The organism is Agrobacterium vitis (assembly GCF_014926405.1).
Lineage (GTDB): Bacteria > Pseudomonadota > Alphaproteobacteria > Rhizobiales > Rhizobiaceae > Allorhizobium > Allorhizobium vitis_H.
Map to the genome: position 1 here is coordinate 2,923,449 of NZ_JACXXJ020000005.1, position 56,053 is coordinate 2,979,501.

Here is a 56,053-nt window from a genome sequence, read left to right on the forward strand (position 1 = left end):
GATCACCAAGCCTCCACATTATTGACCGTGGAAAAGGCCGATGCGAAGCGCACCGGCCTTTTTTCATCAACCCTCGAAGAACTCTTTCATCCGGGCGAAAAATCCAGTCGATTCTGGATTGTTCTCCTTGGACGAGATCTGGTCGAATTCCTGCAGCAACTCGCGTTGGCGCTTGGTGAGCTTCTGCGGCGTCTCGATCTGGATCTGTATGTAGAGATCACCCATCTGCGCCGAGCGCAGCACCGGCATGCCCTTGCCCTTCAAACGGAACTGCTTGCCGGGTTGCGTACCTTCCGGCACGGTGACCCGCGACTTGGTTCCATCCAGCGTGGTCACGTCGAACGTGCCGCCGAGTGCAGCGGTTGTCATCGAGATCGGCACGGAGCAGTAGAGATCGGCACCTTCGCGCTGGAAGAACTGGTGCGGCTTGACCGACAGGAAAATATAGAGATCGCCTGACGGCCCACCTCGCAAGCCCGCTTCGCCCTCGCCCTGAAGACGAATGCGTGTCCCATCCTCGATACCGGACGGAATGGAAACGGACAGCTGACGCTCTTCCGTGACGCGGCCCTGGCCATGGCATTTGCCGCAGGGATCGCTGATCGTCTGGCCCCGGCCCTGACAGGTCGGGCAGGTCCGCTCAATGGAAAAGAAGCCCTGGGCAGCCCGCACCCGTCCAGACCCCTGGCAGGTGGCGCAGGTGGTCGGCTTGGTGCCGGGCTTGGCGCCCGAACCGGAACAGACTTCGCAGGTAATCGAGGTCGGAACCCGGATTTGCGCCGTCTTGCCAGTAAAGGCTTCTTCCAGCGAAATTTCCATATTGTAGCGCAGGTCGGCACCACGTTCACGGCCGCCGGTGGAGCGTCCACGCGCGTTGCCGCCACGACCGCCGCCCATCATCTCGCCAAAGATGTCCTCGAAAATATCCGAGAATCCACCGCCGGCAAAACCACCGCCGCCGCCAGCGCTGCCCATGCCACCCTGCTCAAAGGCAGCGTGGCCGAAACGGTCATAAGCGGCCCGTTTTTGCGGGTCCTTCAGCGTTTCATAGGCCTCGTTAATTTCCTTGAACTTCCGCTCGGATTCGGCATCACCAGGATTTTTGTCCGGGTGAAACTTCATCGCCAGCTTGCGGAAGGCGCTTTTCAGCTCTTTTTCATCTGCGGTTTTGGAGACACCGAGGGTCTCGTAGAAATCTGCTTTTGCCATCGTCCTACAAAGCTCTCAAAGCTTTTTCCACACCCGCGTGGTTGCTTGTCTTCTGTCCCACCTGCGCGTCGCAGGCAGACATGTCCCTGTTAAAATCTGCCGCCGCCTGGCGGGCATCATCCATCAGCATTTTTCGCGCCGCGCCCTTTTGCGTGACCGCCTCCGACAGCGACATGCCGGCAAAGCCCAAGGAGTGGGCCGCCAGATCGCAGGAAGAGACCTGCCCACCGGACTTCTTGCGCTTCAAGGCATCCTCGATCAGCGGACCGAGACCACCAACGGTTCGCCGCAAAAGCGCCGTATCCCGTTTGGCAATCGCCTGGAGGATAGACGCTTCGGCAGCACTGACTTTCTGGTGAACATCGGCGCCCGCTGCCGCATGCGCGGCGAGGCACCCTGCCAAAGCAAACGCGGCTGGCCCGAAGGCCAGCCATCTCACAAAGGTATGACGCCGCGAATTCCGCATCAAGCAGACTTCTTCGTGTTGTCGTCCTTCACTTCTTCATAGTCGGCATCGACGATGCCGTCATCATGGTGACCACTTGGCCCACCCTCGGCACCGCCTTCGGCCTGCTGGGACTCGTAGATCGCCTGACCAAGCTTCATGGACACTTCCATCAAGGTCTGGGTCTTGGTCTGAATGTCCTCGGCATTCGGTTCCGAGGTTTCAATCGAAGACTTCAGGGCAGCAATAGCATCCTCGATCGCCTTCCGGTCGTCTGCGGAGACCTTGTCGCCATAATCCTTCACCGACTTCTCGGTGGAATGGATCAAGCTTTCAGCCTGGTTCTTGGCTTCGACCACAGCGCGACGATTCTTGTCGGCCTCAGCATTGGCTTCGGCGTCCTTGACCATCTTCTCAATATCAGCATCCGACAGACCACCGGAGGCCTGAATGCGGATCTGCTGTTCCTTGCCAGTGCCCTTGTCCTTGGCGGATACCTGCACAATACCGTTGGCGTCGATATCGAAGGTCACTTCGATCTGTGGAACGCCGCGGGGTGATGGTGGCAGACCAACCAGGTCGAACTGGCCGAGCAGCTTGTTGTCCTGCGCCATTTCGCGCTCGCCCTGCGATACGCGGATGGTCACGGCCTGCTGGTTGTCGTCAGCGGTCGAGAACACCTGGCTCTTCTTGGTCGGGATCGTCGTGTTACGGTCGATCAGACGAGTGAAGACACCGCCGAGGGTTTCAATGCCGAGCGACAGCGGGGTCACGTCGAGCAACAACACGTCCTTAACGTCGCCCTGCAGAACGCCAGCCTGAATGGCAGCACCCATGGCAACCACTTCGTCCGGGTTCACACCCTTGTGTGGTTCCTTGCCGAACAGCTGCTTCACAACTTCCTGCACCTTTGGCATACGGCTCATGCCGCCAACCAGAACAACTTCATCAATGTCAGCGGCGGTGACGCCAGCGTCCTTGAGGGCTGCCTTGCACGGTGCAACAGTGCGCTGAACCAGATCGTCCACCAGGTTTTCAAACTTGGCGCGGGTCAGCTTCATGGTCAAATGCTTTGGACCAGAAGCGTCAGCCGTGATGAACGGCAGGTTGATTTCGGTCTGCTGCGACGAGGACAGTTCGATCTTGGCCTTTTCAGCGGCTTCCTTCAGGCGCTGCAGAGCGAGCTTGTCGTTCTTGAGCTCAATGCCCTGTTCCTTCTTGAACTCAGCAGCCAAATATTCAACCAGACGCATGTCAAAGTCTTCACCACCGAGGAAGGTGTCACCGTTGGTGGACTTCACTTCGAACACGCCATCACCGATTTCCAGAACGGAAATATCGAACGTACCACCGCCCAAGTCGTAAACGGCAATGGTCTTGCCTTCGGTCTTGTCGAGGCCATAAGCCAAGGCAGCAGCCGTTGGCTCGTTGATGATGCGCAGAACTTCGAGACCAGCGATGCGGCCTGCATCTTTGGTGGCCTGACGCTGAGCGTCATTGAAGTAAGCGGGAACGGTGATAACGGCCTTTTCGACCTTTTCGCCGAGATAGGCTTCTGCGGTTTCCTTCATCTTCTGCAGGATCATCGCAGAAATCTGGGCAGGCGAATAGCCTTTGCCCTGAGCTTCGACCCAAGCATCACCATTGTCGCCCTTGATGATCGGAAACGGCACGAGGCCCTTGTCCTTTTCAACGGTCGGATCTTCGTAGCGGCGGCCAATCAGGCGCTTGACAGCGAAGAGCGTGTTGGTGGGGTTTGTCACCGCCTGGCGCTTGGCCGGCTGGCCGACAAGGCGCTCACCATCGTCCGAAAAAGCCACCATGGACGGCGTGGTCCGCGCGCCCTCTGAATTTTCAATGACCTTCGCATCCTTGCCGTCCATGACAGAAACGCAGGAATTGGTCGTTCCAAGGTCGATACCGATTACTTTTGCCATTTTATTCTCTCCTTGAAGCAGGCTGTCCGAACCCCGACAGGCATTCCAGTGACAGCCCCTCGACGTGGATTGTGGTCTACGGGATTGCGCAGCGACGCTGCCTTATGCGGGCTATATAAGAACCGAAATTTACGACTGCAAGGCACCAAATTCACACCAACCACCAAGTTTACGCATTTCCCGCAAAACAAGGTATTGCGGATGGTGCCAAGGTGAACAAGCCATACAACCGGGAGCCAAATCCCATCAGATGTGGCAGGCATTGCTTGCCTGGAGCCTACGGCACGATCAAGGCGTCATAGCACATATAAAATCCAGCCGTTACCGTCCCATGATCACATCCAGCAGCGTGGTCTTTCCATCGCCATGGCTCTGCGCGCGGGGCTGTTGTCCTTCACCGACATCGGCCGGAGGCGCATAGCCGCCATCAGCACCATAAGGATTACTGTCCGGATCTTCACCCGGATAGCCATCCTCAGCCATGGGATCGTTGCGACGCAAAGCACCCGGCGGGACCCGACCTTCCAGAACGGCACCATCGCGTGGATTGACCGGCGGACGAGGTTGCACGGGGGCCTGACCCGGGATTTGACCCTGGTTCTGGCTTGGCATCTGGCGCGCCTGGGGCGGATAAGCCGGGCTGACATTATCGGGCGCATTGCCGGACAGCGGACCCGGCGTGTTGGCAGGCGCTGGTGGCGCCGGCGGATAGCTGTTTTCCTGATCAGCAGGGGCAGGCGTGGACGGCGTGCCGGACAGGACCTGCTGGATCATCGTCGTCAGCGACGGACTTTCCTCGGTCTGTGGCGTCGGATCGCCAAACAACGGCACGGGTGTTAGCCCTTTATGGGCAACCGTCATGAAATCCTTCCAGGTCTTGGCAGGAAGACCGCCGCCGGTCACCTTCTTCATCGGCGCCCCGTCGTCATTGCCGAACCACACGCCGGTGGTGAGATTGCTGGTAAAGCCGACAAACAGCGCGTCGCGGAACGACTGTGTCGTTCCGGTCTTGCCAGCCGCTTGCCAGTTCTTGAGCTTGGCGGCCTTGCCGGTGCCCTCGGTCATCACAGATTCCATCATTCGGGTCATCTGCCCAACAACCTGCTGATTGAGCACCCGCGGCGGCTCGCCGTAGTCGGCTGTATAAAGCACCTTGCCATCGGCATCGGCAATCTGGCTGATCACATGCGGGGTTGCCTTGTAGCCGCCATTCATGAAGGGCGCATAGGCTGCCGTCAGCTCCAGCAGCGACACTTCCGAGGTGCCGAGCGCAATCGACGCATTGCTTTGCAGATCCGATTCGACACCGAGCCGGTGGGCAAGCTTGATCACTTGATCCGGGCCAACCTCCATGACCAGCTGGGCGGCAATGGTGTTGAGCGAATGGGCGAGCGCGTAGGAAAGCGTCACCGGTCCATTGTATTTCTGCTCGTAGTTTTCAGGGGTCCAATTGCCAATCTTCACCGGACCGTCATTGCGGACAGTGCTGGGCGTATCGCCGATTTCCATGGCGGCGGCATAAACGAAGGGCTTGAAAGCCGAACCGGGCTGGCGCTTGGCCGTCACGGCCCGATTGAACTGACTGGTCGCATAATCCCGACCACCGACCAAAGCACGCACCGCGCCATTGCCATCGATGGCGACAAGAGCCGCTTGCGAGGCATTGGATTTCTTGCCGTCCTTGTCCAGCGTGGCAGCAATTGCGGCCTGCGCCGCATCCTCCAGCGTCGGATCGATGGTCGTGGTGACGACAATGTCCTGTTTGACCTCGCCGATCAGCCCTTTCAACTGGCCCGCCACCATGTCGGCCACATATTGGCCTGCACCATCGGCCTGCCGCTTGGCGTGGTCCGGGGACTGTTTCATGGCGCGGTCGAAGTCGCTGTCCGTGATGTAGCCCTGTTCGCGCATGGCGCCCAGCACGACCTTGGCCCGATCCTGGGCCGGCTTTGGATCGTTGACCGGCGACAGCCGCGACGGCGCCTGAACCAACCCGGCCAAAAGCGCCGCTTCGCCCAGATTGACGTCACGCGCGGAGGTATTGAAATAGCGCCGCGATGCCGCTTCGACGCCATAGGCATTGTCACCAAAATAGACCCGGTTCAGATACATGGCCAGGATCTGATCCTTGGTATATTTCTGCTCCAGCCACAGCGATAGCAGCACTTCCTGTACTTTGCGCTCAAAGGTCTTCTTGGGCGACAGAAACAGGTTTCGGGCCAATTGCTGGGTGATGGTCGATCCGCCCTGAGCCTTATGGCCCAGCAGAATATTGGTGACGAAGGCGCGGCCAACCCCGATGAAATCGACACCGAAATGGTGGTAAAACCGCTTGTCCTCAATCGCCACGATCGCTTCCGGCAGATAGGGCGACATTTCATCGATGGACAAGGCTTCGCCACCGGTGACACCGCGATTGGCGATCAATGCGCCATCGACAGAGACAATCTTGATATTCGGCGCGCGGGCCGGCACGGTCCAGGAACTGGCGCTTGGCATCTGGGCGGCAAAATAGATGACCAGGCCAACGACGCCGATCGTTCCCCATATACCCAGCACCACGCACCAGTAGAACAGCCTGCGGATACCACCAAAGAGGCCGCCGGACTGAACTTTCTCACGTTTCGGGCGCGGATCGGCAACCTCTCTCGACCGTTTGGAACTGGTGGCTGGCATTTTTTTCCCACCCGAGGCCGTGCGTCCGCCGAGCACGCGATCATTGCTGTCGAGCCTGATCTCGTCACCATCCTCATTCTCAGCGTCGCCAAGCCTGGGCTCAATGCGGTTTCGTGACTTTTTCATGCCTGCCATGGCGCGAGGGCCGTTCTCCAGAAGGGTGCCAGAAAGGTAATCATAGGGGCTGCTTCAATCCCTGCTTATAATGTCTTGGGCATGGATGGAAGACGGATGGGACGAGCAATGCATGTCCGTTGATTCCATCCCATTGCGTTCTTTTCGAGAACCGAATGGAACCAAAGCGGCATGGAACCGTTATTTTCACGAAAACACAACAGGGAGTTACCCATGGCTGATACGACGCGTATGCAAGCTGAAATGCGTGAGCTTCAGGCTCAGATCGCGCAATTGAAGGACAAGTTGGCTGAGCAGGGTCATTCTGTGGCCGATCAGGTTCGCGGAACCACATCTCATGCGCTGAGCAACGCTGCCCGCAGCGCGCAGGACGTGGCACGCTATGCCAAGGATGAGGCAACATCGGTTGCTGGTATCGTGCGCGAGCATCCGACTGCAACATCGACCGCTCTGCTCGGCATTGCTCTGGTGGGTGCGTTCATTGGTTATCTGGTGGCAAGCCAGTCCACGCCAGAACCCCGCCGTCGTTGGTACTAAGGCACTGATCTAAAACTGCCATGCAGTTTCGGAAAATAGGCATTCGTCGTTTTATGGCGAGGAGGAAAGGCGGCGCAGGGTGCGCCGCCTTTTTTGTATTCGATCACTGATATCAATGACCCTTTATCTTATTGGCAGACATCGACCCATTCCGCCCCGGTTAGATCGACTATGCGTTGCGGCGCAATCTTGACGGCGGAATTGGTGGCTCCGGCGGCTGGGACGACGATGTCGAAACGCTGCAACGACATATCGCAAAACACAGGAAGCGGCGTTGCCAGCCCGAAAGGACAAACACCGCCCACTGGATGGCCGGTCAGCGCCACGACCTCTTCCGCTCCCAGCATACGGGGTTTGCCCCCGAACCGCTCCTTGAATTTCTTGTTGTCCAGCCTTCGCTCGCCTGCGGCAACCACCAGCATGGTGATGTCCCCAACCCGCAAACACAGGGTCTTGGCAATTTGGTCCGGCTCAACGCCATGCGCCAAGGCGGCCAAAGGCACGGTGGCCGAGCTTTGCTCGGTTTCAATCACGGTGATATCCGGCGCATGGGCCGAAAAGAAATCTTGAACGGATGTAAGGCTCATAGTCTTTTCATAAAAGGACCAGCGCCGACCTGCAAGAGCTTGCAGACATCGGATGATCTTGCAGACATCGGATGATCTTGCAGACATCGGATGATCTTGCAGACATCGGATGATCTTGCAGACATCGGGATGATCAACAAAATAACTGGCAAGAAAATCAACTGGAGCCCTTGAAAAGCCGCAATGAGATGCCATTTATGATGAAGACGTGAAGGACGGGGCATTGCTGCCGAGGTCGCTTGACGATGCTTAACACAAGTTTAGGCATTTGGCGCGATACTCATGAAAAGGCAGCAAACAGGGTGAGAACCCGGTCCTCCTTCAGGTTGAAGCCTCGCGCTTCGTTGACCACGGATGTACTGGCAACGATAAGAGCGAGTTTTGGAAAGGTCGGGTTTACTCCCCGGCCTTTTTGCTTTTCTGGCCCCTTATCATTTTTCCACGCCACGATACGCGATCCAAATGAAAACGCCCGGAATTCGTCCGGGCGTCGTCGCAATCGCGTGTTTGGTATCAGTGCGCCAGCGCATCCAGAATACGGATCCAGGACCGGATACCCTTGTGGAAAGATTCCAGCTCGTATTTTTCATTGGGCGAATGGATGCGGTCATCCACCAGGCCAAAGCCGACCAGCAGCGAATCCATGCCCAGCATGGTCTGGAAATCCCCGACAATCGGGATAGAGCCGCCCATGCCGATCACTTCAGCGGGCTTTGGCCATTCATCCGACAGAGCGGATTTAGCCTTGGTCAGGAAGGGCGAATCATAGGGAAGCTGGATGGCTGGCGATGCCCCATGCTCGTGGAATTCAACCGAGCAATCGCCGGGAATGCGCGCCTTGACGAAAGCCCGGAAGTTTTCGCGGATTTTCGCCGGGTCCTGCTCACCGACCAGACGGAAAGACACTTTCGCTGACGCCTTGGAGGCGATCACGGTCTTGAAGCCTTCGCCGGTATAGCCACCGGTAATGCCGTTGACTTCGGCGGTCGGACGCGCCCAGGTCAATTCCAGGACGCTGCGGCCTGTTTCGCCTGATGGGATCGACAGGCCGACATCATTGAGAAATTTGTCGGCAGTGCGGCCCAGCTTTTCCCAGGAGGCCTTGATGTTGACTGGTGTCTCCTCGACACCCTCGTAGAAACCATCAATGGTGACCCGGCCCGTCTCGTCATGCAGGTCGGCCAGCACCTTGGCGAGAATGTGGATCGGATTGGCCGCAGCCCCGCCGAACAGGCCGGAATGCAGATCACGATCCGCCGCCGTCACCGTCACTTCCTCGCCGACAAGGCCGCGCAGGGCTGCCGCAATCGCCGGGGTCTCTCGGTCCCACATGCCGGTGTCGCAGACCAGGGCGAAATCGCATTTCAGCTCACCCGCATTGGCCGCAAGAAATGGCTTCAGCGATGGCGAGCCGGATTCCTCTTCGCCCTCGAACAGGATGGTGATCTTGATGGGCAGGCCGCCATGCACGGCCTTATAGGCCCGGCAGGCCTCGACGAAGGTCATCAATTGGCCCTTGTCATCGGAGGTGCCGCGTCCGGTGATCACCTTACGGCCCGGCTCGATTTCCTTGATAGCAGGCTCGAACGGATCGTTTTCCCAAAGATTGAGCGGATCGACCGGCTGCACATCGTAATGGCCGTAAAACAGCACATGCGGCGCATCCGGGCGGTCAGCATCGTGATGACCAACGACCATCGGGTGACCGGGCGTGTCGCGCACGGAGGCATTGAAGCCTAGACCCTTCAGCTCCTGCGCCAGCCATTCCGCTGCCTTACGGCAATCGGCCTTATAGGCCGGATCGGTGGAAATCGAGGGAATGCGGACAAGGTCGAAAAGCCGATCAAGGCTTTGTGGCAGCGCCTTGTCGGCCTCGGCGAGAATGGGAGCTAGATCGGTCATGGGCATGTCCTGGACTGTTCAAATCAGCCGGGACGATAGACCATGAGCCCGACAGTTTCGAGACAAACAGCGTCAAATATTTGAGCTTTTGTCGCTGCTGCGGGCATTTTCCAGGGCCTGACGAATGAATTCCAGCATCAATTCCTTCTCGAAACGCCGAAACCCATGGAAAAGAGCGTCATCCGCCTCGCAGGCGGCAGAAATCGCCTGATCCCGCAGCCCCTCCCCCTTGGCGGTCAGGAAAACCAGTTGCGCACGTCGATCGCTAGGATGGGGCTTTCGCTCGATCAATCCGTCACGCTCCATGCGAGACAGGGTATTGGCCATGGTCGCCTGTTCCACAGCCACCCGCTCCAGCAATTGCTTCTGGGTCAGGCCTTGCTCTTCCCAAAGCTCCAGCAGGATTGGAAACTGACCGGCGGAAAAGCCCAGCCCCTCGGCCCGAACCTGCAAGGCACGGGCAAATTCCTTGGCGAGCTGGCTCACGAGATAGGTTGGCGATTGCCGACGATCAAACAGCATGGTGTCGATGATAGGCCGGTTTCAAAGCCGAGGCAATGTGGCCACCTCTATAGCAGAAATGCCAGGCACAAACAAAAAAGTCGTCACGGCTGGAGGCGGCGCCGTGACGACTTTTCGTAACAGGGGACAAAGGCCCGGAGAGGGGGGATAAGGCCTTTGTCCTGAAGTCTGAAGCGGCGGGGGACGAGCCAACTTTCAGACTGCGGTGCTAATCATGCGCCGCTGACTAGTAAATGCGCGGCCAAATGTGTTTTTTCAAGGGAAGGAATGATTACAAAGCGGTAAGCTTTTCGTGATGACACAGAAAAATCGTCACTTCACTCTGTAAACGGTTTTGGCGTGATGTGGCATGGACCTTTTTGAGCCGCCGCGCTATCCCTTGGCGCATGAAAAAAGGCGATCATCTCTTTCTTGTCGACGGCTCCGGCTTCATCTTCCGGGCCTTCCATGCGCTTCCGGCGCTGACCCGCAAATCGGACGGGCTGCCGGTCGGCGCGGTCTCGGGCTTTTGCAATATGATGTGGAAGCTGCTGACCGAAGCACGCGACACGTCAGTCGGCGTCACACCCACCCACCTTGCTGTGATTTTCGACTATTCGTCAAAAACCTTCCGCAAGGATCTCTATCCCGAATACAAGGCCAATCGCTCCGCCCCGCCGGAAGATCTCGTGCCACAATTCGGACTGATCCGCCAGGCGACGCGGGCTTTCAACCTGCCCTGCATCGAAACCGAAGGCTTCGAGGCCGATGACATTATCGCCACCTATGCGCGGGCCGCCGAAGCCATCGGAGCGGATGTCACCATCGTCTCTTCCGACAAGGACCTGATGCAGTTGGTGACCACCAATGTCCATATGTATGACAGCATGAAGGACAAGCAGATTGGCATTCCCGATGTCATCGAGAAATGGGGCGTGCCGCCGGAAAAGATGATCGACCTGCAATCGCTGACCGGCGACAGCACCGATAATATTCCCGGCATTCCCGGCATCGGCCCGAAGACGGCGGCGCAATTGCTGGAGGAATATGGCGATCTGGACACGCTGATGGCTCGGGCCTCCGAAATCAAGCAGAACAAGCGGCGCGAAAACATTCTGGCAGGCGCCGAACTGGTCAAGCTGTCACGGCAACTGGTGACGCTGCGCACCGACGTGCCGCTGGACATGCCGCTGGATGCGCTGATGCTGGAAAAGCAGGACGGACCAAAGCTGGTCGCCTTCCTGAAGGCCATGGAATTCACCTCGCTGACACGGCGCGTCGCCGACAATTGCGATTGTGATGCCGGCGCCATCGAACCCGCCACGATCTCGGTGGAATGGGGTTCGGCAGCCCGTGGCCCGGACCTCGACGCTGGTGCCACAGCTCAAACGCCCGCCTCCGGCCAAGAAGCCGGACCTTCGGCACAATCCGCCAAGGCCGAGGGCGCGACGCCTGCCGATCTCGCCGCGGCCCGGCAATCGGCTTTTGGCGGTCAGCCCATCGACCGGTCCGCCTATGTGACCATTCGCGATCTTCCCACCCTGGAAGGCTGGATTGCCTCGGCGCGGGAGGCCGGGTTTGTCGCCTTCGATACGGAAACCACCTCGCTTGATCCGATGCAAGCCGATCTGGTCGGTGTTTCGCTGGCCCTTCAGGACAATACGAAATCGCCGGGCGCAGCAACCATTCGCGCCGCCTATGTGCCGCTTGGCCATAAGACCGGGCGAGATGACCTGTTCAGCGACGGCCTGAAACTGGCAGAAAACCAGATCCCAATGGATGCGGCACTCGCCGCCCTGAAGGGCCTGCTGGAAGATGCTTCGGTTCTGAAAGTGGCGCAAAACCTGAAATACGATTACCTTGTCATGAAGCGGCACGGCATTGTGATCAGGGGCTTCGACGATACCATGCTGCTGTCCTATGTGCTGGAAGCTGGCGTCGGCGCGCATGGCATGGACAGCCTGTCGGAGCGGTGGCTCGGACATACGCCCATCCCCTATAAGGAGGTCGCTGGCTCCGGCAAATCGCTTGTCACCTTCGATCTCGTCGATATCGACAAGGCGACCGCCTACGCCGCCGAGGATGCCGACGTCACGCTGCGTCTCTGGCTGGTGCTGAAACCACGGCTTGCCGCCGTCGGCTTGACGCGGGTCTACGAGCGGCTGGAGCGGCCCCTGGTGCCGGTCCTGGCTAACATGGAAGAGCGCGGCATCACCATCGACCGGCAGATCCTCTCGCGGCTATCAGGCGAGTTGGCGCAGAAGGCTGCCGCCTTTGAAGACGAAATTTACGAACTGGCTGGTGAGCGCTTCAATGTCGGCTCGCCCAAACAGCTTGGGGATATCCTGTTTGGCAGAATGAACCTGCCCGGCGGCTCAAAAACCAAGACCGGTCAATGGTCCACATCTGCGCAGGTGCTGGAAGATCTGGCCGCCCAGGGTGAGCCCCTGCCCCGCAAGATCGTTGATTGGCGCCAGCTGACCAAGCTGAAATCCACCTATACCGACGCCCTGCCCGGCTATGTCCACCCGCAGACCAAGCGGGTCCACACATCCTATTCGATGGCGGCCACCACCACCGGTCGCCTGTCGTCATCCGAGCCGAACCTGCAAAACATCCCGGTGCGCACGGCAGAAGGCCGCAAGATCCGCACCGCCTTCATTTCTACCCCAGGCCATAAGCTGCTGTCTGCCGACTATAGCCAGATCGAGCTGCGGGTACTGGCCCATGTGGCGGACATTCCGCAATTGCGTCAGGCCTTTGCCGATGGGGTCGATATTCATGCGATGACGGCCTCTGAAATGTTCGGCGTGCCGGTGGATGGCATGCCGTCTGAAGTGCGCCGCCGCGCCAAGGCGATCAATTTCGGAATCATCTACGGTATTTCCGCCTTCGGTCTTGCCAACCAGCTCAACATTGAGCGGTCGGAGGCGGGCGAGTACATCAAGAAATATTTCGAGCGATTCCCCGGCATCAAGGACTATATGGAAAGCACCAAGGCTTTCGTGCGTGAGCATGGCTATGTCGAAACCATTTTCGGACGGCGCGCCCATTACCCGGAGATCAAATCCTCCAACCCGTCAATGCGGGCCTTCAACGAGCGGGCAGCCATCAACGCGCCAATCCAGGGTTCCGCCGCCGATGTCATCCGCCGCGCCATGGTGCAGGTGGAACCGGCGCTGGCCAAGGCCGGGCTTGGCGAGAAAACCCGGATGTTGCTCCAGGTGCATGACGAACTGATCTTCGAAGTCGAGGATGAGGCCATCGAGGCTGCCTTGCCGGTGATCGTCTCCACCATGGAAAATGCCGCCATGCCCGCCATCGCCATGCGCGTCCCACTCAAAGTCGATGCCCGCGCCGCCAACAATTGGGACGAAGCGCATTGACAGGCTTCTCCTGATTGGATTGGCTAGAGCATTTCCGCGTTTCATAGAAACGCATAAATACTCTAACTCTTTGTTTTAACGCATTTCCGGACGCAAAACCGCTACACACTTTTGCTGGAAATGCTCTAGGCGATCCGTTCCGGGCGGCGATAGCCGGTCGGCTGCTGGTAGAGCCAGCCGATCCGGGCGATGGCGGCGTCCACGTCTTCGCGGGCGACGCTCATTGTGTGGCCATTGGCATGCAGCAGGGTGCGCTCATCTTCCATGATACCGGCATGGCCTTTCCAGAAGATCAGGTCGCCCCGGCGAAGATCACTCCGCTCAATCGGGTTGCCGAGGCCCGCCGCCTGCATGTCGCTGTCGCGCGGAGCGCTCAGCCCGCACATCTGCATGGAGAGCTGGACGAGGCCGGAGCAATCAATGCCAAGCCCGCTGCGTCCGCCCCAGAGATAGGGTGTTTCCAGAAAACGGGCGGCGATGGCTACATAATCCTCGCCCGCTGGCGTACCGAGGGAGCGGCAATGATCGGCAATCACCGCATGACCATCACTCAGCAGAAAGTAGCGGGTGCCACGGGTCTCGGCCTCGCCGGTGACCGTTACCCGGCTCCCCATCGAGATTGCCTGCGCATTGGGATAGCGCAGGTCCGGGCCGGTATAGAGAAAACTGCGTGGCACTGTTACCCAATGCGTGGGCGGCGCCTCGATAGCGGCAATCGCCGTTTCCGGCAGATAACCGACATAACCATCCAGATCGCCCTTCACCCAGGCCCAGCCATCGGTCCGGTCAAACACCGTAACCTCTTCGCCCAGCAGCACCTCCGTATCGATTCCGCAGGCAAAATCCGGGCGCGGACGCAAGGCGATAACCGGCACGGCAATGCGCGCCGGGGTTCCGCTGACATAACGCTCGGCCTCCACCTGGCCACGCAGGGCCGCATCGGCCAGATCAGGTCGATAGGCGTTCAGCCGGCGGTCCAGTTGCATGTTCACGTCCTCATGCCACGCGCCTGCTCAATGATCAGGTCGCCGAATTTTTCCAGATAAAGCGCGCCTGCCACAGTGCGCTTGATGATGACATTGCGCTTGTCCATATCATCGCGCACCCGATCAACAAACCCCATGCCACCCATGGTATCGAGTGCGCGGGTAATGACCGGCTTGGTAACCTTAAGGGTGGCGGCAAGCCCCCGCACGGTATGCGGCGGCGGAACCAGATAGATATGCAGCAGGATGGAGAGCTGGCGAAGCGTCAGGTCGCGGCCATCCTCCTGCACCTGTCGCAAAGTCACGTGATGCCAAAGCCCTAGCGCCGCCGTTGCGGTCAGTTCCAGGCTCATCGTCTGCTCCGCTCTCGTTTCGCACCCGTTATATATCACATGACAAAGCCCGGCACTGCAAGAGGCCGGACCTGTGATGGATGGATACGATCAGGAGCCGGTCTTCGTCGCATTCACCACAATGTTCACATTGATGGATTTCGACACCCATTCCGCCGATGGGTCGGAAAACATCCCAAGATTGAGCGCGGCGCGATCCAGTTCCAATGCGCCTTCCACCTGCGCCTTGTTGCCTTCCATTTTCAAGCTGAAGGGCAGGACAACCGGCAGAGGCTTGTTCTTGATGCTCAGGGTGCCCCGCGCCTCATAGCGATCACCTCCCAAGGCGCGAAATTCCGTGGTTTCGAACCTGGCCTCTGGAAACCGGGTGGAATTGAGCCATTCGCCATTCTTCAACGAACCTTCCTGGGTCGCATCGCCGGTTTTGGCAGAGGCCGTTTTCACCAGAATCATCGCTTTCGAACCAGCAAGATTGGCAGGATCGAAGCGTATGTCGCCACTCCACTCTTCAAACCGGCCATTGAAGGCATTGCCAGCATGGGTGCCACCAAAGCCGATGCTGGACGATGCCATATCGATTGCCCAGGCAGGAGCGGTTGCCGCCTGGACTGGCGCGGCTTGCACCGGTGTAGCTTGAGCATCGGTTTGTGCAGGATTGGCCTGGCTGACATTTGCGGATGACTGAGGCGCCACCGCAGGCGGTTCAGCTTGCGCCTCCACCGCCGATGGCTGCTCGGCAAGCGGCGGCGGCAGATGCATGACCCAACCGATAGCAGCAGCCATAACCACAAGCGCCAAGCCGAAACCATGCGACAGGCCACTGGTCTTCCCTTTGCCAGACGCGCTGTGCGCGACTTTACCGGTCCGCAGGAAAGGCACCATCTGCGCCAAAACACCATCCCGCTCGATAAAGTGATGCTTCAAGGCCGCTGCGACATGCAGAACGATCAGCGCCGCACCGCCGTAAGCCATATAGCTATGGGCACCCATCGCGCCGAAGGCGAGGTTGCGATTTCCCTCAAGACCCGGAAGGTGCGGGATTGGAAACAGGCCAAACCAGGAGGTGGCCACATCCAGCGGGCGATCCGTTGCAATCGCCCAGCCGGAAGACACGTAGATCCAACCAGTCAATGGCAGGATCAACATCATGCCGTAGAAAGCGATATGCGTGGCATTGGCCAGAAACCGTTCCCAGAGCTTCATGCCAGATGGCAAAGCGGGCGGCTTATGGGTTGCCCGCCAGATGATGCGCAGCACGGTCAAAGCCAGAATGGCAAAGCCGATGGATTTGTGGATCTGAAACAGTTGATAGGCCAGTTGCTGGGTCTCAGGCTTTTTCAAGGCCCGCACCATCCACCATCCCATCGGGATCATCGACAGGATCATCAGCGCGATCGCCCAATGCAGCGCGATGGCAACGCCGGTATAGCGTACCGCAGCCCGCGGTACTGTCTGGTGCTGAAACGCCGTGTTCATGGCTCTTAAAACCTATATTTATCAATGATAAAATTTGGAAAATTCTGCGAGCCGAATGCCCGCTGCGGCGCAGGCTCTGGGCCGATTAAGGGTGCAGATATCGCGTCCAAACCCAATCGGCCCAAAGGCATTTTACGCAGAGGCCTGTGCCTCACGCGCTGCTTTCAGCATCACGTCAAATCCACCATCACTTGGATGGAGACGCTGCCGGGTCCTGGATGAACTCACCGTCAAAGCGGATCATCACATCCTTGCCGACGTAACCGACAGGTTGGCCAAACGCCGTTCTGTCAAACGTCCCTTCCGCAGCAAATCCAATGGCCGGAACACCTGCAAATGGATGGCTGTCAATGGACCCGTTCAGCGTTGCATTCAGCGTCACCGGCTTGGTGACACCCAGGAATGTCAAGTTGCCGAGGATTTCGGCCGTCTTGTCACCGGTCTTCTTCACGCTGGTCGATGTGAAGGTGATCTTCGGGAAAGCGTCACTGTTGAGTTTTTTGGGATCCTTGCTGATCTCCTCAGGCCAGGTCGCATAAGGCGATTTGGCGTGGGTGGCCTTATAATCGGCGGGATAGGGCACATCCACCGATGTCGGATCAATCGTCACCTCGATCTTGGAGGCTTCGATTTTCGCTGGGTCGAGAGAAAGCGTGGCTTCCAGCTTGCCAAAGCGAGCCGTGTAATTGGAAATCGTATTGTGCTTGACCGTCCATGTCAGGTTCGCATGGGTCGGATCCAGTTTATAGACCCCGGCGGGTGGGGCCGTCTGGGCATCCTGCGCCGAAGCCGTTGCCACGCCGCCAATGGTCAGGCCGCTAAAGCCCGTTGCCATTCCTATAAATGCTGAATTTATAACGATTTTTCTCACATTAAAATTCATTAAATCAATCTCCTTTTTTCCGTTCCATGCGCCCGAAACGTGTGGAGCGGAGATGCCAATGTAAAATAAAAAAAATTTGAATTTTCTAACTCTTGAAATTTAACACGCAAAAATTGAAATGCCGAATAATTATTTTAATTCATATAAAAATCGCTTCAACCCCTGTCTCGTTTGCGCTTTGGTGCGACATCAGCTGCCTCCAGAAATCCTGCAATTCATTGTAAGTAAATAATTTTTCTATTATTAGACTGCGTTTCCCTGATGACAGCTCGGCGTCAACAGGAAGGAGATCTTACAGCTGGCCTTAAGAAATATCCGGCTCTTGGAGCTCAAAACACGACCATCATAGTCAAAATAAAAAATGAACGATAGCCTCCATGTCGTCAACAAATATTGAACAGTCTGTCAAACGTCACGGTAGTACCAAGGCCTGATAGCCCCAATCGGCATCAGCTCCTGCAAATGAGAAATGATGGGGACAGCGGCTTTAAGGAACGACCATTGAAGAGAGACTGCCGAATTTCAGATCTCGGCACACCTTTATCCTCGAGAGATTTTCAAACCTCTCGAGGATAAAGACAGCATCGTGAACGCCTTCGCTTATTTGAGCGCGGCGATATAGCGGTAGAGGGCGCGAATTGCCTGCGCCTCACCACCAACGGGGCTATGGGGCCGCTCTTGCGACGCCCAGCCGAAAATGTCGAAATGCGCCCAGCTTGTCGTTCGGGTGACAAAGCGCTTCAGGAACAGGGCAGCGGTGATTGCCCCCGCCATGCCGCCCGCAGGTGCATTGGTGAGGTCGGCAATCTGCGAGCGGACCATTTTTTCGTAACCAGGGAAAAGCGGCAGGCGCCAGATAGGGTCGTCAGTTTCAAGGCTTGAATCTGTCAGCTCATAGGCAAGCGCATCGTCATTGGAGAAGAAGGCCGGCACATCCGGACCGAGCGCCACACGGGCAGCCCCCGTCAACGTCGCCATGTCGATCAGCAGGTCGGGTTCCTCTTCGTCGGCATAGGTCAGGGCATCGGCCAGGATCAACCGTCCCTCGGCATCGGTATTGTCGATCTGAACGGTCAGGCCCTGACGGCTTGTATAAATGTCACCGGGCCGGAACGCATTGCCGGCTATGGAATTTTCCACGGCAGGCACGATGACGCGCAGATCCACTTTCAGCTTGGCATCCATGATCATCAGAGCAAGGCCCAGCACATTGGCCGCACCGCCCATGTCCTTTTTCATCAGCAACATGGATGAAGACGGCTTGATATCCAACCCGCCGGTATCAAAACAAACGCCCTTACCGACCAGGGTGATCTTCTTGTGACCCTTCTTGCCCCAACGCATTTCCAGAAGCCTCGGCGCCTGGGCGCTGGCCCGGCCCACGGTGTGAACCAGCGGGAAATTCCGGTGCAGCAGTTCATCGCCGATCACCACGCTGACCTCTGCCTTATAATGGTCAGCCAGTGCCCGGAAGGTTTTTTCCAGATCTGCCGGTCCCATGTCGTTGGTGGGCGTGTTGATCAGGTCGCGAGCCAGGAAAACGCCGGCCAACTGACGGGCAATGTCGCTGGCATCCGCATCCTGAGGCATCAGCAGTTTGGGATGATCCGAACGGTCGGCCTTATAGCGCTCGAAACGATAGCTGCCCAGACCATAGCCCAGAACCAACCGGTTGGCCGTCAATGGCGCGGTCTCGATATGCCAGTCGCCAGCCGGCAATGCCCGCGCCAGCTTGCCCGCCAGAAACGGATTTTCTCCTGGCGCGCTGCCCAGACCAAACAGCGCTCCGCCCAATTGTCCATCGCTGGTGGGGATCAGCAGCAGCGAACCCACATCCGCCTTGTAGCCTGCCTTCTTCGCCCAATCGAGCGCAAGAGGATCAATCGCACCGGTTTCGATATGGGCGGGCGTCACCGCGAAAATCGGCAGGGACTTTCCGCCCTTGGTCAGAAACGGGGTGGGTCTTTCAATATATTGATAGGGTGCCATGATTGCCCTTTTGCTGCTCCATCACTTCGCGGTCAGCTTTACCGCAAAATTCCTTAGAATCGGTTCCTTCGTGGACGTTTTATCTTTCAAGAGGACCGGGCTCGAATTTTCTCGAAAATATATGGCTGACGAAAATGTCAAACGCCGGGCGTTCTCGCAGACCAAAGGCATTTTAACATTCCATTAGGGTTAACAGATTATTGCTTTTCCATGGTTGCAGGGCTGATGGCGGTGATTCGTCTGCCTGTGAATTCAGGGCTATGGGGATAGAGTGATGGCTGTTTGGCGTTCATCCATTCAGATTTGCGCGGCACTGCCCGCTCTTTCGGTGTTGGCACTGGCGCTGGCGCTGACGGGCTGCGCCACCACCTCCAATACCGACAAAATGTCGACCGGCTCGATTCCGAGAATGACCAAGCCCGTTGATCAGATGACGCCCGGCGAAATTGCCATGGCAACGGACAGCATGGGCCGGGCCTACGAGAAAAATCGCAAGAACGCGCAGGTCGGAGTGGCCTATGCCAATCTGTTGCAGATGGGCGGCCGCGCGCCGCAGGCTTTGTCTGTCATGCAGCAGGTCGTTATCGCCAATCCAAATGACCGCCAAGTGCTTGCCGCCTATGGTAAGGCGCAGGCCGCTGCCGGCCAGCTGGAACAGGCCTTGACGACGATTGGCCGTGCCCAGACCCCGGATCGGCCCGATTGGCGGCTTTATTCGGCCCAGGGCGCGGTTCTCGACCAGCTCGGACGCACCCAGGAGGCGCGTGCCGCCTATCAGCAGGCCTTGCAGATCCAGCCCAACGAGCCTTCGATCCTGTCGAATATGGGCATGTCCTATCTGCTCGGCGGCGACCTGAAAACCGCTGAAACCTACCTGCGCAGCGCATCCCAGCAACCCGGCGCCGATAGCCGGGTTCGCCAGAACCTGGCCCTTGTCGTCGGCCTTCAAGGCCGTTTCGACGAGGCCGACAGGATTGCCAGAGCCGAACTTTCACCCGACCAGGCTGAGGCGAATGTGGCCTATCTGCGCACCATGTTGAACCAGCAGAACACCTGGAAACAATTGGCGTCCAAGGATACAGCTCAGAATCCCGTCAGGAAACCTGCCCAGACCCCTGCTAAGGATCAGACGCCCGTCAAGGATACGAGCCTGGCGGCAACCCCTCTTCGGTAAAGGTGTCAGGGCCGCGCGCCCTCGAACACAAGGCGAAGTCCAAGTCCACCCAGAACCAAAGCGGCCAGACGATCCAGCGGTTTCTTGGCTGAGAGATAGACGCGCCGGGGTATCGGCGCGGAAAAGACCAGCGCCACCAGTGAATACCAGCCCGCTTCCACCAGAAAGACCACGCCTGGCAGCATGATGAACAGCAGGCTATCCGGCCGGGGTGGCAGCAGAGCCGCGAAAATACTGGCATAGACAATCGCGGTTTTTGGATTGCTGACCTGTGTTAAAAAGGCGCTGAGATAAATCCTGCTGAAAGATTTTGGTGCAACACCGGCCTGCTCCATATTGACCGGTTGGGCCGCACCACGCCACAGTTTCCATGCGATATAAGCGAGGTAGAGGCCACCCGCGACCTGCAAAACCCTATGAAGCCAAGCAAACTGGGTTATCAGGGCAGCCAATCCGGCAAGGGCCAGAACGGCGAAGATCAACCCGCCGGTCCCCATGCCGAGCGCCGTTACCAAACCGGCGGCTCTGGAGCGGGTCATGGATGTGTGGCTGACCAAAAGAAAACTTGGACCGGGACTGGCCGCGCCAATCAACAAGGCGAAGGCTATGGCAAATAAAGGGGCAAACATCGTCATGCGGCATCTCCAAAGTGAAAGGAAATTGCCCAGGCGCACGGCGCGGATGATCCGCTGATCGCTCATCTCCAGAAAGATAAGCACCGCGCTTCCCGATGGTACTCCATCTTCAAGAGCTTAAGGAGGCTAATGCAATCCTTTGCTTTGCCATCCTGCCGATTACGCTCTTATCGCCAGTAACGCGGATTAGTTGTTTAACACATTTTATAGCGCCGTTTCAATCGTCTCGATGAAACGCCTGCCCGCCTCGTCCAGCGGGCCGGAATTGTCGATGGTCACGACAGGATAATCACCGCAAATTTCGGGTGGGCTTCGTTGTAGCCGTTGGAGAATGTCCTCGCGGCTTTCCCTGCCCCTCGCCTCCAGCCGGTCGGCCAGAACCTCGGGCCGGGCCGTGACATTCACCACCAGCATTCGCGGAAAAACCTGTGCGAACCGGGGAAGTACCGAGCGTGAGCCGTTGGCGATCACCACGCTGCCATTCGATAGCCAGCGATGCACATCGTCAGGAATGCCATAGCTTAGGCCATGCGCATCCCAATCGACCGCAAAACAGCCAACGGCCTTCAGATCATCAAACTCGGAAGGACTGGCCGGGCGATGATCCTCCCCGCCCGCATCGGCGGCCCTTGTGATGACCCGCTGGACGAAATGTACGGGGCAGCGCTCAGCGTCAGTCTGTTCGATAAAATACCGCTTGGCATAGGCAATCAGACTATCCTTGCCCGCTCCGCTTGGGCCGACAACGACGATCATCCGGCCCTTGTCCCCAGACGTGTCGCCCGGATCATCAGGCATGATGGAATGCGGCACCATCACGCCACCCTTCTGCCCTGACGCCAGACGGAGCGTACCACAGGCACGCCACCGTGATTTTCGCTGTAGCGGACGCGCACCAGATCGGCGCGCAGGCCAGGGGCAATCCGGCCCCGGTCTTCCAGCCCGACGGTGCGGGCGGGTGTCGAGGTCACCATGGCCAGCGCCTGCGGCAGGCTGATCGCCTCAAAGCGATGGGCGAGCACGAAAGGCGCGTGCAGCAGGCTGAGCGGGATATAATCGGAAGACAGCACGTCGAGCACGCCGCGCTCGGCCAGATCCGTGGCGGCAATATTGCCGGAATGGGAGCCACCGCGCACCACGTTCGGCGCGCCCATCAGCACGCTCATCCCCGCCTGATGCGAGGCATCGGCGGCCTCAAGACTGGTCGGAAACTCGGCCAGACGCACGCCATGGCCCTTGGCCTCTTCCACATGGGCAAGCGTTGCATCGTCATGGCTGGCAACGGTAATGCCGCGCACGGCGCAGATGCGGGCCAGCGCATCACGGTGCTGGGCAGAATAGGCCGCCGATGCCTCTAGCCGCTTTTCGACGAAGCGGGCGAAGGCTTCCTCGCTCAAGCCCTTCTTGGTCTTATAATAGAGCGTGTACTGGTCCATGGTCTGGAACTGCCGCTGGCCCGGGGAATGGTCCATCAGCGACACCAGCCGCACATGCGGGTCCTGCTCGAAATCGGCGAAATGGTCGAGGACATTGTCGGATGCCACTTCGCAACGCAGATGCAGCAGATGCTCGGCGCGGAGACGGTCATCCTTTTCGGCGGCCTGGATGGCATCGGCCATATCGCGCATTTCACCCTTCTCAAACCCGCCATCCTCGTCCGACCCCATCCGCAGACAATCGAACACGGTGGTAATGCCTGAGGTGACGACCTGCGCATCATGGGCCTGAATGGCTGCGGTCTTGTTCCAGCGCACACCGGGGCGTGGCGAATAATGCGATTCCAGATGATCGGTATGCAGTTCGACCAGCCCGGGGATCAGATAATCGCCGCCGAAATCCTCGCCGATGCGGCTGTTGCCTTCTGAAATTTCGGCAATCAGGCCATCGCGAATGACCACAGCGCCCTTCAGAAGCAGCCCACTTTCCAGCACCACAGTCGCATTGGACAGCACGGTTTCATTCGACATCACAGACTTCCTTCAGCCCCGGCAAGGGGCAACCAGCGGTGAACGGTAAAGGGCGCATTGCGGCTCGGCTCGACAAACAGGCCAAGCCCGCCAATCGGCAGCGCCCGGTTGGTAAAATCAGCAAACCGGTTCTCCAGCACAGCGCGCATCGCATCGCTACGCTCGGCGTCCACAGGTCCGGTCAGGGTCATGTGAAACCGGAATTCCTCCAGGACATAGGGATAGCCCCAGGTTTCCAGCAGGGCTCGCTTGCGCTCGGACAGATTTTCCGGCTTGCGCCTGATAAGATCGGCCTCGCTCAAGGGCGCGCGAAACGGCTCGAAAACTTCGACAACCGAAGCGGCAAAATCCTGCAAGGGTTGATGGATATCTTCAGGAACCACGGCAAAGAACGGCCCAAGCTGATTGACCACGACCTTCGGGATCTCAAAGGCGGGCGTCGCCTTGCAAAACCGCGAAAACATCTCCAGCAGCGCTGCTTCGCTCTCACCTTCTTTTAGGGAAAACGGCGCTTTCAGCGTGGCATGAAAGCCGTAGCGACGGGGATCGGCGGTCAGGGCGGTGATCTCATCGCCTGAAAACCCTTCGACCGGCTGCCGATCAAGATCCGCGCCGTTGAAGGCATCACGGCCAAGCCAAAGTGCGGCGGCAAGAGACAAGGGATCGTCTTTGGGCGGTGTAAAATAAAGGGCGTAACGCACGGCAATCCTATCCCGGGAATCAGCTTGGAAGAGCCTGTATCTGACCCGTCTCAAGCGATGGAAGCAAGCTTTGTCTGGCCGATCACAACACCGAAACGGCACCAGAGGAAGATCATTTTTGCGCGCCGATCAGTTTTGAGCGCAGCAGGTTGGACACGGCATCGAAGATAAACACCACCAGCAAGATCAACAGCACCATATAACAGACATTTTCCCAATTCTGGTTGGTGCGCATCGCTTCCCAAAGCTTCAGGCCAATGCCACCCGCCCCGACCGCGCCGATAATGGTGGCTGAGCGGGTATTGGATTCCCAGAAATACAAAGCCTGCGATGCAAAAACCGGCAGAACCTGCGGCAACACGCCGAAGCGTTGCACGGCGAGCGGCGAAGCGCCGACCGATTTCACCCCTTCGCGCTGCTTGTCATCGATATTCTCAAGCGCTTCGGAATAGAGCTTGCCAAGCGTGCCCGTGTCGGTGAAGAAAATCGCCGAGATCCCGGCCAGCGGCCCCGGCCCGAAGGCGCGGGTGAAAAACAGCGCCCAGATCAGCATATCCACGGAGCGCAGGAAATCGAAGAACCGTTTGGTCAGTTGGTTGACCGGACGGTTGCGGGTAATGTTGCGCGCCGCGATGAAAGACAGCGGAAAGGCGATCAGCGAGGCAAACACCGTGCCGACAAAGGCCATGACCAGCGTTTGCGCCAGCTTGGTCCAGACATCCAGATGCTGCCAGGATGGATTGTAGAGAATATCGTTCCAGGCCAACGACAGATTGGAACGGTCGGGATCGAGCCTTGCACCGGTTGCGATCAAGCTCACCACTTCGGTTGCGGACCTGCCGAAAAATGCAGAATTGGTATCGAACAGGAAATTGGCCCAGCCGAAAAACCGGTTGCGTACCCTGACCCGGTCGGCGCTGATATCAGCCCAACCCTGAAGGCCGAAATAGGCCATGACCCTGCCGCCACGCTCGCGCTGCTCGACCCAGGCAGGCAGCGTGCCATCAGCAAGCACGGTGCCGGCCTTGCGGTCAAGCATCAGGGTAACGCTCTCAGTTCCCCGGTTCAGCACCACGCTTTCAGGGCTGACCAGCAGCGAAGCGCTGGAGCCGAGATTGACATCGGCCTCTCTTATCACCTCTTCCTGGCGCGTGACGGGTGCCGCTTGCGCCGCGACCGGTGCCTGTTGCGGGGCTGCTGCCATGAAGTTGAAGCTCGAGGCTTTTGGCGCTGACGTCACTGGCGCGGGCGCATCGGCTACGCCACTCGTGCGCGTCATCATTTCTTTCTTCGTCACCAGCCAATCCGGGTTGGGGTTGGGACCAATCGGGTCGAAGCGCGAATAGGCGATGGAAATCGCCCCATCGGGGGCAATATTGATTTCCGGCCGGATCTCATAGGACACCCAATCGGCCAGATAATTGCCAGCAATGCCCCAGCTGGCGGTGGAGACCACTTTTCCAACCGCAAAGAACCACCAGGAAAAGGTGAAATACAGCGCAAGCAGGACAATGGTCAGCGGCACGCGGTAGCGCTGCCAAAAGCTGCGGCGGAAGATGTCCGGATGACGGGCAGCGATCAGGTCCATTTGGGTGGCGTCGAGATGTGTCATGGCCGGACCTCAGGAAACAGCATGGAAGGCTTGCTCACCGACCAGTTTGCGGCGCAACCAGGCCGAAAATTGATCGACGGCAATCACCGTGGTCAGCAGCAGGATGACGATGGCAACGGTTTTTGCCGCATGGCCCTGGCTGATCGACAGGCGCAAGGGTTCGCCAATGCCGCCACCGCCGACCGCGCCGATAATTGTCGACGCGCGCACATTGATTTCCATGCGCAGCAGGGCATAGCTGATGAAATTCGGCATGACCTGCGGCACCATGCCGAACCACAGCCGCTCCAGCCAATTGCCGCCAACGGCGCGCAGGCCTTCGTCCGGCTTCATATCGGCATTTTCCACCACTTCGAAAAACAGCTTGCCGAGTGCGCCGACCGTATGGACCGAAACCGCAATCATCGCCGGGATCGGGCCAATCGACAGTATGGCCAGGAAAAACCCGGCCAGCACCACTTCCGGGAACGCCCGCAGCAGCTCCATAAAACGGCGTACCGGCCAGCGGATGAACCGGTTTGGCATCATGTTGCGGGCCGCCATGAAGGAAAAACAAAAGCCCAACATGCCACCCAACAGGGTCGAGACCAGCGCGATGTTCAGCGTCTCGATCATCTTGTAGAAATATTCCGGGATATAAAGCGTCTGGGTGAGATAGTAGCGCCCTTCCGGATAATTGTATTTCAGGCTGCCATCATCATAGGGCGATGGCAGGTCAAACATCGCCCGCCAGATCTCATTGCCATCGCGTGGAATGAGCGTTTCGACGAAATCGAACAGATGCGGCAGACGGTCGAAAAACTTGCCCGAATTGGTATCATTAGCAAACCACAGCGATCCTGCCAGCGCCAGAAACAACACGGCAAGACCGGCTACCGTGTACAGGCGGCGGGTCTTGGCCAACGCATTCCAGTGGCTCTCGATCACACGCCCCTGCTCGCTCAGCAAGGACAATCTGGCGGTATGGCTCATCTGGCACTTTCCAAAATGGACAAATGGGGAAGCCGCCGGTCGTTTATCCCGGCGGCTTTGATATTTCAGGCTGCGATCAGCCGCCGATGGTTGCCTTGCGGGCGTCGATGACCGGCTTGTAGAAATCGACATTCACAGCCGCAAAGCCCTTGAAATCGCCGCCTTCGATGGCGGAGAAGCAGGCGGCGTCGGTCTTCGGCAGGTCCATCATGAAGGCCTTGACCTTGGTCTTCATGTCGTCGTTCATCGAGGAGCGGATGACGATCGGGCCGTTCGGGATCAGCGGCGACTTCCACAGTTCCACCAGGTCGTCCATGTTGAGGACGCCCTTGTCGACCATCTTGCGCAGGTTGCCTGACGTGTAGCCGTCCTTGAAATTGCCAACGCCTGAGCCGAAGGTGGTGCCGGCATCGAACGTGCCCTTCAGCACTTCGAGAACCAGGTTTTCATGGCCGCCGCCAAAACCAGTGGAACCGACATATTCCTTGACCGGCTTGCCGCCGAGCGCGTCGGGCAGGGTCACGGTCGGGATCAGGTAGCCGGATGTGCTGTCAGGATCGGCAAAACCGAGCTTCTTGCCCTTGATGTCGGTGACTTTGGTCATGCCGCTGTCCTTGCGGGCCACCATGATCGAGTAATAGCCCATCGAGCCATCGGTCTGCACCGTGGTCAGGATCGGCTCGACTGCCTTCGGGTTGGCCAGATAGGCCTTGGCATAGCCGGAAGCGCCAAGCTCGGCATAATCAAGCGTGCCACCCAGAAGACCCTGGATAACGCCGTCATAGTCCGAGGCCGGGAACAGCGAGACCTTGGTGAAGCCGAATTCCTTCTTCAGGTGATCGGACAGGCAGTTGTAATTGCGCAACCGGTCGGCTTCGTTCTCGCCGCCGAGAATGCCGATGCGGAATTCCTTCAGGTCTTCGGCAGCAGCCACGCCAGCCAGCGACAGAAGCGTCACGGAGGCAAGCAGAATTTTCTTCAACATGGTCTCTCTCCTGGTTTTCCGGTCTGGTTTTCCCGAGGGACCGGATCTGTCTCATGAACGTAAGAAAGGTGCCTTTGACGCGGGCAAGCGAAGGCGCTGCCATCGGGCTGGATGCCGCGACAGAAATGCTATTTTTTCAGGACATAAATTGCGGGCTCAACTGGCCGTGGCCGCCACCATCGGCACAGACAGGGCCAAGTCCGACTTCGGCAAACGGATCGCGGTCGATGTCATGCTCTCGTCAATGCCATTGCCATCCTGGCCAGTGCCATAGATCGCCTGCACCGCCTGCGCTGTCAGCGCATCCGGCGGCCCATCGAACACCACCTTGCCCGCCGCCATGCCGATGATCCGCTCGCAATAGGCCCGCGCCGTATCCAGCGTGTGCAGATTGGTGATCACGGTGATGCCTTCGCGCTCGTTGATGTCGCGTAGCGCATCCATGACGATCTTGGCGTTCAAAGGGTCGAGCGAGGCAATCGGCTCGTCGGCCAGGAGCATTTTCGGCGCCTGCATCAGCGCGCGGGCAATGGCAACCCGCTGCTGCTGACCACCGGACAGTGTGCCAGCCGGCTGCAGCGCCGTCTGCTCGATGCCCAGCCGCTCCAAAGCGGCAATCGCCATGATCCGCTCTTCGCGCGTAAAAATATTGAGGATGCTCAGCGCCGTGGAGCGATGATTGAGGCGTCCCAGCATGACATTGGTCAGAACATCCAGACGCGGAACCAGGTTGAATTGCTGAAAAATCATCGCGCAATCGCGCTGCCAGCTGCGCAAAGCTGATCCCTTGAGGCGCGTCACCTCCTGATCGCCGAACCGCATCGACCCGGAGGTCGGATCGGCCAAGCGGTTGATCATTCGCAGCAAAGTGGATTTTCCCGCACCGGACCGACCGATAATGCCGACCATCTGCCCATGCGGAATGGACAGGGTCACGGCTTCCACGGCAATCTTCTTGCCAAAACGCCGTGTCACCTCGGTCAGTTCGAAATCCATGCGCGTCTTCCAATATCATGTCCAAATCCAGAGCGAGCTATAGTTCAGGTCGGTGAAGCGCCCATGTCAGTTTCATGACATTTCTGTTAAAATCAGAGGGTAGCAGAGCCTATACTTCAGGCTAAGACTTCATGCCGGGCCAGAAAATCTTCGGCGGAAAGCGTGCGGAAGTCGGCAAGGGCCGCGTGAAGCCGCTCATGCTGCCAATCCCACCAGGCAAGTCTGTCCATGCGCGCGCCGATACCTGGTCCAAACCGGGGCTTGATCGGCTTGGCTGGCACCCCGCCGACAATGGTATAGGGTTCCACCGGCTTGGAAACGACCGCGCCTGCACCGACGACCGCGCCATTGCCGATGGTGACGCCGGGCAGGATGGTAGCACCATGGCCGATCCAGACATCATGACCGATCACCACTCGGTTTTCCCGCCGCCAGTCGAAGAAATCCGTCTCCAGATCCGCCCCTTCGAAATAATCGACGGCGCGGTAGGTGAAATGATGCAGCGTGGCGCGCCATGTCGGATGATTGGGGGCATTGATGCGGGCACTAGCGGCGATATTGGCAAATTTGCCGATGGTGGCGCACCAGATGGAAACATCCTGCATCACATAGGAATAGTCCCCCATCTCAACCTCATCGAGACGGCAGCGCTCGGCCACTTCGGTGTAACGCCCAAGGGTGCTGTTCGTGACGCTGGCGGTCGGGTTGATTTGGGGCTCAAGCCCAAGACGGGTGCTCATGCGGCGATGCTCCTAGAGTTTGTCAGGGAAAAGTGGGTACCGTTTTCCCGAAAAGACAAACGAAAACAAGAAAGCTAGAGGATGGCTGGTTCAATCTGAACCTGACGGCCTCTAGGTGAGAATTGCGAGACATCGAGAATGGTGTCGGCAACCGCTTCGCGCACTTCCTCGTCGTGGAAAATGCCGAGCATGGCGACGCCCTCAGCCTTTTTGCCAGCAATCAGCTCGATGACCACGGCACGATTTTGCGCGTCGAGCGAGGCTGTCGGCTCATCCAGCAGCAGAATTTTATGATCGGTGATGAAGCCGCGGGCAATGTTGACACGCTGCTGTTCGCCGCCGGAAAAGGTGGCAGGCGGCAATTGCCAGAGCGCCTTGGGCAGGTTCAGCCTGGCCAAGAGATCGCTTGCCACCGATCTTGCTTCGTCGATGGCCACACCGCGCGCCGTCAGCGGTTGGGCCACGACGTCCAGCGCCGACACTCTTGGAACCGTGCGCAGAAACTGGCTGACATAGCCCATCGTATCGCGGCGGATATCCAGCACCATGCGCGGCATGGCGGACGCCAGATCCACCACCGTATCGTGATGGCGCACCAGGATCTGGCCGCTATCGACGGCGTAATTGCCATAGAGCATTTTCAGGATCGAGCTTTTGCCAATGCCGGACGGGCCGCCCAGCACGGAGCAGGAGCCGCTTTCCACGGAAAAGCTGACATTGCGCACCACCGGCAAGATAAGCCCGTCGCGCAGGTGCATGGTGAAGCTCTTGGCGACATCGGAAACGATAAGAGGCGTGGGCATCTGATGATCCAATCACACTTGAAGAATCGAGGAGACGAGCAATTGCGTATAAGGCTCGCGCGGGTCGTCCAGTACCCGGTCGGTCAGGCCCTGCTCGATCACATGGCCGTCCTTCATCACCATCATCCGATGCGACAGCAGCCTTGCAACAGCGAGGTCATGGGTAACGACGATGACCGACAGACCAAGGTCAGCCACCAACCCACGCACCAGATCCAGCAGCCTTGCCTGCACCGAGACATCCAGCCCGCCGGTCGGCTCGTCCATGAACACCAGACGCGGATTGGTGACGAGATTGCGGGCGATCTGCAAGCGCTGACGCATGCCGCCGGAAAAAGCACGCGGCTGGTCGTCAATCCGGTCGGCGGCAATTTCCACCCTGTCCAGCCAATCGGTGGCGGTGGCGCGGATATTGCCATAATGCCGTTCGCCGACCGCCATCAGCCGCTCGCCGACATTGGCCCCGGCTGAAACGGTCATGCGCAGGCCATCGGCGGGGTTCTGGTGAACGAAGCCCCAGTCGGTGCGCATCAGAAAGCGCCGCTCGGCCTCGCTCATGTGATAAAGTTCGCGGTAAGCGCCGTCGCGCATCCGGTAATCGACACTGCCGGTGGTCGGCATCAGCCGGGTGGACAGGCAGGACAACAGCGTCGTCTTGCCGGAACCGGATTCACCGACCACAGCCAGCACTTCACCCGGCCAGAGATCGAAGGAAACATTGGCGCAGCCGATCCGCCGTCCGTAGAATTTCGACAGGTCGCGGACCTTCAAAAGCGGTTGCTGTGTCATTGGGCAGCCTCCTCCTGCTGTGTTTCGGCCAGCATCTCACCCCGATGACCTTTGGCGCGGCGATCCTCGCAATGGTCAGTGTCGGAGCAGACGAACATTCGCCCGCCCTTGTCGTCGAGGATCACTTCGTCGAGATAGACATGCTCGGCACCGCAAAGCGCGCAGGGCTTGTCGAAGCTTTGCACCGTGAAAGGATGATCCTCGAAATCCAGGCTGACGACATCGGTATAGGGCGGCACGGCATAGATCCGCTTTTCGCGGCCCGCGCCAAACAATTGCAGGGCCTCTGACCGGTGCATTTTCGGATTGTCGAATTTCGGTGTCGGAGAGGGGTCCATCACATAGCGGCCCGCCACCTTGACCGGATAGGCATAGGTGGTGGCAATCCGGCCATTGCGGGCAATGTCTTCATAAAGCTTCACATGCATCAGCCCGTATTCTTCCAACGCATGCATCTTGCGGGTCTCGGTCTCGCGCGGCTCCAGAAAGCGCAGAGGCTCCGGGATCGGCACCTGATAGACCAGCACCTGGCCCGCCCGCAGCTTTTCCTCGGGAATCCGGTGGCGGGTCTGGATGATGGTGGCCTCGCCCGTATGGGTGGTGACTGCCACATTGGCGACCTTCTGAAAGAAGGCCCGGATCGACACCGCATTGGTGGTGTCGTCAGCGCCCTGATCGATCACCTTCAGCACATCTTCCGGCCCAAGGATTGCCGCCGTCACCTGGACGCCGCCAGTGCCCCAGCCATAGGGCATTGGCATTTCACGCGACGCAAACGGCACCTGATAGCCGGGGATGGCAATGGCCTTCAGGATCGCCCGGCGGATCATCCGCTTGGTCTGCTCATCGAGATAGGCAAAATTATAAGTGGCAATTTCGTCCGCTAATGAAACTTCCGTAATCATTGTGCGTTACCCTTCCAGAAATTCGCAAACAGGGAGCAATGAGCATGGAAATCGAAATGATGTTCGCCGTCTTCGTGACCCTCATGCTGGGCGTCTCGACGCTTTGCGCCGCCTGGTATGCCGATCACGACTGATAGACTGGTCATTCCGCTGCCTCGCTCAGGTCCAGCCCTTGCTGGCGGGCCTGTTCGTGTTCGGAGCGCATACGCCGCACCAGATCGAGTTCGGCCTGGAAATCCACGTAATGCGGCAGCTTCAGATGTTCGACAAACCCTGTTGCCTGCACATTGTCACAATGGGACAAGACAAATTCCTGATCCTGAGCAGGGGCGGTAATATCCTCGCCCAGCTCTTCGGCGCGCAGTGACCGATCCACCAGCGACATGGCCATCGCCTTTCGCTCGCTCTGACCGAAGACGAGGCCATAGCCTCGCGTGAATTGCGGCGGGGCCTTTGACGAGCCCTTGAACTGGTTGACCATCTGGCATTCCGTCACTTGGATACGTCCAAGCGATACGGCAAAGCAAAGCTCCGGCACATCCAACTCTACCTCGACCTCGCCTAAGCGGATTTCGCCGGCAAAAGGATGGCTGCGGCCATAGCCGCGCTGGGTGGAATAGGCGAGGGCCAGAAGGAAGCCTTCATCGCCACGGGCCAGCGATTGCAGTCTCAGATCGCGCGCCATCGGAAATTCGATGGGCTGGCGGGTGATATCACCCGCCAGATGATCCTCCGGCATGTCGCCATCGGGTTCGATCAATCCTTCCTCACGCAGGATATCGGAGACCCGCATGGCTGGTTCGCTGGTTGGCGTTTTCTGGACCGGAGGTTCCACCTCGCCTTCTTCCAGCAGGGACGGATCGAGCAGACGGTGGGTATAATCGAACGTCGGCCCCAGCAACTGGCCGCCGGGCAGATCTTTATAGGTGGCGGAAATCCGCCGCTCGATCCGCATCGCTCCGGTATCGACCGGCTCTGACAGACCAAAGCGCGGCAGCGTGGTGCGATAGGCGCGCAGCAGGAAAATCGCCTCGATCATATCGCCCCGCGCCTGCTTGATGGCCAGCGCCGCAAGCTTGCGATCATAAAGCGAGGCCTCGGCCATGACGCGGCCAACCGCCAGCGCCAATTGCTCGACAATCTGATCGACGGTCATTGTCGGCAGGCTTCGATCACCCCGGCGACGGTCGGCCAGCAGGCTGTGGGCATTGGCAATGGCGGTCTCGCCGCCTTTTACAGCAACATACATTCACGCCTCCCCGGATAGTATCGCGCAGCTGCGCGGCAGGCAGAGAAAATCCCGACCGGCGGTGAAAATCACATCGACGCCGCGCGGAAACAGGGCATGATTGTCCTGCCAATGGCGCAGGAAACCGTCCGGCAAGCCCACCGGGGCGATCATTGTCCGGTCTTGGATGCCCGGTCCCCTCAGAGTAAGCGGTTGCCCGCCGTCAAGACTGGCGACTTCATAGACAAGTGTCACCGAGCGGTCGGGATAGTCCTGCGTGCCGGTAGAAAATTGCGCGAATGCCGCAAGTGGGCTGCCTGCTTCGAAAAACGCAAACTGCGCTTCGGCCTTGTCGGCTGTTGTCACCGCGCCGGCGTGAAAGCTTAGCCAGGCGGGCGCGGCACTTTTACCAAGCCCGCCGCTCAGCCAAATGCGGGTATCGGCATCGCACAGTGTCAGGGCGATGGCCGCCTGCGCCAGACCGAAAGGGGCGGGCGGGTGCAGCGACAGGGTGACGATCTGCCGTGTGCCGGGCCGGGCCATACCGTCCATAACGGCACGAAACACACTTTGCGCTTCAAATACCGGCTGAGCGAACCCGCCAGTCAGGCTTTCCGCTTCGAGCATCAGTCTTCTCCTCTGACCATGGTGAAGAAATCCACCTTCGTTGCCGCAACCTGTTCCGCCTTGACGCGGTCGCCGTCATTCACGCGCCGCTCCACAGCCGCCAACAACGGCTCAATCTGGGCGCGATGCGCCTCATCCTGCCAGAGCGCATCGAAAATCGCTGAGAGCCGGGCCTTTTCCTTTGACGTGCCAAGCGCCTGCGCATGCCCGACCTGGCCGGAGGCCAGCCTGCATGTCGCCCGCGTCACCGTCACTTCACCCAGATTGAAGGACGCGCCACCACCACCGATACGGCCGCGCACCATCACCAGACCAGTCTCCGGTCCGCGCAGGAAATGTGCTTCCGGCGCAAACGGCAGCGCGCTCCACAGCGCCTTTAATTCGTCCAGATGGGCCGCCGCCAAAAGGTCGACAACTCTTTTTCGATGTACATCATCTGGATTTGCACTTTTTGCTCGTGCGTCCATTGCCAAATCTCCATTTGTCTATTAATATAGACAACCATACAACTTATCTTTACAAATATTCCTCCGGGATGACAAGCGTGTGACATGACGGTGCAGAAAGTGGCGGGACAAAAAGCAATCGAAAGACAGACCGGCGTGGCGCTTTGGCGGCAGATTGCTGATCGAATCCGGGTATCGATCAGCGATGGCACCTATGACACCACTGGCATGGTGCCGCCGGAAACGATTCTGGCTGGAGAATTTGGCGTCAACAGACATACGGTGCGCAGCGCGCTGGCGGCCCTTGCCCAGGAGGGGATCGTGCGCGCCGTTCAGGGACGCGGCACGCTGATCGAGCGACGAGATCGGATCAGTTTTCCGATTTCAAAACGCACCCGTTTCACGCCCGGCATCGGCGATCAGGCCCGGGCACTGGAGGGCCTGTTGCTGGCAAGCGCCGTCGAGACCCCCAGTGCGGACCTGATGGAGAGCTTGCAATTGGAAAAGGGCGACCATGTGATCCGGCTGGAAGTGCTGCGCAAAGCGGATGGCCGGGCCGTGTCACGCTCCACCAGTTGGTTTCCCCTGCCCCGTTTCGAAGGGATCGATGTGGCCTATCGGCAGAGCGGCTCAATCACCGCCGCCTTCGCCGCTTGCGGCCTTGCCGATTATCTACGCGTGCGCACGGACATCAGCGCCGTCCATGCCGATCCTTCCGACCGGGACGAACTCGGCCTGTCACCCGGTGCCATCGTGATGATCACCAAAGCCCTGAACACCGATCTGGACGGCGTGCCGGTGCAATATGCCGTAACGCGCTTTCCCGCCGACAGGGTGCAGTTCACGATTGAGAGTTGAGCCGTTCAACCACCGCAGGTCCCGGCACCAGCGCTTCATCGCCGATGGCAAAGCTTGCCGCGATGACCTGCGCGGCACGGGTGCCGCTGGCTTCATCGGCGGCATGGACCACGGCCAGAACGTCGCCTTTGGTAACAGCGGTCCCCACCGGCAGGAAGCCGCTGAAGCCAACCGAATGGTCAATCCTGTCTGAAGCGCGGCGGCGACCTCCGCCAAGGTCGATCACCGCAAGGCCGATATCGCGGGTGGCGACCGTGGAAATGAAGCCGGATTGGGTAGCAAGAACCGGAATATCCAGCACCGCCTTGGGCAGATATTGGCCGGCCCTATCGATGAAATCCACCGGCCCGCCCAGCCCATGCACCATGCGTCCGAAAATCTCGGCAGCTCGACCGCTTTCCAGGGCGTGGCGACACCTGATGTCAGCAGCCTCCCGATCCGGCTCAACCCCGGCATTGACCAGCATCTCGGCACCGAGCGCCAATGTCACGGTCTCCAGCCGGGTTCCCGCCTTATCCCCTCTCAGGAAGGCGACCGCATTGGCTATTTCCACGGCATTGCCTGCACAATCCGCCAGAGGCTCGTTCATATCGGTCAGCAGTGCCGAGGTTCTGGTGCCCGCGCCATTGGCGACGGCCACCAGCGAGCGCGCCAGCGCCCGCGCCTCTTCGACCTGCCCCATGAAGGCGCCATTGCCGAACTTTACATCCATCACCAGGCTCTCCAGCCCGCTGGCGAGCTTCTTGGACAGAATCGAGGCCGTGATCAACGGCACGGATTCCACCGTCGCCGTCACATCGCGAACCGCGTAAAGCCGTTTGTCGGCGGGAGCGAGGTCTGCGGTCTGGCCGATGATGGCACAACCAATCTCCTCCACCAAGGCACGGAAGACCGAGGCATCGGGCGCAATATCATAGCCGGGTATCGATTCCAGCTTATCCAGCGTTCCGCCGGTATGGCCAAGTCCCCGCCCGGAAATCATCGGCACAGCCAACCCGCAGGCGGCCATCATCGGTACCAGCATCAGCGAGACATTATCGCCGACGCCGCCGGTGGAATGCTTGTCGGCCACCGGACGGCCCGCCGTCTTCCAGGACAGAACCGTGCCGCTGTCACGCATCGCCAAGGTCAGCGCCACCGTCTCGGCATCGCTCATGCCCCGCAGGAAGACCGCCATGGCAAAGGCAGCGATCTGCCCTTCCGACACCTCATCCCGGCTCAGGGCGCGGATAAAGGTCTGGAGATCGGCACTGGAAAGCGCCTCTCCGTCGCGTTTGCGGCGAATGATCTCCACAGCCAGCATATCAATAGCCGCTGGCTGGGCCTGAGGATTTTTCGCCCGACAGGATCGCCAGGATATCATTCAACAGGCCGGATGCGCCGAAGCGGAAGGTGGAGGGCATCACCCAATCCTCACCCATGATCGCGCTGGCGTGGCGGAAATACAGGCTGGCATCCTTGACTGTGGAAATGCCACCCGCCGGCTTGAAGCCGACCTTGCGGCCGCTGTCGCGGATTTCCTGGAGCATGATATCGGCTGCCTCAAGGGTGGCGTTGACCGCGACCTTACCAGTCGATGTCTTGATGAAATCGGCTCCTTCCGCAATCGCGATCTGTGAGGCACGACGGGTCAGGGCCGCGCTTTTCAACTCGCCGGTTTCCAGAATGACCTTGAGAATTACGGGCGAGGCGATCACCGCCCTGACAGCCCGAATCATCTCCATCACTGCCGTTTCATCGCCTTGCAACAAAGCATGGTAGGGGATGACCAGATCGATCTCGTCGGCACCATCGGCCAGAGCCGCTTCGGTTTCCGCGACAACCGTCGCAATATCAAGATCGCCCGAGGGGAAATTGACCACCGTTGCGATTTTCAATTGGCCGTCATGGCCAAGCAGGCCACGCGCCTGGGCGACAAAGCGCGGCCAGATGCAGATCGCCGCCGTATGACCGAATGGCGTGACGGCACGGGCGCACAGGTCATCGATTTCTTCGGGTCTGCAATCGTCTTTCAGATTGGTCAGATCCAGCACCGACAGGGCAACGGCAGCGCATTCGCGCAGTTCACGGCTATCCAAGATCTGCTCCTCCATCAACGATCATTCGCTTGAGGATGGCGACAAGCCGTCTCCCACCAATCGGAGCCATGTCCTTGGTCTCCTCGTGGCTGAGTTCGGCACCCGTCATCCCTGCCCCATAATTGGTGATAACCGACGCGGCCGCAACCTTCAGGCCAAAAAAACCGTGCCAGAATGACTTCCGGCACGGTGGACATGCCGACCGCATCGGCACCCAGCGTCCGCGCCATGCGAATTTCCGCTGGCGTCTCAAAACTTGGTCCAGAAAACCACATATAGACGCCGGATGACAGGGAAATGTCTTCAGCGTCTGCCGCCCGGCGCATGGCCTCGGCCAATTCGCCGTCATAGGCCTGGGTCATGCCGACAAACCGGCCATCCCCCGTCTCGCCGATCAGCGGATTACGGCCAGAAAAATTAATGTGGTCAATCAACTGCATGACCGAACCGGGCGGCATGTCGGCCCGCAAGGAACCGGCGGCATTGGTCAGGATCAGCGTCGTGACGCCAAGCGCTGCCAGCGTCTCGATGGGCAACCGCATGGCTGCGGCATCGCCCTCTTCGTAATAATGCACCCTGCCCGCCAGCATGATAATCGGCTGACCGGCGAAAAACCCGGCCACCAACTCCTTGGCATGGCCGGAAACCCCGCCCTGCGGAAAACCCGGTATGTCGGCAAAGGGAATGCGAACCGCATTCTCCACTTCGTCAACAAATCCGCCAAGGCCAGAACCCAGCACGATAGCAATGCGTGGCAGAAGCCCATTCAGCCTGTCGATGAGCAGATCGACCGCCGGGGTCATCCGAGTGTATCCGTCTCGAAGCTGAAGGGCAGCAATTCGTCCATGCTCATCACCTTTTGCACGCCCACGTCGTCGCAGAGATAGATTTTCGTCTCAGCCGAAGCAAATTCCCGGATTTTCTGACGGCAGCCACCGCAAGGTGGGCAAAGCGCCAGCTTTTCAGCGATGACGGCGATCTCGACGATCTTCCGTCCGCCGCCCATGATCATACAGCCGATGGCCGTCGGCTCGGCGCACCAGCCTTGAGGAAAAGACAAGTTCTCGATATTGGCACCAGCATAGATCTTGCCATCATCGGCGCGAATCGCAGCGCCAACCGGAAATTTCGAATAGGGCGCATGGGCATGGAGCATGGCATCGCGGGCCGCCTCGAACAGGTCGTGAGACATATTACCGTTCCTTCACATAGGGCACGCCGCCCGCCTTCGGACCATTGGCCGCTCCGATAAAGCCAGCCAGCAGAATACAGGTAAGAATATAGGGCAGAGCCTGGAAAATCTGTACTGGCACTTCACCAATGCCCGGCACCGCCTTGCCCTGCATGAAATTGGACATGGCATCGAGAAAGCCGAACAGCAGGCAGGCAAACATCACAGGCACCGGCTTCCATTTGGCAAAGATCAGCGCGGCAAGCGCGATATAGCCCTTGCCCGCCGACATATCGCGGATGAAGGCCGCTGATTGAGCAATAGCAAGATAGGCTCCGGCAAAACCGCAGAGAAAGCCTGCAACGATCACCGCCCGGTAGCGCAGCCAGGCCACGGAAATCCCTGCCGTATCGACCGCACCGGGATTTTCGCCCACGGCCCGCAGCCTGAGGCCAAAACGGGTGCGATACAGCACCCACCAGCTCAGCGGCACGGCCAGAAAGGCCAGATAGGTCAAGGCATTGTTGCCGGAAACCACATTGGCATAGAGAGGACCGAGAAACGGCACGTCACGCAGGGCATCAGTGCCTGGAAGCGCAATCGGCTGAAAGCGCGCATCACCCGGCAGCTGCGGGGTGCGTCCGCCCTGGCTGAACCAGGCCTGTCCCAAGACCGCCGTCAAACCGGCTGCGACGAAATTCAGCGCCACGCCGGAAATGATCTGATTGCCGCGATTGGTGATCGAGGCAAAGCCATGGATCAGCGAAAAGCCGATGGACACGGCAATGCCGCCTGCAAGCCCAGCCCAGGCCGACCCGGTGAGATAGGCAACACAGGCCGCCGCGAAAGCGCCGGCCAGCATCTTGCCTTCCAACCCGATATCGAAAACCCCGGCCCGTTCGGAAAACAGTCCGGCCAGCGCGGTGAAAATCAACGGGATCGACAGACGCACCGTGGAGCCCAGGATGCTGACGATCATATCGAAATTGTCCATATCGTCAGATCCTCACTTGTTTGATGTGGCGGGGCGGGCAGCCGGGCGGGCAATCGTCTGATAGAAACGCACCAGCGCCGGTCTAAACATAAACTCCAGCGCCCCGGCAAACAGGATCACCAGACCCTGGATGACGACGATCATGTCGCGAGTAATATTGGGCATGTCGAAGGACAGTTCCGCGCCGCCCTGGTAGAGCACGCCGAACAGGATAGCCGCGATAACGATGCCGAGCGGATGGCTACGGCCCATCAGGCTGACGGCAATGCCGACAAAGCCCGCGCCGCCGACGAATTCCACCTGGAGGCGAGCGGAAGCGCCCATCACCGTATTCAGCGACATCATACCGGCCAGGCCACCTGATATCAGCATGGTGATGATAACGATCTTCACATAGGGAATGCCCGCATAGGCGGCCGCAGACCGGCTGATGCCCAGCGTGCGCATTTCATAGCCAAGCTTGGTGCGCCAGATCAGCACCCAGACGGCGAAAGCCATGACCAGGGCGATGAGGAAGGACACATTGAAGGGTGCCGGACCGAGCTTCAGGCCAAACAGCGCCATCAACCAATCCAGCTTCGGCAATTGCCCGCCCTCCAGAAAGGTTCGGGTTTCCGGCGCCATCTTGCCCGGCACGATCAGCACATGCACCAGCAGATAGACCATCAGCGCCGCGCCGATGAAGTTGAACATGATGGTGGTGATGACGATATGGCTGCCGCGCTTTGCCTGCAACCAGGCCGGGATCAATGCCCAGGCAGCCCCAAACAGAGCCGCCCCGATCACCGCAAATGGCATGGTGACATACCAGGGACAATAATGGTCCAATGCCAAGGCCACCAGAGCCGCCCCAAGTCCGCCGACATAGGCTTGGCCTTCGGAGCCGATATTGAACAGCCCGGCATGATAGGCAACGGCAACCGACAGGCCGGTAAAGATGAAATTGGTGGCATAATAGAGCGTAAAACCAATGCCTTCACCGCGGCCCAGCGCGCCCTGGAGCATGAGGACCAGCGCGTCCCAGGGATTTTCGCCGATGATCCACACGACCAGGCCGGAAATCAAAAAAGCCAGCAGCAGGTTGATCAAAGGCAAAAGCCCGTAGGTGATCCAGTTCGGCAGCGGAATGGAAGCGGTACTCATCAAAACCTCAAGCGGCAATGCCGGCCATCATCAGGCCCAGCGTCTGTTCATCGGCATCTGCCGTCTTTTCTCCCACCACCTTGCCGGCAAACATCACCAGGATGCGGTCGGACAAGGAGCGGATTTCATCCAGTTCCACCGACACCAGCAGCAGCGCCTTGCCCTTGTCACGGGTTTCGACGATGCGCCGGTGAATGAATTCAATGGCACCGATATCGACGCCACGGGTCGGCTGGCCGATGATCAGCACGTTCGGATCGCGCTCGATCTCGCGGGCAACGACGATCTTCTGCTGATTGCCGCCGGAAAAATTGGCAGTCTTCAATCGGGGATTGGGTGGTCGGATATCATATTTGGCAATCTCGACCTCGGCAGCGGCGCGGATCGCCTTCGGATCGAGAAACATGCCTTTTCCATAGCGCTCGTCACGATGATAGCCGAGAATAGCGTTCTGGCTTTCCTCAAAGGGCAGGACGAGGCCCATATGGTGGCGATCTTCAGGGATATGGGCAAGCCCAAGATCTCTCAATCGAGCCGGATCATAACCGGTCACCAATTTGCCAGCGATGAGGATCTCGCCCGACATCGGCTTGCGAATGCCGGTGATCGCTTCCAGCAATTCGCTTTGGCCATTGCCAGCCACGCCGGCAATGCCGACAATCTCACCTTCGCGCACATCGAAGGACACATCATCGACCATGATGACGCCGCGACTATCCTTGACGGTCAGGTTGCGCACCGACAGCAGAACGTCTCGCGGCTGTGCAGGCTGCTTGTCGACCCGCAGCAGCACCCGGCGGCCAACCATCAGCTCCGCCAATTCCTCCACTGATGTCTCCGCCGTCTTGCGGGTGGCAACGATTTCGCCGCGCCGCATGACGGAAACCGTATCGGTGATCGCCATGATTTCCCGCAGTTTGTGGGTAATCAGAATAACCGTTTTGCCCTGGTCGCGCAGCACACGCAGGATCTTGAACAGATGATCGGCCTCAGCGGGCGTCAGCACCCCTGTCGGCTCGTCGAGAATGAGAATATCGGCGCCGCGATACAGCGCTTTCAGAATTTCAACCCGCTGCTGACGACCAACCGGCAATTCCTCGACCACGGCATCGGGATCGACATCCAGCCCGTAATCCGTTTCCAGCTGCTTCAGGGAGGCGCGGGCCGCTGCCGTTCCCTTGGCCAGCAAAGCGCCGCCTTCGGCACCCAGCATGACATTTTCCAGCACGGTAAAATTTTCGACCAGCATGAAATGCTGATGCACCATGCCGATGCCGCTGGAAATGGCCGCCTGGCTGTCCTTAATGACCGTGGACTGGCCACCGATTTTAATCTCGCCGCTATCTGCCTGGTAAAATCCATAGAGGATCGACATCAGCGTCGATTTCCCGGCACCGTTCTCACCGATAATGCCATGGATCGAGCCTTTGGCCACTGTCAGGTTGATATTCTTGTTGGCATGAACCGGACCGAACTTCTTGTCGATCCCGATGAGTTCAATCGCAGGGGTTTGGGCCACGTGCAAAACTCCGGATAGAGTATTTCCAGCAAAGGTGCGAAGCAGTTTTGCGTCCGGAAATGCAAAAAGAGAGAGAATTTTCGCTGTTCGGCGAAAAGCGAAAACGCTCTAACGGACATGAAAAGGGCGCGAGGCGGAATGCCGCTCGCGCCCTCGTTTCAGATCACTTCGGGCAGGAATTGTCTGCCATGTAATCATGAACCTTGACTGTGCCAGCAATGATATCGGCGCGTGCCTTTTCGACAGCCGCCTTCATTTCCGGTGTAATCAACGCCTTGTTGTTGTCGTCGAGCGCTGCCATTACGCCGTCTTCCTTGACGCCAAGCACTTCGAGGCCAGGCTTGAACTTGTCAGCCTTGGCATCGGCATAGGCGTTATAGACAGCAAGATCGACGCGCTTGACCATCGAGGTCAGCACGGAACCCGGATGCAGATGGTTCTGGTTGGAATCGACGCCGATCGACAGCTTCTTGGCATCGGCTGCCGTCTGCAATACGCCCATGCCGGATGCACCAGCCGCTGCATAGATCACGTCGGAGCCCTGGTCCATCTGGTTCTTGGTCAACTCGCCAGCGCGGACCGGATCGTTCCAGGCCGCACCTGTCGTGCCAACCATGTTCTGCAACACTTGGATCTTCGGATTGGCAGCGCGTGCGCCCTGCTCATAGCCGCATTCGAATTTGCGGATCAGCGGAATGTCCATGCCGCCGACAAAGCTGACTTTGCCGGTTTTGGAGGCCATGCCGGCCAGCAGACCAACCAGATAGGAGCCCTCTTCTTCCTTGAAGACCACCGAGCGAACATTCGGCTTCTCCACGACCGAATCGACAATCACGAATTTGGTGTCGGGAAATTCGGTCGCGACCTTTTCCATGGCCGAGGTCCAGGCGAAGGATACGGCGACAATCGGGCTGAAGCCCTTGGAGGCAAAGTTGCGGATCGCCTGCTCGCCCTGGGTATCGCTGGTCGGTTCAAAATCCCGGAACTTGATGCCGGTTTCCTTCTCGAACTTGTCCGCGCCGTTGAATGCTGCCTCGTTGAAGGATTTGTCGAACTTGCCGCCGGTGCCATAGACGAGCGCCGGCTTGATGTCGGCAGCGAGCGCCGAGGCCGACATGGCGGCCATGGCAAACAGCGTGATTAGGGATTTCTTCATTGTGCAGCCCTGATGTTGCTTGTGTTGTTCTTTATAGGCTTTCCATACACGCCGGATATTGCGACGTGACAAGACCAGCCCGCCCCCTCTTAGGTTCGGCTGGGGCGCATCCTTGCACGGCTTTCCAAAAAATTCACCAGATTTTTTTCAACTGGTAAATATTAACAGGATTGCTGTTTTTTGGAGCTGAAAGACGAAAAACAAGCCGCATCAACGGCTTGTTTGCTCTATTTTTAGCCGACAGGCGGCTCGCACCTGTATAGCATAGCCCGTTTTAACCACAGGCGTTGTTTGGCAGACAGCGCTGATGGTCGTCCTCGGCGTCATAAAACGGACCCGCCCGAAGAGTTTTTACGGCAAACGGCTCTCGGCAACCAGCATTTTACAGCTCTAAATCCACATGACGTCAGAATACACCACGGAGCGATAGGTATTACCGACGTCATAGACCGGGAGTGTGCCTTACAGCGCCGCGCGTTTTATAAAACGCACAAAGGACGCTGTAACACTTTAAATCTACTGCATAATTCCTTAAATCGATTCCGATTTAAGGAATTATGCAGTAGATGGGAATATCAGGCTGCGAACCGTCCGGCAGGCGACCGCCGTTTATAGCCGGCGATCCACAGCAAAAGAGCCATGCTGAGAAAAACCGCAAAAGCCGGTTGCTGCAATATGCCTTTATCCGCAAGCTGCAAAGCGTCGCTGCTGATGTGAGCGGTGATTGCCTGCTTGACCACGGCAAGGCTTGCCGGGCCGATATCGGCCCAAAGCGAACCGAAACCCGTCGTCACGACATCAGAGGAAGCGACGGACTCTATGGCATCGGTCGTCCCCGCTACGATGGCAAGGACCAGCATGATGAAGCTGAGAATGCGCAGTAAAAACCGGATCATCACCTTCCACTTCCCCTTCCATCTCACTCGCTCCCGCTTTTACAGGACCGCTCGTCTACTGCATAATTTTCTCCTTAAACCGGAATCGGTTTAAAGAGAAAATTATGCAACAGATTTAAACAGCGACAGCGAAGCTTTGTGCGCCATATAGGGCGCTCCGCGCTGTAAGCCCAAGGACGCAATCTGGGGCCTGACAAAAGATTTCCGAGGCTTTGTCGAAAAACTGTCAGATTTGGGTTGATCGCCGCCGAATCCTTGATATATGTCCCGCCCGAACGGTCAAGCTGCCCAGCAGCAAGCTTTTCGAAAAACGGACAGGTGGCCGAGTGGTTTAAGGCGCACGCCTGGAACGCGTGTGTGCGTGAAAGCGTACCGAGGGTTCGAATCCCTCCCTGTCCGCCATCAACTTCCACAACACGTTGATTTTCCATCTTATTAGCCTTTCGTTTGTCCAACTTTTTCGACAGGTTGGACAGAATTTGTTCGCTTTTTCTTCCCCGCGATGGCCTTGAGGCCCTTCTCTGCTAGCGCTGCTTGATTGGCGGCGGCGGTGTAGACGGAGACTTGTTTTAGGTCCGTGTGGCCGGTCACTGCCTTTATGATGTCCCCGCTCATTCCGCCTTCTGCCATGCGGCGGGCGGCGGCTTTGCGCAGGCCGTGGGCGGTGCAGTTTTCCAGGCCCGCCTCATTGCAGCGGTCGCGGAACCAGTTTCCGAAGCCGGCCGGGGTGAATGGCTTGCCGAAAGCGGTCGTGAGGAAGGTCGGTTTGTCGCGTGGCAGGTCTTGGATGGCCTCCAGCAGGGCCGGGAGCATGAACAAGTCCAGTTCGGCGTCGGTCTTCACCTGTTTGACGGCGATATAGCGGCCGTTGATCTTCTCCCAGCCCATGGCCACCACGTCGCTGCGGCGTTGGGCGGTATAGAGAAGCAGGGCCAGCGCCAGGCGGGCCTGGGAGCCTTTCGGGTGCCGGGCTTCGAAGGCCGCGATTTCGGCTTCCGTCCAGGTGTGAAAGCCCTTGGTTTTCTTCGAAAAGCCCTTGAGGGCTTGGGCCGGATTGGCGGAAATCCAGCCGATATCCAGCGCATGGCCCAGCATGATCTTGAGAAGCGACAGCAGGCGGTTTGCCGCCTGGGGCTTGTCGACCATCGAACCGATCAGCGCCTTGATGTGTTCGCGGCGCAGATCGCGGATCATCCGCTTGCCGTGAGCCTCGCGAAACCGTTCGATAATCCGGCGATAGGTCTGTTTCGTGCTGTCGCGCAGGCCGGCGAATTCCGGCGAGCGGTAATAGGAGACGGTGAGCGCGTCGAAAGAGCCGGGCTTTGTGCGGCTGATGCCGACGTTTGCGCGCCATTCCGTCACGCCGGCCAGGGCTTGCGCATAGGCGGCCTCGAATTCCGCGCCCAGCGGCGGATAGGGCAGATAGGTGTCCACGCCCTTTGCCCGAAAGCGAATGCGCCGCTTTTTATGGCGGTCGATCACCAGGGAGCAATGCGCGGGCAAACCGTTGCGGCGCTTCTTCTTCATCTCAAGACGTCATCCCATGTGTTTTTGTTGTCGGGATTGGCGGCGCTGTCCGTCAGCGATGCGCTGGCTTCAATGCGTCCATCCGGGTGAACCGTGATCCTTGCTGCGGCGAAGCCCGCCTCCAGGGCCGCCTTGAACAGGCGCTTGGCGTCCACTTGTTTGATAGCTGCGTATTTACCGGCCATTAGACCCCCTCCCCTTCCGGCTGGCGTTCGCCAAGCGTGGTCATGTTGAGCGGCGAGAGATATTCGTCGCCGCCATCGATCGATGGCAGGTTTTCCCAGCCGCGAATTTCGTTTGGAGATAGCCAGCCCCAGTTCCGGCCAATCTGATAGGCCTCGTAACGGGCCTTCATGTCGCCGCGCAGCAGGCCGGCCAGATCGTGTTCGATGAACAGGCTCTTACGGGTTTCTGTGGTCAGCAGGGCGGCATTCATAGCCTGCTCTATACGTCGGGCCATCGGTGCCAGGCAGCGCACGACAAGGGCGCGGCTTTCCTGATCGCTGTTCGAATAGGTGGCATTATCGACAATGCCGACCGACGTCGGCGGCACATTCCAGATGCGGCAAATGTCGAGATTGGCGAGCTTGCGGCTATCCAGAAACTCGGCATCCTTGGACGAGAATGAGAAGGATTTGAAATCCGTGCCGCCGTCCAGCACCAGAATGCCGGCGGTGGAGAGATCGGAATTCAGCTTGCTTTCCAGCTTGTCGAGAATGGCGTTGCGCTGGTCCTTGCCGATCACCTGCGGAAAGACCAAGGCCCCCTCTTCGCGAAAGCTCTTGCCTGCCTGCTTTGCCGCCTGTTCCTGTTGGGTCAGGGCAAGGTTGAAGGTTTCGCGGGCAATCTGGATCGGCGACAGGCCCATGACGCCACAGCGGCCAAGCCGGTAGCGAAGGTGCAGCATTTCCTCTTGCAGGTAGACGCGGGAGCCGACACGGTAGCGCAGCCGGCCGCTGTCCAGCCGCTCCACCGCCACTTGCGCAGCGTCCAGCGGATAGAGTGCAGCCACCTGTCCCCGGCCATTGTATTCGAGCCGGGCAAATGCATTGCCGGCTATCATAATCGAGGCAATCAGCGCCTCGCGGGCCTCATAGGCGGTCATGGCCGGATTGGCCATGTCGTGTAGCACGGTATAGAGCGGGTGATCGGTCGCCCGGTCGCGGCCGCCGTTGTCGCTGCGGCGGTAGAGGTTGAGCGGCATGGCGGCGAGGTTCTGGCTGACAATGGCGATGCAGGCATGAGCCACGGCGATGCCGGAGGCCCGGCCGGGATCGACATGGCCGCCGATACCGCCGCGAAACCCGAAAAACTCACCGAGATAGGGATCGTCGGTTTTGATGGCGGCGCGGGTCTCACGCCGCCGGAAGCGGTCAAACAGGCTCATTTGGAGATCTCCAGAAGGCGCAAGGCCCGCTCGGCATAAGCGCGGAACGGGCTAGAGAGGGTGAGAGAACGGGCCTGGATGACGGTCCCGTCATAGGCCGGCCAGGCCATGACCACGCTAATTTCATGAAGCTCCACGGCGCGGAGTTCGCGGCGGTCGCCGTCGCGCTGTTCGTCCAGAGCGGTAAAGCCAAAGGACATGCCGCCAAGGTCGCCGCGCTCGGCCAAGGCCAGCACGTCGCGGCCGGCCACGGTGTCCGGCAGGTCGAGATCGAAGGCCAGGCCCCGGCTGTCTTCGGAAAGCCGCAGCGAGCCGGAGCGAGTGCGACCCAGAACCCGGCTCGGATCGTGATCCACCAGCGCCAGAATATCGGCGCTGGAACGCAGCGAGCCGGAGAAAGCCCCCGGCGCGATGGTTTCAATGAAGCGCCCGCCGATATCGGCAGAGCGGCCAAAGGTGGCGGCATAGCCTTCCAGGCGGCGGCCCTTGGCGCGAAGCTCGACAGCGAGGCCGCGCCGCTCAAACGCGCTCATAGGCCCTGCTCCCGGTACGGTGCGATAAGCCGGTCCACGCCAAATTCAATGGCCTGGTTGGTGCCTGACGTGGTTGCTTCCATATGGCCGTAGAAATGGCCGATCAGCAGCATTTGCGCCTGCACGACGGCAGGCGGCAGGGGATCGGCGTCCATGTTGACGCCAATCGATTTCAGGTGATCGCCCGCCGCCGCAATGAGGCGTTCGATCACCGCGTCGTCATAGTCGGTATCAATATGCAGATTGGCTTTTGCGTCAGCGAGCGAGATCATCGGCCTCAAATCTCCGCGTAGGCGAAGGCCTTGGGATGGCGGGCGGCAATGTCCGCATCCAGGAAGGCATGGAGAAGCGCGCCGCCATTGCTGGCCACGTCGGGGTGGTAGGGGTTGATGAGAATATCCACCGCCGACCAGTAGCCGAGGTAAAGCTCGCCCCACTGGCCATAGATCAGCGCCGATTTGTCCTTGTTTGCCCCAAGCGCCGCCGTAACCTGGGTGGAGGTTTCCACCCGGCCATTGTGGAATAGCTCGGCCAGCGGCATCACATGGCCGTCGGCATCCTTCATCTTGCGCACCGCCTTCATGACGGTGGGATTGGTGAGGAAAGCCGCCGTGCCGGTCACGTCATCCAGTTCCAACTCGGCAATCAGATTGGCCGTGGTGTCGGAAACGCAGCTTCGGTGGTGACTTTGGCGACGCCTGCGGTGGCCAGCAGACCCTTGGGTTCGGCATCCGCGCCTGACCCGCTGATGGCGGCCAAGTCGAGGCCCTGCGCCAGCAGAAAGCCGAGATCGCGGCGAAGAATGTCTTCAATCGCGGCGCTGGATTGCAACATCAGGCGGCGCGACAGGCGGTATTCGCCGGTCACGGTCTTTGGTGCCATGGACACTTTGTCGAAAGCGGCGCTGGAGCGGCTGGCATTGCCATCTTCCGCCACCCAGCTTGCCGTGCCTGAGGTGGCGAGGTTCGGCAGGTCGAGAAAGCCGGTGAGGCCGCGCAGCACGGTTGCGCCCATGCTTTCCACCTTCAAGGCCGGGCGGAAACGATCCACCACAGCGGCAAGATTGGTGGCGACGGTATAGCCGCCCGCCGTTGCCGTGCCCACCGTCTGCGACCGCTGCTCGCCGCCACCCAGCAGGATTTCCGAGGGAACGGCCAAGTGAATGCCAGACGCGCCCGAGCGGCTTTCACGGCCGCGCTTCAATTCCTGATCCACTTCCGCCTCGCGGCCCGTGAGCCGGCCAGCCAAAGCGCCGTTGATGGCATTGGCCAGGGAATAGGAGCGCAATTCGCGGGAAAAGGCGCTGTCGCCGGAGACGGTTTCGGCCCGCTGTTCCTCCCGCTCGAAAGCGGCCATGCGCTCTTCGCGGGCAATTTGGCCATCGATCTCGCTCACGTCGCTTTCCAGCGCCTTGAAGCGCTGTTCTTCATTGGCCTCCAGCCTGTCCTTGGCATAGAGGGCGCGCATTTCGTTGAGCTTGGCAGCCCGCTTTTCGCGCAATTCGATCAATATTTTCACGTTTTGTTCCTTTCGGGAGTAAGAAGCCTGTCGGGAACCAAGTTCATAAGTCAGGTTAAACCGTTGGTTTGAAATGCCGTTTCGGCGGAAATGGTGCCAGCGCACAGCCCTTGTCCGGTGGTTCTTCCTGTCCCGCGCCCCGGAGGGCTGCTTGTCGATATTGGCCCGCTGGCAGGGCCTCATATGAACGGCGCGGGGAAGCTGAAAGCGTCTTACGAGGCGGGATAGGACTGCTCGTAGACCGCTTCGGGATGGTAGCCCAAAGCACCAACCACGCGGTCAAAGAGGTCATTGGTATCAAGAACGGTGAAAGCGATAGGACGGCCAAGCTCATTGCGGATGACCGCCATCACATCGGTTCCAGGCTGCCAGAATGCGATGTGATGCCTTTCGCCGCTAACGCAGAGAAGTGTGCGCCCGTAGATCGCATGGCGAGTGTCGCACGGCATGCCTGGTTCACGCTGCGGGCTACCGGGTAGAGGACCGTCGCCCGTATGCGAAAACGTGGCGGCCGCTTTGAAGGCCAAAGCGAGATCAGTGACGCCACAATCCAGCAATGCCTTTGCGACGGCAATTTCCATGACGTTGAAGTAAGAAAAGCGCCGGTGAAGGCCGGGAGAACCGCCGCCCTCAATGTCCGACTTGCCCTTATGGCCGATGATGACGCCGCGTTTCAACCAGCTTTGCAGGGTGTGGTTCGAGACGCCAGTCGCCTTGATGACCTGCCCGGTCGAAAACTTTTCGTTCCAGATATCCATGATGAGTTCCATAGGTTGGCATTTGCCCACTTATCGCATGCAGCAAGCATGTTGGCAACCGCCAACTTCAATTTTTTGGATATTCGGCGCGTCTTTTTCAGCCTGACCATTTTGCGGGCTTTCGGCGTAACGGTGGAAAATCCGGGGGTGTTTTTCTGGGAAGTGCTTTGATTGCCTGGTTTTTTGCGATCACGCCTTCCACGGGGCGGTGGCGGAAGGCGGAAAGGGCTCGCCGCTCGCGTCATCATCCGGGCGTTCGTCGCCGTCGAACTGGTCAAGCAGGGATAGGAGATAGTCAACCGTCGCCTCGATCCGGCGGCGCAAAGCGGGGGTTAGCTCGACAATGCAGACATAGCTTTCCTGTTCGCGAAAATGGGTCGCCATCGCGTTGCTCCTGATTTTTCGATGTGGTATCAACAATTATTGTTGATAGAACACGACGGCCAAGCCGTCAACAAAAAATGTTGATCCATGATTCCCGCTCAATGCCGCGCCGCTCGCGCCCTGATAAATTGGACACAGCTAAAGCTTGCAGAAGCCGCAGGCCTCGGCTTATCTACTGTTGTGGATTTCGAGAAAGAACGCCGGAAGGTTTCGCCAGAGGCCGAGAATGCAATGCAAGCGGCCCTCGAATCAGCCGGAGTAATTTTTGTGGCAGAGAATGGCCTGGGAGCGGGTGTGAGGTTGAGAAAGATCTGAGATGAATAATTCTAGCAAAACGACGGGAACAAAATCTAAGTCAACCTCTCCACGACAAAATTCCTTTTTTGACAGTTTTTCCATAGAGACAATAAGAAGGTTTTCTGTACCAACACCAGAGAAATTATACCACTATACGAGTTCAGAAGGCTTAATCAGTATTACGAAACACCATTCCCTGCGGTTCTCAGACGTACGATTTCTTAATGATGCGTCCGAATTTCAATATGGCGTCAAAATCGCAAATCATGTCCTAAATAACCAGAAAAAACCTTCTTTGAAACATAGTGATGAAGTAATTGAAAAAATTATTAATAATCTAAGAGAGGCAAGCTTCCACTTCACGCCAATAATATTCTGCATGAGTGCCACCGACAATCTCCTTAATCAGTGGAGAGACTATGGAAAAGATGTGGTCCCATATTCTATAGAGTTCCACGTGCCGGAAATTTTGAAATTAGGCGCGTATAATTTTCCTTTTTTATTATGCAACATTGAATACGATGAAGAAATACAACACAGCATGATGATGGACGTAATTGACCGCCTATCTCAAAAGGCCGTTGAGATTATTGAAAAAGACCACTTGGATGAGGCGCAGCTCGAAGAACTATATCGTGCCTACGCGGTGGAGCTCCTAATTATCGCAAGCAGACTCAAACATCCGTCATTTTCAGCGGAAAATGAATGGCGAATGATCTGCTTTAAAAAAAATATCGATGAATTAGGTGTTAAACGTGAATATCGATCTAGCGCCTTGGGCGCAATACCTTACTATACTTGGGGAAGAAAAGATAATGGGAAGTTACCAATCACGAATGTGACTATAGGACCGTCTGTTTATCCGATAATCTCAGAGATTGCATTGAAGGGTTTACTTCAAGATCATGGATACAGCCCCAACACCAAATACTCAATTATTCCGATACGTAGGTAGTGAACTTACACCGCGTCCAGAACTCAAGCCGGAAGTACCTCGGGCTAGTGACGCCACTGATCTGTAGAGCCATCGCCAAGGCCACCAGCCTGTCAATGCGGCCGGTGGCCTTGTCTTATCCAATCAGCGGCTTCCGGCCGGATCGCGGGCTGATTCTTATGTCTAATTTCGATAGGACCACATGACTGAAACCGACGCTGAAAAGCTCCGTATTACAATTCACAACGAACGGCTTAAGCTTCTGGCCACATTTTTGAACGGTATCGGTGTGGCCGTGTTTGCCGTTGGCGGCCTTGCGCCGGTGTTTTCCAGCCTCTACGGGCAGAATGGGCCGACACTGTTTCTGATGCTTGTCAGCACGATTTGTTTTTTAACCGCATGTGCATTACATTACTCGGCAAGCACGGTTCTAAAAAGGTTGAAGCCATGACCACGCTGGAAATGATTTCGCTGCTGATGATGCCAGCCGCCAGCTTGATTATCGCTGGAACGGCTCTTTACATCGTCAACCACCGTAAATCCTGATTGATCGGGACCTTTATGTCTCGACCTCCCGAAAGGGGCTTGCGGGCCTGCCCAATGCGAAAGCTAGGGTGGGCCTCAATCATTTTAATCACCCACCGCATCCAGAACCCAAGCCGGAAGCACCTCCGGCTCATGACGCCCACTGACCTGTAACGCCATCGCCAAGGCCACTAGCCCATCAATGCGGCCGGTGGCCTTGCTCTTGTCCAGCTTCCGGCTTCCGGCCGGATCACGGGTAACGACGGCATTGGACGAACACATGTTCAGCACCGGATTGCCGCTATGGCGCAAAAGCTGTTCGGCCACATTGCGCTCCAGCGTATCCACGGCCGGCGACATATCCTTATAGCCCTGCCCGAAGGGCTCCAGCGGCACGGTGCCGCCAAACAGGCCAAGCTCGCGCTTCAAATCCTCGATCCGCCAACGGTCATAGGCGACCGTGCGCAGATCATAGGTTTGCGCCGCCTGCATGATGGCTTGCGCGACAAAGCCGGGATCGATGGTGGAGCCGGGAATAAGCGTGATGAAGCCTTGCCGCGCCCAGAGATCGTAAGGCACGCGGTCTTCATTGGAGCGCTCGACAATATTGGCTTCCGGCATGAAGAACTGGCAAACCACATCGAAGCGCCGCCCCTCCTGCGGAAACACCAGCACAAAGGCCGTGAGATCGCGGGAGCCGGAGAGATCAAGCCCGCCGTAGCATTCGCGACCAGTGAGGCCGGCGAGGTCCACCGCGCCATTGCAGTGGTCCCATTCGGCCTTATGGATAAAGCGCGACACGGCGGACACCCGCTGATTGAGGATCAGGTTGCGAAAGGCGCTTTCCTTTGACGGCACAAGCCGGGCTTGGGAGGCTTGGCGCTCCACGTCTTCCAGGGAGCGGAAATCGGCCAGCGCCGGGTTGGCAGCGATCCAGGCCTCGCGGCTCCAGGGATCGGCATCAGCAGGCGCGGCGTACAGCGTCAGGTGAAAGCTCGGATCATCGATATCGCCGGAATTGACGCGGGTGCCGTAGTCGATCAGCTCGGAAAATACATGATGGTCGGCGGCGGCCTGGGTGGAAATGCAGATCATTAGCGGGTTGTCGCGCGCCCCCGTGGCCGTATCCAGCGCGTCAAACAGGTCGCGGTTTGGCGCGCTTCCAAGCTCATCATAGACCACGAAGGACGGTGACAGGCCCATTTTAGACCCGGCATCCGCCGACAGCGCCGCATAGATCGACCCCGCGCCGTCGCCGGTCAGCACCTCGATCTGCTTGTTGAACTGGATGATATTGGCGCGGTCATCCAGTTCCGGGTGCTCGTTAAGAATGGCGCGCATTTCCTGAAACAGCTTGGCGGCCTGATCCCGCGTCAGGGCTGCGGAATAAACCTCGCCACGCGGCTCCGCTTCCGGCCCCATCAGGTGGCAAAGGGCGAGGCCAGCCGCAAGCTGGGTCTTGCCGTTCTTGCGGGCCATGGACAGCACCGCTGTGCGGATCGGGCGGCGGCCTTCGCCGTTCTCGGCATAGACCGCCTCGATAAATTCGCACTGCCAGGACCGCAACGTCATTTTCGACCCGGCCAGTTTGCCCGCCGTGATCGGCAAGTCTTCCAGAAAGGCAATCACCCGGCCCGCACGGGACAAGCCCGGCGCATTCCAGGGCAAGACTTCGCGCACTTCGACCTTGCCGCGCTGAGAAAGCGCCTTCGCTCCAATACCCCGAGTAGCCATTATGAAAATCCTATTTCGTCATTTTTTTCAGAGGCTTGCTCCTCCGAAACTAAGTATATTCCCATCTGGGACGTCGGTCCGGGCGCGGTCTCGTTCTGGCGATTTGATCCGCCCCCACCCCTATGCCAGGCGTCCGAACGATCAACCGGATTGCCCGATGCATCGAACCCTTTGACCTTCCGAGCGAACGGCTTCCGGTGTTTGCGGTCATTCGCCGCCGTCTTCTCGTTGTGGCAACGCTCACACATCGAGGCCAGGCCATCGAGCGGTGGGAACGGATCGCCACCAGCATTGATCGGCGTCACATGGTCCACCGCCTTGGCAATGGTGACTTGCCCGCGCAGGCCGCACGGCTCGCACGTTGGCACGGCCGTCAGCTTCGCCAGGCGCAGCTTTTGCCATTGGGTAGTGTTGTAGGGCCATTTAGCCATTGCCGCGCCCTCGGTGGCCGTTGTTGCCCGCTACAGGGCTGCTCTCTCCCTCTCCCAAGCCCATGCAGCGCTTGCGGCTAGCGCCGTCCTGTCGGCTCTTGCACTGCCGAGAGTTATTGATTTTATCTTGGTTCTTCGTGGGGTGGAAATCTTTGAACCCTGTCTGTCTGGCCAGCGAAGGCCCGCGCTTAAGCCAGGTCATCCATTCAGCCGAGACGATCCGCACAAGGTTGGTGAGGTTCTTCTGTCCCTTGCGTGGTCGCGGCTCCACAGAGAGGTGTCCAAGGGCGCGGGCTTCCCTGATAGCGTTCTGCACGGTGGTACGGCTCACGCCCGCCACAGCGGCGATACGGTCAAGCGCAAGATCACACAGCCCGTGGTGCTTCACCTCGCCGGCAATCACCGTCAGCGCGGCGCGTTCGCCTTCCGTATAGTGATGGCGGATGGTGTCGGGCATCCCGCTTGATCCGCCTAGCTTGCGCTTGCGGCCCATCGAGGCGGCCCGATCAGGCGACCGTTGCCACTTGCGGCCGACAAGGCGCTGCATCCTGCGAAGATGCGGGCTTAGGAGATTGACGGTCGTCGGCTGCTTGGAGGCCGGTTGCGTCGGCATGGTGCCCGTCAGATAGCCATTCATGATGGCGATATCAGATGGCGACATTTTCGGACGGCTGGCAAGATTGCGGGCAAGCGCCGCCGAAATCGGAAACGCTTCACTCATGGGCGGCCACCATAGGCCAGCGCATGCGCCCGCTTTCCCGCGTCTATAGCCTCAAGATTGCCGAGAGAGAAACGGTCTTTGAGGACCGCAATAACGTTGCTTCCTAGCTCGTGGCGATGCTGAGAAAGCCAGAGTGCGGCCGTCTCGATCCGGTTAGGAATTGCGCCGTTTTCTTCAATATTTTCAATAGCACCGGTCGGCAGGGTGGACGGGTTAGCGGATTGATTTTGCGCTGTATCCGCATAACCTCCCTGTCCGCCATTGTCACTCCATGTTCATTGCTAGGACGCTCGTCAATGAGCCTCTTTTGGTGAAACTGGATGATAGTCCCAATCAGGGATCGATCACCGGCTCTTCCTTCACGGCATCTGCAAACTTCCGTGTCAATCGCACGAGATCTTCGATATCTCGCTCTTCCCAGGTGGCGAAAATGGCGTGGCCGATTTTTTCGCGGGCTGTGTCGACAAGGTCGGTCATTGCCTTGCCTTTCGCAGTAATAACAGCCTCGCGTATGCGGCGATCGGCTGTACTGGCGCGACGCTCCACAAGGCCGAGGTTTTCAAGCTTGGCCACCTGCCTGCTGACGGTGGTATAATCGCGCCCATTGCGGTCGGCAAGCTCCACCACACCGATAGGGCCGAATCTCTCTATATTGACAAGCAATGGAAACAGCGCCCGATCCAGAGGGATGCCAGCTGCCTTGATCAGGATTTCATCGCGCTGCGGGCGGTTCATCACAGCCACGATATCGAGCAGGGACATATGAAGCGTACGAAGGCGCTCATCATTGTGTGTATTTTGCACGCTTTTTATTGACATCGATGAGATCTCCATTTATGTGCATATTACACATTAAATCTCCCATGAAAAGGAAGAGACCGTGAAAGCCGCTATTGTATACGGAGCCAAACAGACGCCTCTTTATGGCGACTTTGAAGAACCTGTTGCGCAGACGGGCGAAACCCTCATCACGGTCTCGGCCGCAGCGCTTAGCCATCTCGTTAAAAGTCGTGCTTCCGGCACGCATTACAGCTCATCGGGAAGCTTCCCCTTTATTACCGGAATAGATGGCGTCGGGCGTAAAGAGAATGGGGAGCGAGTTTATTTCGCCCTGCCGAAAGCACCATTTGGTAGCATGGCCGAGAAGACTGTCGTTGCCTCCGTCCAATGCCTTGCCGTACCCGACGATCTGGACGACATCACTGCCGCCGCAATCGTCAATCCAGGCATGTCGTCATGGATGGCTTATCGTGAAAGAGCAAAGTTGATTGCTGGAGAGACCGTGCTGATCAATGGCGCAACAGGCATTGCTGGACGGCTTGCCGTGCAGATTGCCAAGCATCTCGGTGCGAAAAAAGTCATCGCCACGGGACGAAATCCGCAGGCTCTGCAATCGCTGTCAGCGCTTGGTGCAGACGTGACAATTTCCCTGTTGCAAGATGAGGAGGCTCTGGCGGCAAGTTTCAAAGCGCAGTTTGCAGACGGAGTGAATGTCGTTCTGGATTATCTTTGGGGTCAGAGCGCGGAATTATTGCTTGACGCGGCGGCAAAGGCCAATGCCGTGCCTCTTCGCTTTGTCCAGGTTGGCGCTGTCAGCGGAGGTCAAATCTCACTACCAGCTGCCGTGTTACGATCCTCCGCCATCGAGCTCATGGGAAGCGGTATCGGCAGTGTACCAAGGAACCGAATGATCCAGACGATCGGTGAATTGCTTCAGGCGGCAAGGCCCGCAGGATTAAAGATCGCGACAGCACCGGTGGCCCTCTCAAAAGTGCAGGAGATTTGGGACACTGACGACAGCACGGTACGCACCGTCTTAACGACGGGTGCGCTATAAACGGCTATCCTGTCAAACCGGCTTGCCCTGCACCCCGCTGAGACAGCCACAGCCACGCCGAACCCTGTCA

General features: G+C 58.5%; 58 protein-coding genes, 1 tRNA gene and 2 pseudogenes (1 of these 61 running past the window's edge). 11 read left to right on the top strand and 50 right to left on the bottom strand.

Features of this window, described 5'->3' with window-relative positions:
• Positions 1-25 carry the 3' portion of a SlyX family protein gene (locus tag IEI95_RS24910; protein ID WP_156532433.1) on the top strand. It extends 200 nt beyond the left edge of the window, so only the last 25 of its 225 coding nucleotides appear in the window; its start codon lies off the left edge, out of view; it ends in the stop codon at positions 23-25.
• A gap of 41 nt (positions 26-66) precedes the next feature.
• Here the strand turns inward: IEI95_RS24910 and dnaJ are convergent, their stop codons facing one another.
• The 4 genes from dnaJ to IEI95_RS24930 form a co-directional block, all read right to left on the bottom strand.
• The gene (gene dnaJ, locus IEI95_RS24915; RefSeq protein WP_012654731.1) at positions 67-1,209 is read right to left on the bottom strand and encodes a molecular chaperone DnaJ; all 1,143 of its coding nucleotides are present in this window, start codon (positions 1,207-1,209) and stop codon (positions 67-69) included.
• A gap of 4 nt (positions 1,210-1,213) precedes the next feature.
• Positions 1,214-1,675: a hypothetical protein gene (locus IEI95_RS24920; protein ID WP_012654730.1), complete on the bottom strand. Its 462-nt coding sequence runs from the start codon at positions 1,673-1,675 to the stop codon at positions 1,214-1,216.
• Positions 1,675-3,591: a molecular chaperone DnaK gene (gene dnaK / locus IEI95_RS24925; protein WP_156532434.1), complete on the bottom strand. Its 1,917-nt coding sequence runs from the start codon at positions 3,589-3,591 to the stop codon at positions 1,675-1,677. Before dnaK ends, IEI95_RS24920 begins: the two co-directional genes overlap by 1 nt.
• Before the next feature lie 321 nt (positions 3,592-3,912).
• On the bottom strand, positions 3,913-6,402 hold the full coding sequence (locus IEI95_RS24930; RefSeq protein WP_156537852.1) for a transglycosylase domain-containing protein: 2,490 nt from the start codon (positions 6,400-6,402) through the stop codon (positions 3,913-3,915).
• A gap of 213 nt (positions 6,403-6,615) precedes the next feature.
• Between IEI95_RS24930 and IEI95_RS24935 the strand changes: the two genes are divergently transcribed.
• Positions 6,616-6,939: a hypothetical protein gene (locus tag IEI95_RS24935; RefSeq protein ID WP_012654727.1), complete on the top strand. Its 324-nt coding sequence runs from the start codon at positions 6,616-6,618 to the stop codon at positions 6,937-6,939.
• A 128-nt stretch (positions 6,940-7,067) separates the two neighbouring features.
• Here the strand turns inward: IEI95_RS24935 and IEI95_RS24940 are convergent, their stop codons facing one another.
• The 4 genes from IEI95_RS24940 to IEI95_RS24955 form a co-directional block, all read right to left on the bottom strand.
• On the bottom strand, positions 7,068-7,526 hold the full coding sequence (locus IEI95_RS24940) for a YbaK/EbsC family protein (RefSeq protein WP_156532436.1): 459 nt from the start codon (positions 7,524-7,526) through the stop codon (positions 7,068-7,070).
• 280 nt (positions 7,527-7,806) lie between these two features.
• Complete coding sequence (locus IEI95_RS24945; protein ID WP_156532437.1) at positions 7,807-7,974, bottom strand: hypothetical protein; 168 nt, start codon at positions 7,972-7,974, stop codon at positions 7,807-7,809.
• A 65-nt stretch (positions 7,975-8,039) separates the two neighbouring features.
• Positions 8,040-9,428, bottom strand: a complete 1,389-nt coding sequence (locus IEI95_RS24950; protein ID WP_194417143.1) for a dipeptidase — start codon at positions 9,426-9,428, stop codon at positions 8,040-8,042.
• 72 nt (positions 9,429-9,500) lie between these two features.
• Positions 9,501-9,950: a MarR family winged helix-turn-helix transcriptional regulator gene (locus tag IEI95_RS24955; protein ID WP_012654724.1), complete on the bottom strand. Its 450-nt coding sequence runs from the start codon at positions 9,948-9,950 to the stop codon at positions 9,501-9,503.
• Between the two features lie 386 nt (positions 9,951-10,336).
• Here IEI95_RS24955 and polA point away from each other — a divergent pair, with 386 nt between their 5' ends.
• The gene (polA, locus tag IEI95_RS24960; protein ID WP_156532439.1) at positions 10,337-13,315 is read left to right on the top strand and encodes a DNA polymerase I; all 2,979 of its coding nucleotides are present in this window, start codon (positions 10,337-10,339) and stop codon (positions 13,313-13,315) included.
• 125 nt (positions 13,316-13,440) lie between these two features.
• Here the strand turns inward: polA and IEI95_RS24965 are convergent, their stop codons facing one another.
• The 5 genes from IEI95_RS24965 to IEI95_RS24985 form a co-directional block, all read right to left on the bottom strand.
• Positions 13,441-14,301, bottom strand: coding sequence for a C40 family peptidase (locus tag IEI95_RS24965; RefSeq protein ID WP_156532440.1), 861 nt, complete (start codon positions 14,299-14,301; stop codon positions 13,441-13,443).
• 2 nt (positions 14,302-14,303) lie between these two features.
• On the bottom strand, positions 14,304-14,654 hold the full coding sequence (locus tag IEI95_RS24970; protein WP_012654721.1) for a MarR family winged helix-turn-helix transcriptional regulator: 351 nt from the start codon (positions 14,652-14,654) through the stop codon (positions 14,304-14,306).
• Between the two features lie 90 nt (positions 14,655-14,744).
• Complete coding sequence (locus tag IEI95_RS24975) at positions 14,745-16,130, bottom strand: bifunctional cytochrome b/YceI family protein (protein WP_156532441.1); 1,386 nt, start codon at positions 16,128-16,130, stop codon at positions 14,745-14,747.
• Positions 16,131-16,317: 187 nt separating this feature from the next.
• The gene (locus tag IEI95_RS24980; RefSeq protein WP_234890968.1) at positions 16,318-16,965 is read right to left on the bottom strand and encodes a YceI family protein; all 648 of its coding nucleotides are present in this window, start codon (positions 16,963-16,965) and stop codon (positions 16,318-16,320) included.
• 648 nt (positions 16,966-17,613) lie between these two features.
• On the bottom strand, positions 17,614-19,002 hold the full coding sequence (locus IEI95_RS24985) for a leucyl aminopeptidase (protein WP_012654718.1): 1,389 nt from the start codon (positions 19,000-19,002) through the stop codon (positions 17,614-17,616).
• Positions 19,003-19,276: 274 nt separating this feature from the next.
• On the opposite strand from IEI95_RS24985, the pseudogene IEI95_RS24990 reads away from it, so the two are divergent.
• Positions 19,277-20,086: pseudogene (locus IEI95_RS24990) on the top strand (tetratricopeptide repeat protein); the annotation flags it as partial.
• 95 nt (positions 20,087-20,181) lie between these two features.
• Here IEI95_RS24990 and IEI95_RS24995 read toward each other — a convergent pair.
• The 15 genes from IEI95_RS24995 to phnG all read right to left on the bottom strand — a co-directional run bounded on the left by IEI95_RS24995 (position 20,182) and on the right by phnG (position 33,603).
• Positions 20,182-20,811: a LysE family translocator gene (locus tag IEI95_RS24995; RefSeq protein WP_087727199.1), complete on the bottom strand. Its 630-nt coding sequence runs from the start codon at positions 20,809-20,811 to the stop codon at positions 20,182-20,184.
• 204 nt (positions 20,812-21,015) lie between these two features.
• Positions 21,016-21,627, bottom strand: a complete 612-nt coding sequence (gene phnN, locus IEI95_RS25000) for a phosphonate metabolism protein/1,5-bisphosphokinase (PRPP-forming) PhnN (RefSeq protein WP_234890970.1) — start codon at positions 21,625-21,627, stop codon at positions 21,016-21,018.
• Positions 21,627-22,778: an alpha-D-ribose 1-methylphosphonate 5-triphosphate diphosphatase gene (locus IEI95_RS25005; RefSeq protein ID WP_156532443.1), complete on the bottom strand. Its 1,152-nt coding sequence runs from the start codon at positions 22,776-22,778 to the stop codon at positions 21,627-21,629. The genes phnN and IEI95_RS25005 overlap by 1 nt, the downstream gene beginning before the upstream one ends.
• A complete protein-coding gene (locus IEI95_RS25010; protein ID WP_194417145.1) occupies positions 22,778-23,479 on the bottom strand; it encodes a DUF1045 domain-containing protein in 702 nt (233 codons plus the stop codon). The genes IEI95_RS25005 and IEI95_RS25010 overlap by 1 nt, the downstream gene beginning before the upstream one ends.
• Before the next feature lie 112 nt (positions 23,480-23,591).
• Positions 23,592-25,091: a phosphonate ABC transporter, permease protein PhnE gene (gene phnE, locus IEI95_RS25015; protein WP_156532445.1), complete on the bottom strand. Its 1,500-nt coding sequence runs from the start codon at positions 25,089-25,091 to the stop codon at positions 23,592-23,594.
• Between the two features lie 9 nt (positions 25,092-25,100).
• Positions 25,101-26,063 carry a phosphonate ABC transporter, permease protein PhnE gene (gene phnE / locus IEI95_RS25020; RefSeq protein ID WP_012654711.1) on the bottom strand — a complete coding sequence of 321 codons (963 nt, stop codon included), beginning with the start codon at positions 26,061-26,063 and terminating at the stop codon, positions 25,101-25,103.
• 76 nt (positions 26,064-26,139) lie between these two features.
• On the bottom strand, positions 26,140-27,048 hold the full coding sequence (phnD, locus tag IEI95_RS25025; protein WP_060719324.1) for a phosphonate ABC transporter substrate-binding protein: 909 nt from the start codon (positions 27,046-27,048) through the stop codon (positions 26,140-26,142).
• Positions 27,049-27,204: 156 nt separating this feature from the next.
• Positions 27,205-28,044, bottom strand: coding sequence for a phosphonate ABC transporter ATP-binding protein (gene phnC / locus IEI95_RS25030; protein ID WP_156532446.1), 840 nt, complete (start codon positions 28,042-28,044; stop codon positions 27,205-27,207).
• A 116-nt stretch (positions 28,045-28,160) separates the two neighbouring features.
• Positions 28,161-28,784 (bottom strand): DapH/DapD/GlmU-related protein, encoded by a 624-nt coding sequence (locus IEI95_RS25035; protein WP_156532447.1) that lies wholly within the window; start codon positions 28,782-28,784, stop codon positions 28,161-28,163.
• Positions 28,785-28,858: 74 nt separating this feature from the next.
• On the bottom strand, positions 28,859-29,587 hold the full coding sequence (gene phnL, locus IEI95_RS25040; RefSeq protein WP_156532448.1) for a phosphonate C-P lyase system protein PhnL: 729 nt from the start codon (positions 29,585-29,587) through the stop codon (positions 28,859-28,861).
• Positions 29,588-29,599: 12 nt separating this feature from the next.
• On the bottom strand, positions 29,600-30,376 hold the full coding sequence (phnK, locus tag IEI95_RS25045) for a phosphonate C-P lyase system protein PhnK (RefSeq protein WP_012654706.1): 777 nt from the start codon (positions 30,374-30,376) through the stop codon (positions 29,600-29,602).
• Positions 30,373-31,281, bottom strand: a complete 909-nt coding sequence (locus tag IEI95_RS25050; RefSeq protein ID WP_156532449.1) for an alpha-D-ribose 1-methylphosphonate 5-phosphate C-P-lyase PhnJ — start codon at positions 31,279-31,281, stop codon at positions 30,373-30,375. Before IEI95_RS25050 ends, phnK begins: the two co-directional genes overlap by 4 nt.
• A 142-nt stretch (positions 31,282-31,423) precedes the next feature.
• Complete coding sequence (locus IEI95_RS25055; protein ID WP_156532450.1) at positions 31,424-32,530, bottom strand: carbon-phosphorus lyase complex subunit; 1,107 nt, start codon at positions 32,528-32,530, stop codon at positions 31,424-31,426.
• On the bottom strand, positions 32,531-33,136 hold the full coding sequence (gene phnH / locus IEI95_RS25060; RefSeq protein ID WP_420360077.1) for a phosphonate C-P lyase system protein PhnH: 606 nt from the start codon (positions 33,134-33,136) through the stop codon (positions 32,531-32,533).
• Positions 33,136-33,603, bottom strand: a complete 468-nt coding sequence (gene phnG, locus IEI95_RS25065; RefSeq protein ID WP_156532452.1) for a phosphonate C-P lyase system protein PhnG — start codon at positions 33,601-33,603, stop codon at positions 33,136-33,138. Before phnG ends, phnH begins: the two co-directional genes overlap by 1 nt.
• A gap of 99 nt (positions 33,604-33,702) precedes the next feature.
• Between phnG and phnF the strand changes: the two genes are divergently transcribed.
• Positions 33,703-34,440, top strand: a complete 738-nt coding sequence (phnF, locus tag IEI95_RS25070) for a phosphonate metabolism transcriptional regulator PhnF (protein WP_194417363.1) — start codon at positions 33,703-33,705, stop codon at positions 34,438-34,440.
• Here the strand turns inward: phnF and deoA are convergent.
• From deoA to IEI95_RS25115, 9 genes and pseudogenes are all read right to left on the bottom strand, one after another.
• Positions 34,424-35,743 (bottom strand): thymidine phosphorylase, encoded by a 1,320-nt coding sequence (gene deoA, locus IEI95_RS25075; protein ID WP_156532454.1) that lies wholly within the window; start codon positions 35,741-35,743, stop codon positions 34,424-34,426. The two genes, phnF and deoA, sit on opposite strands and share 17 nt — an antisense overlap.
• A gap of 1 nt (position 35,744) precedes the next feature.
• The gene (deoC, locus tag IEI95_RS25080; protein WP_194417146.1) at positions 35,745-36,518 is read right to left on the bottom strand and encodes a deoxyribose-phosphate aldolase; all 774 of its coding nucleotides are present in this window, start codon (positions 36,516-36,518) and stop codon (positions 35,745-35,747) included.
• Positions 36,511-37,321, bottom strand: a pseudogene (locus tag IEI95_RS25085) (purine-nucleoside phosphorylase). The gene deoC and the pseudogene IEI95_RS25085 overlap by 8 nt, the downstream one beginning before the upstream one ends.
• Entirely contained in the window at positions 37,318-37,710 is a 393-nt protein-coding gene (locus tag IEI95_RS25090; RefSeq protein ID WP_156532457.1) for a cytidine deaminase, read from the bottom strand. The pseudogene IEI95_RS25085 and the gene IEI95_RS25090 overlap by 4 nt, the downstream one beginning before the upstream one ends.
• A 1-nt stretch (position 37,711) precedes the next feature.
• Positions 37,712-38,683: an ABC transporter permease gene (locus IEI95_RS25095; RefSeq protein WP_156532458.1), complete on the bottom strand. Its 972-nt coding sequence runs from the start codon at positions 38,681-38,683 to the stop codon at positions 37,712-37,714.
• Positions 38,684-38,695: 12 nt separating this feature from the next.
• Positions 38,696-39,826, bottom strand: a complete 1,131-nt coding sequence (locus IEI95_RS25100; protein WP_156532459.1) for an ABC transporter permease — start codon at positions 39,824-39,826, stop codon at positions 38,696-38,698.
• A 7-nt stretch (positions 39,827-39,833) separates the two neighbouring features.
• Complete coding sequence (locus tag IEI95_RS25105) at positions 39,834-41,345, bottom strand: ABC transporter ATP-binding protein (protein ID WP_071202409.1); 1,512 nt, start codon at positions 41,343-41,345, stop codon at positions 39,834-39,836.
• Between the two features lie 163 nt (positions 41,346-41,508).
• The gene (locus IEI95_RS25110; RefSeq protein ID WP_156532461.1) at positions 41,509-42,501 is read right to left on the bottom strand and encodes a BMP family lipoprotein; all 993 of its coding nucleotides are present in this window, start codon (positions 42,499-42,501) and stop codon (positions 41,509-41,511) included.
• Positions 42,502-43,076: 575 nt separating this feature from the next.
• A complete protein-coding gene (locus IEI95_RS25115) occupies positions 43,077-43,397 on the bottom strand; it encodes a hypothetical protein (RefSeq protein ID WP_156532462.1) in 321 nt (106 codons plus the stop codon).
• A 312-nt stretch (positions 43,398-43,709) separates the two neighbouring features.
• Between IEI95_RS25115 and IEI95_RS25120 the strand changes: the two genes are divergently transcribed.
• Positions 43,710-43,799 (top strand) — tRNA-Ser (locus IEI95_RS25120).
• Between the two features lie 33 nt (positions 43,800-43,832).
• Here the strand turns inward: IEI95_RS25120 and IEI95_RS25125 are convergent.
• The 8 genes from IEI95_RS25125 to IEI95_RS25160 all read right to left on the bottom strand — a co-directional run bounded on the left by IEI95_RS25125 (position 43,833) and on the right by IEI95_RS25160 (position 49,120).
• Complete coding sequence (locus IEI95_RS25125) at positions 43,833-44,924, bottom strand: tyrosine-type recombinase/integrase (protein WP_194417147.1); 1,092 nt, start codon at positions 44,922-44,924, stop codon at positions 43,833-43,835.
• The gene (locus tag IEI95_RS25130; protein ID WP_156542796.1) at positions 44,921-45,109 is read right to left on the bottom strand and encodes a hypothetical protein; all 189 of its coding nucleotides are present in this window, start codon (positions 45,107-45,109) and stop codon (positions 44,921-44,923) included. The genes IEI95_RS25125 and IEI95_RS25130 overlap by 4 nt, the downstream gene beginning before the upstream one ends.
• Positions 45,109-46,311, bottom strand: a complete 1,203-nt coding sequence (locus tag IEI95_RS25135) for a phage portal protein (protein WP_194417148.1) — start codon at positions 46,309-46,311, stop codon at positions 45,109-45,111. Before IEI95_RS25135 ends, IEI95_RS25130 begins: the two co-directional genes overlap by 1 nt.
• Positions 46,308-46,844, bottom strand: a complete 537-nt coding sequence (locus IEI95_RS25140) for an HK97 family phage prohead protease (protein ID WP_194417149.1) — start codon at positions 46,842-46,844, stop codon at positions 46,308-46,310. The genes IEI95_RS25135 and IEI95_RS25140 overlap by 4 nt, the downstream gene beginning before the upstream one ends.
• Positions 46,841-47,116 (bottom strand): head-tail connector protein, encoded by a 276-nt coding sequence (locus tag IEI95_RS25145; RefSeq protein WP_174109667.1) that lies wholly within the window; start codon positions 47,114-47,116, stop codon positions 46,841-46,843. The genes IEI95_RS25140 and IEI95_RS25145 overlap by 4 nt, the downstream gene beginning before the upstream one ends.
• Before the next feature lie 5 nt (positions 47,117-47,121).
• Positions 47,122-47,481: a phage major capsid protein gene (locus IEI95_RS29670; protein WP_194417150.1), complete on the bottom strand. Its 360-nt coding sequence runs from the start codon at positions 47,479-47,481 to the stop codon at positions 47,122-47,124.
• An 8-nt stretch (positions 47,482-47,489) separates the two neighbouring features.
• Complete coding sequence (locus IEI95_RS25155; protein WP_194417151.1) at positions 47,490-48,362, bottom strand: phage major capsid protein; 873 nt, start codon at positions 48,360-48,362, stop codon at positions 47,490-47,492.
• 212 nt (positions 48,363-48,574) lie between these two features.
• The gene (locus IEI95_RS25160) at positions 48,575-49,120 is read right to left on the bottom strand and encodes a MerR family transcriptional regulator (protein WP_194417152.1); all 546 of its coding nucleotides are present in this window, start codon (positions 49,118-49,120) and stop codon (positions 48,575-48,577) included.
• 15 nt (positions 49,121-49,135) lie between these two features.
• Here IEI95_RS25160 and IEI95_RS25165 point away from each other — a divergent pair, with 15 nt between their 5' ends.
• The gene (locus tag IEI95_RS25165) at positions 49,136-49,291 is read left to right on the top strand and encodes a hypothetical protein (RefSeq protein ID WP_194417153.1); all 156 of its coding nucleotides are present in this window, start codon (positions 49,136-49,138) and stop codon (positions 49,289-49,291) included.
• Between the two features lie 18 nt (positions 49,292-49,309).
• Here IEI95_RS25165 and IEI95_RS25170 read toward each other — a convergent pair whose 3' ends face one another.
• Positions 49,310-49,504: a hypothetical protein gene (locus IEI95_RS25170; protein ID WP_194417154.1), complete on the bottom strand. Its 195-nt coding sequence runs from the start codon at positions 49,502-49,504 to the stop codon at positions 49,310-49,312.
• A gap of 87 nt (positions 49,505-49,591) precedes the next feature.
• On the opposite strand from IEI95_RS25170, the gene IEI95_RS29515 reads away from it, so the two are divergent.
• The 3 genes from IEI95_RS29515 to IEI95_RS25180 all read left to right on the top strand — a co-directional run bounded on the left by IEI95_RS29515 (position 49,592) and on the right by IEI95_RS25180 (position 51,186).
• Complete coding sequence (locus IEI95_RS29515) at positions 49,592-49,819, top strand: helix-turn-helix domain-containing protein (protein WP_234934265.1); 228 nt, start codon at positions 49,592-49,594, stop codon at positions 49,817-49,819.
• A gap of 1 nt (position 49,820) precedes the next feature.
• Positions 49,821-50,756: a DUF2971 domain-containing protein gene (locus IEI95_RS25175; protein ID WP_194417155.1), complete on the top strand. Its 936-nt coding sequence runs from the start codon at positions 49,821-49,823 to the stop codon at positions 50,754-50,756.
• Positions 50,757-50,937: 181 nt separating this feature from the next.
• On the top strand, positions 50,938-51,186 hold the full coding sequence (locus IEI95_RS25180) for an amino acid transporter (RefSeq protein ID WP_194417156.1): 249 nt from the start codon (positions 50,938-50,940) through the stop codon (positions 51,184-51,186).
• Positions 51,187-51,365: 179 nt separating this feature from the next.
• Here the strand turns inward: IEI95_RS25180 and IEI95_RS25185 are convergent, their stop codons facing one another.
• The 4 genes from IEI95_RS25185 to IEI95_RS25200 form a co-directional block, all read right to left on the bottom strand.
• On the bottom strand, positions 51,366-52,994 hold the full coding sequence (locus tag IEI95_RS25185) for a terminase large subunit (RefSeq protein WP_194417157.1): 1,629 nt from the start codon (positions 52,992-52,994) through the stop codon (positions 51,366-51,368).
• Positions 52,994-53,425 (bottom strand): HNH endonuclease, encoded by a 432-nt coding sequence (locus tag IEI95_RS25190; protein ID WP_194417158.1) that lies wholly within the window; start codon positions 53,423-53,425, stop codon positions 52,994-52,996. The genes IEI95_RS25185 and IEI95_RS25190 overlap by 1 nt, the downstream gene beginning before the upstream one ends.
• Positions 53,418-54,146: a hypothetical protein gene (locus IEI95_RS25195; RefSeq protein ID WP_194417159.1), complete on the bottom strand. Its 729-nt coding sequence runs from the start codon at positions 54,144-54,146 to the stop codon at positions 53,418-53,420. Before IEI95_RS25195 ends, IEI95_RS25190 begins: the two co-directional genes overlap by 8 nt.
• Before the next feature lie 333 nt (positions 54,147-54,479).
• Positions 54,480-54,965 (bottom strand): MarR family winged helix-turn-helix transcriptional regulator, encoded by a 486-nt coding sequence (locus tag IEI95_RS25200; RefSeq protein WP_156532463.1) that lies wholly within the window; start codon positions 54,963-54,965, stop codon positions 54,480-54,482.
• 61 nt (positions 54,966-55,026) lie between these two features.
• Between IEI95_RS25200 and IEI95_RS25205 the strand changes: the two genes are divergently transcribed.
• Complete coding sequence (locus IEI95_RS25205; protein ID WP_194417160.1) at positions 55,027-55,983, top strand: quinone oxidoreductase family protein; 957 nt, start codon at positions 55,027-55,029, stop codon at positions 55,981-55,983.
• The last annotated feature ends 70 nt before the right edge of the window (positions 55,984-56,053 follow it).

Excerpts from the sequence above, each read along its gene's own strand:
- phnN (WP_234890970.1), bottom strand. The coding sequence starts at position 21,627 with ATGGTGCCGCATTCCATCATGCCTGATGATCCGGGCGACACGTCTGGG.
- dnaK (WP_156532434.1), bottom strand. The coding sequence starts at position 3,591 with ATGGCAAAAGTAATCGGTATCGACCTTGGAACGACCAATTCCTGCGTT.
- IEI95_RS24975 (WP_156532441.1), bottom strand. The coding sequence starts at position 16,130 with ATGAACACGGCGTTTCAGCACCAGACAGTACCGCGGGCTGCGGTACGC.
- IEI95_RS25035 (WP_156532447.1), bottom strand. The coding sequence starts at position 28,784 with ATGAGCACCCGTCTTGGGCTTGAGCCCCAAATCAACCCGACCGCCAGC.
- IEI95_RS25200 (WP_156532463.1), bottom strand. The coding sequence starts at position 54,965 with ATGTCAATAAAAAGCGTGCAAAATACACACAATGATGAGCGCCTTCGT.
- phnD (WP_060719324.1), bottom strand. The coding sequence starts at position 27,048 with ATGTTGAAGAAAATTCTGCTTGCCTCCGTGACGCTTCTGTCGCTGGCT.
- IEI95_RS25125 (WP_194417147.1), bottom strand. The coding sequence starts at position 44,924 with ATGAAGAAGAAGCGCCGCAACGGTTTGCCCGCGCATTGCTCCCTGGTG.
- IEI95_RS24935 (WP_012654727.1), top strand. The coding sequence starts at position 6,616 with ATGGCTGATACGACGCGTATGCAAGCTGAAATGCGTGAGCTTCAGGCT.
- IEI95_RS24980 (WP_234890968.1), bottom strand. The coding sequence starts at position 16,965 with ATGGCAACGGGCTTTAGCGGCCTGACCATTGGCGGCGTGGCAACGGCT.
- IEI95_RS25145 (WP_174109667.1), bottom strand. The coding sequence starts at position 47,116 with ATGATCTCGCTCGCTGACGCAAAAGCCAATCTGCATATTGATACCGAC.
- IEI95_RS24930 (WP_156537852.1), bottom strand. The coding sequence starts at position 6,402 with ATGGCAGGCATGAAAAAGTCACGAAACCGCATTGAGCCCAGGCTTGGC.
- IEI95_RS25195 (WP_194417159.1), bottom strand. The coding sequence starts at position 54,146 with ATGAGTGAAGCGTTTCCGATTTCGGCGGCGCTTGCCCGCAATCTTGCC.
- IEI95_RS25135 (WP_194417148.1), bottom strand. The coding sequence starts at position 46,311 with ATGAGCCTGTTTGACCGCTTCCGGCGGCGTGAGACCCGCGCCGCCATC.
- IEI95_RS24965 (WP_156532440.1), bottom strand. The coding sequence starts at position 14,301 with ATGCAACTGGACCGCCGGCTGAACGCCTATCGACCTGATCTGGCCGAT.
- IEI95_RS25095 (WP_156532458.1), bottom strand. The coding sequence starts at position 38,683 with ATGGACAATTTCGATATGATCGTCAGCATCCTGGGCTCCACGGTGCGT.
- IEI95_RS24955 (WP_012654724.1), bottom strand. The coding sequence starts at position 9,950 with ATGCTGTTTGATCGTCGGCAATCGCCAACCTATCTCGTGAGCCAGCTC.
- IEI95_RS25005 (WP_156532443.1), bottom strand. The coding sequence starts at position 22,778 with ATGTCGAATGAAACCGTGCTGTCCAATGCGACTGTGGTGCTGGAAAGT.
- IEI95_RS25100 (WP_156532459.1), bottom strand. The coding sequence starts at position 39,826 with ATGAGTACCGCTTCCATTCCGCTGCCGAACTGGATCACCTACGGGCTT.
- IEI95_RS24950 (WP_194417143.1), bottom strand. The coding sequence starts at position 9,428 with ATGACCGATCTAGCTCCCATTCTCGCCGAGGCCGACAAGGCGCTGCCA.
- dnaJ (WP_012654731.1), bottom strand. The coding sequence starts at position 1,209 with ATGGCAAAAGCAGATTTCTACGAGACCCTCGGTGTCTCCAAAACCGCA.
- deoA (WP_156532454.1), bottom strand. The coding sequence starts at position 35,743 with ATGCTGGCTGTGGAGATCATTCGCCGCAAACGCGACGGAGAGGCGCTT.
- IEI95_RS25090 (WP_156532457.1), bottom strand. The coding sequence starts at position 37,710 with ATGTCTCACGACCTGTTCGAGGCGGCCCGCGATGCCATGCTCCATGCC.
- IEI95_RS25050 (WP_156532449.1), bottom strand. The coding sequence starts at position 31,281 with ATGATTACGGAAGTTTCATTAGCGGACGAAATTGCCACTTATAATTTT.
- IEI95_RS25180 (WP_194417156.1), top strand. The coding sequence starts at position 50,938 with ATGACTGAAACCGACGCTGAAAAGCTCCGTATTACAATTCACAACGAA.
- IEI95_RS25055 (WP_156532450.1), bottom strand. The coding sequence starts at position 32,530 with ATGTATGTTGCTGTAAAAGGCGGCGAGACCGCCATTGCCAATGCCCAC.
- IEI95_RS24920 (WP_012654730.1), bottom strand. The coding sequence starts at position 1,675 with ATGCGGAATTCGCGGCGTCATACCTTTGTGAGATGGCTGGCCTTCGGG.
- IEI95_RS25190 (WP_194417158.1), bottom strand. The coding sequence starts at position 53,425 with ATGGCTAAATGGCCCTACAACACTACCCAATGGCAAAAGCTGCGCCTG.
- IEI95_RS24985 (WP_012654718.1), bottom strand. The coding sequence starts at position 19,002 with ATGGCACCCTATCAATATATTGAAAGACCCACCCCGTTTCTGACCAAG.
- polA (WP_156532439.1), top strand. The coding sequence starts at position 10,337 with ATGAAAAAAGGCGATCATCTCTTTCTTGTCGACGGCTCCGGCTTCATC.
- IEI95_RS25130 (WP_156542796.1), bottom strand. The coding sequence starts at position 45,109 with ATGGCCGGTAAATACGCAGCTATCAAACAAGTGGACGCCAAGCGCCTG.
- phnH (WP_420360077.1), bottom strand. The coding sequence starts at position 33,136 with ATGCTCGAAGCGGAAAGCCTGACTGGCGGGTTCGCTCAGCCGGTATTT.
- IEI95_RS29515 (WP_234934265.1), top strand. The coding sequence starts at position 49,592 with ATGATTCCCGCTCAATGCCGCGCCGCTCGCGCCCTGATAAATTGGACA.
- phnL (WP_156532448.1), bottom strand. The coding sequence starts at position 29,587 with ATGCCCACGCCTCTTATCGTTTCCGATGTCGCCAAGAGCTTCACCATG.
- phnC (WP_156532446.1), bottom strand. The coding sequence starts at position 28,044 with ATGGATTTCGAACTGACCGAGGTGACACGGCGTTTTGGCAAGAAGATT.
- IEI95_RS24995 (WP_087727199.1), bottom strand. The coding sequence starts at position 20,811 with ATGACGATGTTTGCCCCTTTATTTGCCATAGCCTTCGCCTTGTTGATT.
- phnK (WP_012654706.1), bottom strand. The coding sequence starts at position 30,376 with ATGACACAGCAACCGCTTTTGAAGGTCCGCGACCTGTCGAAATTCTAC.
- phnG (WP_156532452.1), bottom strand. The coding sequence starts at position 33,603 with ATGGACGCACGAGCAAAAAGTGCAAATCCAGATGATGTACATCGAAAA.
- phnE (WP_156532445.1), bottom strand. The coding sequence starts at position 25,091 with ATGACACATCTCGACGCCACCCAAATGGACCTGATCGCTGCCCGTCAT.
- IEI95_RS25185 (WP_194417157.1), bottom strand. The coding sequence starts at position 52,994 with ATGGCTACTCGGGGTATTGGAGCGAAGGCGCTTTCTCAGCGCGGCAAG.
- IEI95_RS25170 (WP_194417154.1), bottom strand. The coding sequence starts at position 49,504 with ATGGCGACCCATTTTCGCGAACAGGAAAGCTATGTCTGCATTGTCGAG.
- IEI95_RS25175 (WP_194417155.1), top strand. The coding sequence starts at position 49,821 with ATGAATAATTCTAGCAAAACGACGGGAACAAAATCTAAGTCAACCTCT.
- phnE (WP_012654711.1), bottom strand. The coding sequence starts at position 26,063 with ATGAGCCATACCGCCAGATTGTCCTTGCTGAGCGAGCAGGGGCGTGTG.
- IEI95_RS24970 (WP_012654721.1), bottom strand. The coding sequence starts at position 14,654 with ATGAGCCTGGAACTGACCGCAACGGCGGCGCTAGGGCTTTGGCATCAC.
- IEI95_RS25140 (WP_194417149.1), bottom strand. The coding sequence starts at position 46,844 with ATGAGCGCGTTTGAGCGGCGCGGCCTCGCTGTCGAGCTTCGCGCCAAG.
- IEI95_RS25115 (WP_156532462.1), bottom strand. The coding sequence starts at position 43,397 with ATGATCCGGTTTTTACTGCGCATTCTCAGCTTCATCATGCTGGTCCTT.
- IEI95_RS25110 (WP_156532461.1), bottom strand. The coding sequence starts at position 42,501 with ATGAAGAAATCCCTAATCACGCTGTTTGCCATGGCCGCCATGTCGGCC.
- IEI95_RS24940 (WP_156532436.1), bottom strand. The coding sequence starts at position 7,526 with ATGAGCCTTACATCCGTTCAAGATTTCTTTTCGGCCCATGCGCCGGAT.
- IEI95_RS25160 (WP_194417152.1), bottom strand. The coding sequence starts at position 49,120 with ATGGATATCTGGAACGAAAAGTTTTCGACCGGGCAGGTCATCAAGGCG.